Below are 52112 nucleotides of genomic sequence, written 5' to 3'. Positions count from 1 at the left end.
GTTGGCGCCGTCGGGATGCACGGCGAGGAAGACCAGGGCTTGGCGGGCGGCGGTGCGCCGGATTGTCACCGGCCGGCCGTGGCACTGCAGCATCGTGTCGCCGAGGATTTGCAGGTGCAGGCGCTGACCAGTGGTGCGGCGGGGCGTGGGTGGCGCATCGCCTCGAGCGGTCTGTCGCGGGACGCGCGCCTGGGTCGGCGGTCGGTCGGCTGCCGGAGGCAGTGGCTCGTGGTGTCCTGGCTGAGGCCGGGCCTGGCTGATCACTGCGAGCAAGTCGGCGGCAGCCGCCGCGTTGAGGACGATGCCGGAAGCAGCGTCGGTCAATGTGTGGGCGGCGCGACGGTAGTCGCGGAGGATCTTGAAGCACTTCATCCTGGCCAGGGCGTGTTCCACCTGTGCTCGGACGGTGCGGTGCTGTCTGCTCAGGTCGTCCTTCCACTCGGGTAGCTCGCTGCCGTCGGCTGGCTTGCGGTACGGGATGATCACCTCTGGGTTGCCGCGGTAGGCGCCGTCGGCCATCACCGGCCGTCCGGCCAGCTTCTGGTCGATGCCGCTGGTGCGGTAGACGATGGTGTCGTTGCGGTTGCCGGGTTGTGGGTCGCCGAGGGCCACCACGAGGCGGGTGTGGGCGTCGATGGCGACCTGCAGGTTCGTTGAGTAGCGGTAGTTCTTGCTCGGGGCGGCCAGGCGGTGGTCCCGGGTCGGGATGAGGGTGCCGTCGACGATCGCGATCTGGTCGACCCGGCGCCGACGAACCGGGGCCAGTGCGAGGAGCGGGCCGAGGGTGTCGATGACCCGGTGAGCGGCGGAGTGCGACACCCCGAACAACGGGCCGATCTGGTGCATCGTCAGGTTCGTCCGCCAGTACGCGGCGACCAGCAGCACCCGGTCAGAGAGGTCGAGAGACCACTGCCGGCCCGGCCGGCCGTCAGCGATCGCGTCACCGCCACGCTCGGCGACCAGGCGGACCAGCCGGCGGAACTGGGCGGCTACCGCCAAGCCGAGACCGACGTCACCGGCACCGACGACACCGGCACTGTCGTGGCCGGCGGCACGCGACGCGCGGCCGTAGGCTGATTGTCGTGCCGACTGTCAGCGGGGGTGCGCCGGCCCATCGACCGGCCCGCACCACGGCGCCGCCCACCTGGCGGCGATGAGCGGGCCTGCCCGGGGCACCCGGGCCACCCACCAGGAGCTGCCGCCAGCGCTGCGCGACGCGGTGGACGATTTCGCCGACTACCTGTCCCGGGTCCGCAACCGGTCGACGCACACCGTCCGCGCGTACGTCACCGACCTGGTCTCGCTGCTCGACCACGCCGTTCGGATGGGCTGTGTCGAGCTGGCCGAGCTGGACCTGTCGGTGCTGCGCAGCTGGCTGGCCCGGCAACGGACGACCGGTGCCGCCCGCACGTCCCTGGCCCGGCGGGCCGCGTCGGCGCGGGCGTTCAGCGCCTGGGCACACCGTGCCGGGTTGCTCCCCGCCGACGTGGGCGCCGCGCTCGCCAGCCCTCGCGCGCACCGGGAACTTCCCACCGTCCTGCGCGCCGACCAGGCCGCCGCCCTGGTCGAGGCACCAACCCGGCTGACCCCCGCCTCCACACCGACCGGGCCGACAACGGCTGAGCCGCCGGACGAGGCGAAGCCCGGCCCGGCGGAAGGGACGGCGGTCGAGGCGGTACGGCTTCGCGACCGGGTGCTGCTGGAACTGCTCTACGCCACCGGCGTGCGGATCAGCGAGGCCTGCGGGTTGGACGTCGGGGACGTCGACCACGGCCGCCGGGTGATCCGGGTGTTCGGCAAGGGCGGTCGGGAGCGCTCGGTGCCGTACGGGGTGCCCGCGCAGCGAGCACTCGACGACTGGCTGCGGCGGGGCCGCCCGGCGCTGGTTGGCGCCCGCTCGGGCGACGCGCTGCTGCTCGGTGCCCGGGGCGGCCGACTCAACCCGACCACCGCACGCCAGATCGTCGGCGGGTACGCCGAGGCCACCGGCCTCCCCCGGACCAGCCCGCACGGGCTGCGCCACTCCGCCGCCACCCACCTCCTCGAGGGCGGCGCCGACCTGCGCGCGGTGCAGGAACTGCTGGGCCACTCGTCGCTGGCCAGCACACAGATCTACACGCACGTCTCGGTGGATCGGCTGCGCGCCGCCTACCGCCAGGCCCACCCGCGCGCCTGACCCCGACGAGCGAACCGCTCGGCGGTGATCGACCGGCGGTTACGATCATCAGGTGAGCGTCCCGCAGCCCCCCGAGCCGATCCCGGGCGCCCGCCTGCTCTTCTCCCTCGACCCGGCGGTCAGCCACCTCAACCACGGTTCGTTCGGCGCGGTGCCGATCGGCGTGCAGCGAGCCCAACAGCGGCTGCGCGACGAGATGGAGGCCAACCCGCTGCGCTTCTTCACCCAGGGGCTCGTCGACCGGATCGGGCACACCCGCCGGCACCTCGCCAGTTTCCTGGGCGCCGACCCGGAGGGCAGCGCCCTGGTCGGCAACACCACCACCGGCGTCGCCGTGGTGCTCCAGTCGCTGGGGCTGCAGCCCGGTGACGAGGTGCTCAGCACCGACCACGGGTACGGGGCGGTGAGCCTGGCCATCCAGCGGGAGTGCCGCCGGACCGGAGCGGTTGGCCGGGTGCTGCCGATCCCGCTGGCGGCCACCGACGAGCAGATCGTGCAGACCGTCCGCGCCGGCCTACGCCCGGGGCGGACCCGGCTCCTCGTCGTCGATCAGCTCACCTCGGCCACCGCCCGGCTCTTCCCGACCGCCGCCATCGTCGGGGTGGCCCGCGAACACGGCGTTCCGGTCCTGGTGGACGCCGCGCACGCGCCGGGCATGCTGCCGACCCCGGTCACCAGCATCGGCGCCGACTTCTGGGTGGGCAACCTGCACAAGTGGGGGTACGCCCCACGCGGCACCGCCCTGCTCGCGGTGAGCGCGCCGTGGCGGGACCGGATCGAGCCGCTGGTGGTCTCGTGGGAGCAGGACACCGGTTTCCCGGCCCGGATCGAATGGCAGGCCACCCTGGACTACACCTCGTGGCTGGCCGCCCCGGCGGGCCTCTTCACGCTGCGCAGCCTGGGCGTCGACCGGGTCCGGGAGCACAACGCCGCGCTCGCCGCGTACGGCCAGCGGGTGGTGGGGGACGCGCTGGGGGTGCCTCCCGCCCACCTGCCCGACCCCGGCGGGCCCGCGGTGGCTCTGCGGATCATCCCGCTGCCGGCCGGCACGGCCACCACCATCGACGCGGCGCGGGCCCTGCAGACGCGCATCGGCGAGCGGCTCGCCGCCGAGGTGGCGGTGATGAGCTGGAACGGCCGGGGGTGGCTGCGGCTCACCGGTCAGGTCTACAACGCCGCCGGCGAGTACGAACGGCTGGCCGTGCGGCTGCCGGCGCTGCTCGCCCAGCGCTGACCCCGCCGACCGGGAGCAGGCGTACCGGGCCGAGGCCGAGCAGGGCCAGCGGGTCGAGGTATTCCGCGCCCCGGCGCAGGCCCCAGTGCAGGCAGGCGACGGCGGGGCAGCCCGGATGCCCGGGCAGCAGTTCACCCAGCGGCGCACCGGCGGCGAGCGGCTGGCCGGGGCGTACCGACGGTCGCACCGGCTCGTGGGTGGTGCGCGGCCCGCCGGCGTGCCCCACGGTGACCACCGGTCGACCGGCCACCAGGCCCGCGAAGAGCACCGTGCCCCGCCCGGCGCTGCGGATCACCGCGCCGGCCGGGGCGGCCAGGTCCACTCCCCGGTGCCCGGCCAGCCACGGCTGGGGCGGCGGGTCGAATCGGCGCACCGGGCGGGGCTGCCCGTCGACCGGCCAGCGGAACCGCCCCGGGCCGGTGTCCGTCGGGTCGGGCGCCACGACCGCGACCGGCACGACCAGCGTCGGCGGGCGGCCGGGCAGTGCCGCGACCAGCAGCGCCAGGCAGCTGAGCTGGGCGGTCAGCGCGAGCGGGAACGCGGCGCAGAGCAGCACGGTGCGGCGGATCGGGACGGTGCGCGGGGCGGGTGGCGGTCGCATGACGGCAGCCTGCGACCGGGCGGGGCCGCCTGCCACCCCCGAGCAGCCGGGCTGTGGACAAATAGGGCTGCTGTGGACGACCACTCAAGGCCCTCGATGATCTGCTATGTCGCGGGCCGGCGGACGCTGCCTATGCTGGGCCGATGGCTCGGGACTGGCTTGCCTGGCATGACGACTACGACCAGCCGGGTTCGGCGCTGGCCGCCCGGCTGGTTGAGGTGCGGGAGCAGGTTCGGGCGGCACTGGACGGGGCGCCGGCTGGGCCGCTCCGGGTGATCAGCGCGTGCGCCGGTCAGGGCCGGGACCTGATCCCGGTGCTCGCCACCCACCCGCGCCGCCACGACGTGACCGCCCGCCTGGTCGAGCTGGACCCGCGCAACGCCGCCGTGGCCGAGGACGCCGCCCGGACGGCTGGTCTCAGCGGCGTACAGGTGGTGGTCGGCGACGCGGCGGTGACCGACGCGTACGCCGATCTGGTCCCGGCCGACCTCGTGCTGCTTTGCGGGGTGTTCGGCAACGTGTCGGACGCCGACGTTCGGGCCACCGTGGGGCACTCTGCCGCGCTCTGCGCGAGGGGCGGCACGGTGATCTGGACCCGGCATCGGCGCGAGCCGGATCTGGTGCCCGCCGTCTGTGACTGGTTCGCGCAGGAGGGATTCGCACCGGTCGCGGTAGGTCGCCCGGCGGACCGGGTCGGCGTCGGCGTGCACCGCCACCTCAACCGTCCCCGGCCTCTGCCGCCCGGGTTGACGATGTTCCGCTTCCTCCCCCGATGACCCTGCCACCCCGCACCGGAGGCGTCGCGCGCACCGGGCCGCGCTCGGGCCGTCGCAGAGGGCCTAGGCTGGTCCGAGTGCGAGCGCAGTGCCGCCGTCCGAGCCGGGGAGGCCCCTATGACCACTGTCGATGACCGGACGTCGGGGTCTCAGCAGGACGTCCCGACTCCGCACCTCGGGGCGGCCGACGCGCCGACGGTCGCCGAGGTGAGCGGCCCGTCCCGGCTCGCTGAGCCGGGCGAGGCGATCAGCGCCGAGGAGTTGCAGCTCGCCGCCCGCAACCACGGCATCCCGCTGGAGGCGCTGCGCTACGACGTCACCCCGGCGGGGTTGCACTACCTGCTCATCCACTACGACATCCCGGAGCTGGACCCGGCCACGCACGCGCTGACCGTCGGCGGTGCGGTGGACCGGCCGCTGACCGTCAGCCTGGCGGAGCTTCGTGAACGGCCCCGGGTCACCCACCGGGTCACCCTGGAGTGCGCCGGCAACGGCCGGGTCCTGCTGGACCCCCGGCCGGTCAGCCAGCCCTGGCTGGTCGAGGCGGTCGGCAACGCCGAATGGACCGGCACCCCGCTGGCGCCGCTGCTGCGCGAGGCGGGTCTCGACCCGGCCGCGGTCGACGTGGTCTTCACCGGCGCCGATCACGGCGTCGAGCGCGGGGTCGAGCAGGACTACCAGCGCGGGCTGCCCGTCGCCGACGCGCTGCGCGAGGAGGTGCTGCTGGCGTACGAGATGAACGGTGCTCCCCTGCTGCCGCAGCACGGTGCGCCGCTGCGGCTGATCGTGCCGGGCTGGTACGGCATGGCGCACGTGAAGTGGCTCCACTCGATCGACGTCCGGACGGAACCGTTCGAGGGCTACCAGAACGCGGTCGCCTACCGGCTGCGCCGCGACGCCGACGACCCGGGCGTTCCGGTCACCCGGATCGAGCCACGCGCGCTGGTCCGCCCGCCCGGCTTCCCCGACTTCATGTCCCGCCGCCGCGTGCTCCGGCCGGGGCCGTGCACTCTGGACGGTCGGGCCTGGTCGGGGCACGCGCCGGTGGTCTCCGTGGAGGTGACCACTGACGGCGGGACGACCTGGGTGCCGGCGGAGCTGGACGCCGCGGAGGGCGGCGACTTCGCCTGGCGACGGTGGCGGCACGAGTGGACGGCGACGCCGGGCCGGTACGTGCTCGGCGCGCGGGCGACGGACGCCTCCGGGCGGACCCAGCCGGTTGAGCAGCCGTGGAACCGGGGCGGCTTCGCCAACAACCTGGTGCAGCGGGTTGAGGTCGTGGTGCCGGCCGAATGACCGGCGGCGTGGGCTACGCCACGGGTGGGGGGCCCGTGGTGGCGCCGGACGGTACGGGAGCGGTCAGCCGCCGAAGCCGGAGTCGGCGGGGAGCGAGATGTCCGGCTTCTCCAGCTCCTCGACGTTGACGTCCTTGAAAGTCATCACTCGGACGTTCTTCACGAAGCGGGCAGGACGGTACATGTCCCACACCCAGGCGTCGTGCATCTCAACCTCGAAGTAGACCTCGCCGTCGGAGTTGCGCACGTGCAGGTCGACCTGGTTGGCCAGGTAGAACCGGCGTTCCGTCTCCACCACGTAGGAGAACTGGCGGACAATGTCGCGGTACTCCCGGTAGAGCTGCAGCTCCATCTCGGTCTCGTACTTCTCGAGATCTTCCGCGCTCATCGCACTCCGCCTTCCATGACCACATCTTCCCCCACCGGCGCCGGAGGCCGAAGCTGCTCGCCCAACGCCACGCCGACGGTACTCCCTGACGCCCAGGAGCGCTCCATCGGCTCATCCGGGCCCGGTTGGACGGGCCGACGGGCGCGCGGCGGCCGGCCGTCGCGACCGGAGACCGCGGCGACGTTGACGTACGAGAACCGGTGCTCCCGGCACGGCCCGTGCTCCCGCAGCGCCGCGGAGTGCTCCGGGGTGATGTAGCCCTTGTGCTCGGCGAAGCCGTACGCCGGGAACACCCCGTCCAACTCCACCATGATCCGATCCCGGGTGACCTTGGCGAGCACGCTGGCCGCCGCCACGCAGGCCGCCACGCGGTCGCCCTTCCACACCGCCAGCCCCGGCACCCCCAGGCCGTCCACGCCGAAGCCGTCGGTCAGCACGTACTCCGGCCGGGTGGTGAGCGAGGCGAGCGCCCGGCGCATCGCGGACAGGTTGCACACGTGCAGCCCCCTGGCGTCGACCTCCTCGGCCGGGATGACCACCACGGCGTACGCCAGCGCGCGGTCCACGACCTCCGCGTACACCCGCTCCCGGCTCGCCGGGGTGAGCAGCTTGGAGTCGGCCAGCCCGTCGATCTCGCCCCGTCGCCCCTCGGGCAGCACCGCCGCGGCGGCGACCAGCGGACCGGCGCACGCGCCCCGACCGGCCTCGTCGGCACCAGCGACCTGCCGGAAGCCGCGCCGCTGCAACGCCCGCTCCAGCGCGTACAGCCCGGCCTCCCGGCGCACGACGGTGCGCGGCGGGGTCAGCACGAGCCCTCGTCCCGGCCGACGCCGACCGTCGGTCGCAGGAGCGTGGTCAGCAGGGCGGGCAGCTCGACCGGGTAGTACCGCTCATCGCTGGCCGCCAGCTCGTCCGGCGACCACCAGCGGTGACCGGCGATGCTGCGCTGCTCGACGTCGTCGAAGCCCGCGGTGTCCACCTGCCACGACGACACCTGGACCAGGAAGAACACCTGCTGCTGGCGATACCACACACCGTCGAACGGGAACTCGGTCATCTCGGACCAGACCGGCTCGCCCAGCTCGGCGGGGTCGAGTCGCAACCCGGTCTCCTCGGCCAACTCCCGGGCCGCGCCCGCCGCCGGTGACTCCGTCGGATCCAGCCCACCGCCCGGGGTGAACCAGTAGCGGTGCCCGGGGCGGGCCGGGTCGAAGCCGTCGAAGAGCAGAACCCGGCCGGCCGCGTCGACGAGCAGCACGCGGGCGGCGCGTCGAGGGGTGTAGACGGTCACGCCCCCAGCCTGCCAGACCGGCGGCGGATCGCCCACGCCCCCGTCGGGCCTACGGCTTCGGAATGCCGTCGTACTGATCCGGCACGGTCAGCCAGGTGGCCCGGTTGACCGGCCAGAACACGGTGAACGCCCGCCCGACCACCTCGCCCTCCGGGATCGTGGCCTCGGTGATGTTCTGCCCGGACTGCTGCCAGTGCTCCAGCGAGTCGCCCGAGGCCGACCGGTGGTCGCCCATCACCCACAGCCGCCCCTTCGGCACGGTGATGTCGAATTCCTGGTCCGCCGGCTTGTCGCGGACCCCGTCCATCGAGAAGATGTACGGCTCGTCGAGCGACTTGCCGTTGATCACCAGCCGCTCCTGCGGGTCGCAGCAGACCACGTGGTCACCACCGACGCCGATCACCCGCTTGATGAAGTCCTCACCGTCGGGGTTGCCGCTCCACTCGATCGGCGCCTTGAACACGATCACCTCGCCGCGGTGCGGTGACCGGAAGTCGTAGACCAGCTTGTTGACCAGCACCCGGTCATCGATCTTGAGGGTGTTTTCCATGGACGGGGAGGGGATGAAGAAGGTCTGCAGCACGAAGGCGCGGACCAGCACCGCTACCAGGATCGCCACACCCAGCAGGATCGGCAGCTCCTTCCAGAAGGAACTACGGGGCTTGTCGGTCTGCTCGTCAATCACGCCAAGGAGCCTACGTTGCCGGGCCAGACGTCACCGTCCGGAACGCGCGGGAACCCCGCAGCGCGGCTACCAGGGGAAGAAGCAGCAGCACACCGCCCTGCGGGGTCGGACGGACCGGGGGCGCGCCCGAGGACGCCGCAGCCGGCCCGGACACGTCGTCGAACGTCGACGGCACCGACAGCGGATTCCACCGGGAGGACGGCCAGACCACCATGAAGGCACGGCCGACCACGTTGTCGATCGGCACCGGGCCCTGGCAGCGCGCGTCCTGGGACACCAGCCGGTGGTCGCCCATCACGAAGATCTGGCCGGGCGGCACGACGACCTCGTCGAAACGCCGGGAGCGGCACTCCCCCGGGTTGGGTGGCAGGTCCAGCGGGGAGTCGCGCACCACGTACGGCTCGTCGAGTGGAGTGCCGTTGACGGTGACCCGGCCCTGGCTGTCGCAGCACTTGACCCGGTCGCCGGGGAGACCGATCACCCGCTTGATGAAGTCCTTCTCGCCGGGGCGGCTCACCCCCACCAGGTCACCGACGGTCCGGGTGAGCTTGCCGGCGAAGCCCGGCGCCGGCTGCTCGTCGACCTGCGGTGCCCAGCGGTCGGTGCCCCGGAAGACCACCACCTCGCCGCGTACCGGGTCGCGGACGTCGTAGACGACCTTGTTGACCAGCACGCGGTCGCCGATCAGGAGCGTGTCCTCCATCGAACCGGACGGGATGAAGAACGCCTGGAGCAGGAAGGTGCGGATCAGCACCGCGAGGCAGAACGCGACGACCAGCAGCAGCGGGAGCTCCTGCCAGAGCGGCATCTGCCGGCGGGTGCGGCGGGCCCGCCGGCGCCACGGATCGACGGTGCCGTCCTCGTCAAGCGTCTGCACCACGCCACTCCCCGGTCCGCAGAAACACCACCGCCCGGGAGCCTCGTCGAGGCCCCACGGGCGGTTGTGGACGGCTGCCCGCCACATGGGCGGGGCCGCCGCCTCGCTGCGCCCGTACGACCAGGGTAGTGCGGTCCGGTCGGTACGGCATACGCGCAGCTCAGGCGGCGTGGCGAGCGGGAAGTCAGCTGGGCTGCTTCTCCCGCTTCTCCTTGATCTTGGCCTTCTTGCCGCGCAGCTCGCGCAGGTAGTACAGCTTGGCGCGGCGCACGGCACCGCGGGTCACGATCTCGATCCGGTCGATGCCCGGGCCGTTGATCGGATAGGTCCGCTCGACGCCGACACCGAAGCTGACCTTGCGGACCGAGAAGGTCTCGCGCAGACCGTCACCCTGGCGGCGGATCACGACGCCCTGGAAGATCTGGACACGGGACCGGGCGCCCTCAACGACGCGGGCGTGCACCTTGACGGTGTCACCGGCACGGAAGTCGGGAAGATCGGTCCGCTTCGACTGGGCGTCAAGGGCGTCCAGGATGTTCATCGCTGCGTCCTCGTGAGGCTCACGGCGCACCGTCACTCGGTGCGCGGGTGGGTGGTTCTGATCCCCGGGTGGTGGTCGGCGTGCCGACCCCGGTCGAGGATCCTCGCAGCCGCCCGCGGGCGCGGACGGATGCGGCAACCCCTCTACTTTGCCACATCCCCCGGCGGCGGCTGAAATCCGGCCCGGTCCAGCGCCGCGATGTCCCGTTTGTCGAGCTGATCGGCGGGCAGCGCGGCGAGCAGGTCCGGGCGCCGGGCGGCGGTGCGCAGCAGACCCTCCTCGCGCCGCCAGCGGGCGATCTTGCCGTGATCGCCGGAGCGGAGCACCTCCGGCACGTCGTGCCCGCGCCAGCTCGGCGGCTTGGTGTAGATCGGCGCTTCGAGCAGCCCGTGCGCGTGCGACTCCTCGTCCAGCGAGCCGGCGTTGCCCAGCACACCGGGCAGCAGCCGGGTGACCGCCTCCAGGACGACCAGCACCGCCACCTCGCCGCCGAAGAGCACGTAGTCGCCGAGCGACACCTCGGTGACCGGCATCCGGGTCGCGGCGTGCGCCAGTACCCGCTGGTCGATCCCCTCGTACCGACCGCAGGCGAAGAGCAGGTGCGGCTCGGCGGCCAGCTCGTGCGCCATGGCCTGGGTGAACGGGACACCGGCCGGCGAGGGCACCAGCAGCCGGGGCGGCGGGGCTTCGGCCGGCGCGAGCGCGTCCAGCGCGCCGCCCCACGGCTCCGGGCGCATCACCATGCCCGGACCGCCGCCGTAGGGGGTGTCGTCGACCGTGCGGTGCACGTCGTGGGTCCAGGTCCGCAGGTCGTGCACGGCCAACTGGAGTACGCCATTGGCCCGGGCCCGGCCGATCAGCGACAGGTCGAGAGGGGCGAAGTACTCCGGGAAGATCGACACGATGTCGACGCGCATGCGGGTGGTCCTAAAGGTCGAGCAGTCCGGCGGGTGGGTCGACGATCACGCGTCCACCGGCCAGGTCGACCTCCGGAACGATCGCCCGGACGAACGGGATCAACGCGACACGCCCCTCGGGGCGTCGCAGCACCAGCAGGTCGGAGGAGGGGGCGTGGTCGATCCGGGCCACCTCGCCCAGCCGCTCGCCGCCCGGCGTGACCACGGCCAGCCCGACGAGCTGGTGGTCGTGGAACTCCTCCGGGTCCTCCGGGGGCTCCACGTCGGCGCTGTCCACCACGAGCAGGGTCCCGCGCAGCGCCTCGGCGCCGTCGCGATCCAGTATCCCGGCGAACGCGACCAGCATCCGGCCCTGATGGAAGCGGGATTCCTCGATGGTCAGCTCGGCCGGGACCCGGAACAGCACCCCGGGCCCGTCCGTGGCCGGGGGCGGCGGAACCGCCCCAGGCTCGGTGCGCAGCACGCCGCTGCTGCGCGGGGACACAGTCTGGGGCGTCGCCCCAGGCTCGGTGCGCAGCACCGTGCCTGGGGCGAACCGTGCTTCGGGCTCGTCGGTCCGCACCTCCACGGTGACCTCACCGCGGACACCGTGCGGCTTGCCGATCCTGCCGACGACGAGCTGCATCAGTACGAGTCGACGATGTCGACGCGTACCCCGCGCCCGCCGATGGAGCCGATCACCTGGCGCAGCGCCTTGGCGGTCCGGCCGGACCGCCCGATCACAGTGCCGAGGTCCTCGGGGTGCACGCGGACTTCCAGCCGCTTGCCCCGACGGGAATCGACCATCCGCACCCGGACATCGTCCGGGTGGTCGACGATGCCCTTGACCAGGTGCTCCAACGCCGGACGCAGAGGCATATCAGGCCTGCTCACCGGCGTCGGCAGCGGCAGCCGGGGCCTCGGCCGGAGCCTCGGTCTTCGGCGCCTCAGCCGGAGCCTCGGCCTTCGGAGCCTCAGCCGGAGCCTCGGCCTTCGGAGCCTCAGCGGCCTTGGCGGCCTTCTTGGCCGGCTTGGCCGGGGTCTCCGGGGCGAGCCCGGCGGCGGCCTTCGCCTCAGCCTCGTACGCCGCCTTGCGGTCGGCCCGCTCGGGGGCGACCTTCAGCGGCGGCGGGGCCGGCAGGCCCTTGTACTTCTGCCAGTCACCGGTCAGCTCCAGCAGCCGCTGCACCGCCTCGCTCGGCTGAGCGCCGACGGACAGCCAGTACTGGACCCGCTCCGACTTGACCTCGATGATCGAAGGGTCTTCCTTCGGCTGGTACACCCCGACGAACTCGATCGCCCGGCCGTCACGCTTGGTGCGCGAGTCGGCGATGACAATGCGGTACTGCGGGTTGCGGATCTTACCCATCCGCAGGAGCCGGATCTTTACGGCCACAGTTGTTTCGCTCCTGTTGCGATCTCACCAGCCCGGTACGGGCGGTGTGTATGGGTGAGCGCCGACGGCACAGTGGGGTTGGGCCGGAGACTACTCGGTGGACTGGCGACGCGCCTGGGTTAGAGGGCGCCGGACGCGCGCCGGATACCAGCGACCCATTCTGCCAGATCCGCCGCCGATCTCTCGCACCGGACCCGGACACCGCGCCCGGCTCGCCCGGACCGGTGACCCGGAACACCCCTCAGCGCACCGGCGGACGGTCCCAGCCCGGCGGAAGTTCGTCCGGTACGTCCCAGTCGGCGGGAGGCGCGAAGTCGCACCAGGTGCCGTCGAACGGGAACTCTCCGGCCTCGGCGAGCGCGATCACCCGCTCCCCCTCGGCCCGAACCGCCTTCTCGTCGGCCACCCAGTAGTCGTCCGGGAAGGCGAGGCGCTCGACGAACTCCTCCTCGTCCTTCCACTGCCAGCTGCGGTCCGGGTGCACCACCACGTCGAGGTCCTGGTCCACCACGTCGACGCCGGCCACCGGGCCGTCGTCCCAGCGCACGCCGGGCTCCTCCAGGTTGACGTACCAGTGGGCGAACCGGCCCTGCGCGTCCCGGAACCACCAGACGGAGTGCGCCGCACCGGTGGGCAGGAACTTCAGCAGCGGCGGCCCGTTCCAGCGCCCGTGCTCCAGCCGGTACGCCGACGAGATCCACTGGGCGAACGGCATCGCCCGCATCCCCAGCCCCGCCTCGCTCACCTCGTGGGCGACCGGCGAGTCCCGGGCGATCCAGACCAGCAGGCCCCGCTCGTCGTCGCTGACCACCCGGCCCGGCCGGACCCATCCGATCCGGCCGCGTCGCACGCTGCGGTGCATGATCAGCCGACCCGACTCGAAGCGCACCGCACCACCTCCGGGGCTGTTAACAGGGGGCCCTTCCTCTACCGCAGGCGTTAAGAAGGTGCCCTTCCTTCCGCCTCAGTAGGCGCGGGCGAGGATGGCGATCAGGTCGGGTTCGTCCTCGGAGTCCGGCACCGAGCCGTCGGCGCGAAGCAGGCAGCGCACCGTGACGCCCTGGCCGTTCGCCTCGGCCTCGCCGGCCACGCCGACCGCCGACCACGGCACCCGGGCCCAGCCGTTCGCGGCGGCCTCGATCGCCTCGGCGAGGGTGGCCACCTCCACCGTGAGCGACTCGCGGTTGGCCAGCGCCTGGTCGTGCAGCACCTGCTGGTCGGTCTCCAGCGCGGCCAGCACCACGCCGACCACGTCGGCCACCGGCGTCGGGGACTTCGACCCGTCGGTACGGCGCACCACCACGGCGTTGCCGGCGGCCAGGTCGCGGGGGCCGACCTCGACGCGTACCGGATAGCCGCGCAGCTCGGCGTCGACGGCCCGGCGGCCGAACGCGGTGTCCGTGCGGTCGTCGAGCGCGACCCGGACACCGGCGTCACGCAGGCCGTCGCGCAGCTTGGCCGCCGCCTCGGCGACGCCCTCGCCGTCCTTGACGATCATGACGTACGCCTGGATCGGGGCCAGCCTCGGCGGCACCCGCAGGCCGTTGTCGTCGCCGTGCGCCATGATCAGCCCGCCGAGCATCCGGGTCGAGGTGCCCCAGGAGGTCGTCCAGGCGTGCTCCCGGCCACCCTCGGCCGACGAGTAGCTGATGTCGAACGCCTTGGCGAAGTTCTGGCCCAGCTCGTGGCTGGTGCCCAGCTGAAGCGCCTTGCCGTCGCCCATCATGCCTTCACAGGTGTACGTGGCGGTCGCACCGGCGAACCGCTCGCGGGCCGTCTTCAGACCCACCACCACGGGGATGCCGATCACGTTGACCATCAGGTCCTCGTACGCCTCGTGCAGGATCCGCCGGGCGTAGGCCCGGGCGTCCTCGCGGGTGGCGTGCGCGGTGTGCCCCTCCTGCCAGAGGAACTCGCTGGTACGCAGGAAGATCCGCGGGCGCAGCTCCCACCGGACCACGTTGGCCCACTGGTTGAGCAGCAGCGGCAGGTCCCGGTACGAGTCGATCCACTTGGCCATGAACTCGCCGATGACCGTCTCGCTGGTGGGGCGCACCACCACCGGTTCGGCGAGCTGCTTGCCGCCACCGTGAGTGACCACCGCCAGCTCCGGCGAGAAGCCCTCGACGTGCTGGGCCTCGCGCTTGAGGTAGCTCTCCGGAATGAACAGCGGGAAGTACGCGTTCTCCGCGCCCGCCGCCTTGATCCGGGCGTCCATCTCGGCCTGCATCCGTTCCCAGATGGCATAGCCGGCCGGGCGGATGACCATGGTGCCGCGGACCGGGCCGTTGTCGGCCAGCTTCGCCTTGGCGATCAGGTCCTGGTACCAGCGGGGGAAGTCCTCCGCACGGGGAGTGAGCACGCGTGCCATGACCGCACATCCTATGCGCCACACGGGGGGACACCGCGTCCGGGAGTGGCCGTGCCGTGTCGCGCCCGCCCGTCGTGCGGTGTCACGCCCGGCTTGTCGTCGTCGTGGCAGCTCTGGGCGTGGCGACGGTGCCCCCGTAGAATTCGACCACCATGACTGCATCGACCGGCTCGCCGCGCCAGCAACTGCGGGACACGATCGTGGACGCCGCCCGTACGCGGACCATCGCCGGCGGCTGGGACGCGGTCCGGATGGGTGGGGTGGCCACCACGGCCGGGGTGAGCCGGCAGACCGTCTACAACGAGTTCGGCAGCAAGGCGGGGCTGGCCGAGGCGCTGGCCCGGCGCGAGGTGGACCGGTTCGTCGGCGACGTCCGTGCCGCACTTGTCGCGAACGGCGACGACGTGCGGGCCGGGGCATACGCGGCCATCGCGCGCACCCTCGCCACGGCAGCGGACAACCCGCTGGTCAAGGCCATCCTGACCAGTGCCCGGGGTGGCTCGGACGAGCTGCTGCCATATCTGACCACCCGGGCCGAGGTGGTGCTCACCGAGGCTTCCGGCGCGCTGATCGAGTGGGCCGGAGACCACCTGCCGGGAGCCGACCCGGCCGCGCTGGCCTTCGCCGCCGACAGCATCGTCCGCCTGGTGGTGAGCCACATCGTGCTTCCCCGCTCCCCGATCGACCAGACCGCCTCAGCCCTGACCGACCTGGCGATACGCCTCTTCGCGGCGACGGCCCGCCCAACCCACTAACCCCACGGGCCGCGCGCGGGGCGTCAGCGGATGACGCGGCCCCGGAGGATGGTGCGGGACGGGGCACGGACGACGCGCAGGTCGTGGCGTGGGTCCTCGGGGTAGACCGTCAGGTCGGCGAGGCCGCCCTCGACCAGGCCGGGAAAACCGAGCCACTCCCGGGCGCCCCAGGAGGCTGCGGCCAGCACGTCGATCGGCGCCATCCCGGCCCGCTCGTGCAGCAGCAGCATCTCCTCGGCGGCCAGCCCGTGGTCGATGCCGCCGCCCGCGTCGGTGCCCACGTAGATCGGCACGCCCGCCTCGTGTGCGGCCCGCACCACCTCCGGGAATCCGTCCCGCAGTGCCAGCATGTGCTCGGCATACCCGGGGAACTTGGCCCGCGCCTGCTCTGCGATGCCGTCGAAGGTGGCAATGTTGATCATCGTGGGGACCAGCGCGGTGCCCTGGCGGGCCATCTCGTCGATCAGGTCGAGGCTCAGCCCGGTGCCGTGCTCGACCGAGTCCACCCCGGCCCGCACCATGATCTCCACCGCCGACTCGGAGAAGGTGTGCACCGCTGCGCGTACCCCGGCGTCGTGCGCGGCCCGCACGGCGGCGGTGAGGGTGTCCGCGTCCCAGGCCGGCGCCAGGTCACCCACGCCGCGGTCGATCCAGTCGCCGACCAGCTTGACCCAGCCGTTGCCGGCCCGCGCCTGAGCCGCCACCGTGGCGGCCACCTCGGCCGCGCCGACCTCCACGCCGATGTCGCGCAGGTAGCGCTTCGGCGGCGCGACATGCCGGCCCGCCCGGGCCAGTCGCGGCAGGTCCGGTTCGTCGTCGAGTTCGGGGTACGGGTACGGCGAGCCGGCGTCGCGGATCGCCAGCACGCCAGCGTCCCGGTCGACGTGGGCCAGCTCGCGGGCCTGATCGAGGGAGGTGATCGGGGCACCGCCACGGGCGATGCCGATGTGGCAGTGCGCGTCGACCAGCCCAGGCAGGACGAAACCGCCGTCGACCACCGTCTCCACGTCGGGCACCGGGGTGAAGGTCACCCGGTCGCCGACCAGCCAGAGATCCCGGACCTCGTCGTCGGGGAGCAGCACACCGCGCACATGAAGAGCCATGCGCACAGTCCTACCCGATCAGCCCGGCGTCTGCGGAATCAGCGGGGGCCCTTGTCGCCACCCTTGCCGAGCTTGTTGAAGTCGATCTTCGGGAGCTTGAAGCCGGGCGGCAGCCCCTGGCCCCCGGCGAGGTCGTTCGGGTCCATCCCCGGCGGGAGCTGCGGCATACCGCCCGGGAAGCCGCCCGGCATCCCGGCACCGGCGCCGGTACGCGGCCGACCGCCACCCTTGGTGCCCTTCCGCTTGTTCTTCGGCGACTTGGTCGCCTTGCGCCGGCCACCGCCGGGCAGGCCCATCATGCCGCCCATCTGCTTCATCATCTTCTGCGCGTCGGCGAAGCGGTTGAGCAGCTGGTTGACGTCCATCACGGTGACTCCGGAGCCGTTGGCGATGCGCGCCCGGCGGGAGCCGTTGATGATCTTCGGGTTGGTCCGCTCGCCCGGGGTCATCGACCGGATGATCGCGGTGACCCGGTCGAAGTGGGTGTCGTCCAGATCGGCCAGCTGGTCCTTCATCTGCCCCATGCCGGGCATCATGGCCAGCACGTTGGCGATCGGACCCATCCGCCGCACGGCGATGAGCTGGTCGAGGAAGTCCTCCAGGGTGAACTGCTCGCCGCCCATCAGCTTGGCGGTCATCTTCTCCTTCTGATCGGAGTCGAAGGCCTGCTCGGCCTGCTCGATCAGAGTGAGGACGTCGCCCATGCCGAGGATCCGGCTGGCCATCCGGTCGGGGTGGAAGACGTCGAAGTCCTCCAGCTTCTCGCCGGTGGAGGCGAACAGGATCGGCTGCCCGGTCACCTCGCGCACCGACAGCGCGGCGCCACCACGGGCGTCGCCGTCGAGCTTGGAGAGCACCACACCGGTGATGCCGACACCGTCGCGGAACGCCTCGGCAGTGCGGACGGCGTCCTGACCGACCATCGCGTCGATGACGAAGATGACCTCGTCCGGCTGGACCGCGTCGCGGATGTCGGCGGCCTGCTGCATCATCTCGGCGTCGATGCCGAGCCGGCCGGCGGTGTCGACGATGACGATGTCCCGGGCCGCCCGCTTCGCGTGCTCGATCGACGCGCGGGCCACCTGGACCGGGTCGCCGACGCCGTTGCCGGGCTCCGGGGCGTACACCTCGACGCCGGCCCGGCCACCGAGCACCTGGAGCTGCCCGACGGCGTTGGGACGCTGGAGGTCCGCGGCGACCAGCAGCGGCTGGTGCCCCTGGCCCTTGAGCCAGCGGGCCAGCTTGCCGGCGAGGGTGGTCTTACCGGAGCCCTGGAGGCCGGCCAGCATGATCACGGTCGGGGACTGCTTGGCGAACTGGAGCCGCCGGCCCTCGCCGCCGAGCACGTTGATCAGCTCATCGTTGACGATCTTGATGATCTGCTGGGCCGGGTTCAGCGCCTGGGAGACCTCGGAGCTGCGGGCCCGCTCCTTGACGGCCGCGATGAAGCCCTTGACGACCGGCAGCGCGACGTCCGCCTCCAGCAGCGCGAGGCGGATCTCGCGCGCGGTGGCGTCGATGTCGGCGTCGGTGAGCCGCCCCTTGCCGCGGAGCTTGGTGAAGATCCCGGACAGGCGGTCACTCAAGGTGTCAAACACGCGAACATCCCGTTTGTCAGTGTTCCGGCGGGCACAACGTGGCCGGCAGTGCGGAGTCCGACCACCGCAAGGGTAGCGGGCCGGCTGCACGGCCGCTGTCGCCCGGCCCGGGCCGCGTCCCGGCCGCCCCGCCGCGCCCGGCCGCCGCCGTTTATCCGGACACCAACCCCGACTGGTACGCGAAGACGACGAGCTGCGCCCGGTCCCGAGCGCCCAGCTTGCCCATCGCCCTGCTGACGTGGGTACGCGCGGTCGCCGGGCTGACCACCAGCCGGGCGGCGATCTCCTCGTTGTTCAGCCCCTCACCGACCAGGCCGACCACCTGGCGCTCCCGGTCGGTGAGCGCGTCGAGCCGCGGGTGCGGGCGGGGCGCCCGGGACGGGCGGGTGGCGAACTCCCGCACCACCCGCCGGGTCACCGACGGCGACAGCAGCGCCTCCCCCTCGGCGACCAGCCGGACAGCCCGCAGCAGCTCGGCCGGCCGGGTGTCCTTGGTGAGGAACCCGCTCGCCCCGTACCGCAGCGCGTCGAAGACGTACTCGTCCAGCTCGAAGGTGGTGAGCACCACGACCCGTGTGCCGACCAGGTCGGGGTCGGCGACGATCCGACGGGTGGCCTCGATCCCGTCGATGCCCGGCATCCGGATGTCCATCAGCACCACGTCCGGCCGTTCCCGGCGGGCCAGCTCCACCGCCCGCAGTCCGTCGGCCGCCTCACCGGCGAGCGCCAGGTCGTCCTCGCTCTCCACCAGCGCGCGCAGCCCGAGCCGGACCAGGTCCTGGTCGTCGGCGATCAGCACCCGGATCACGCGGACGGCTCCACCGGCAGCCGGGCGTACACCCGGAAACCGCCGTCGGGGCGCGGCCCGACGAGCAGCCGCCCACCGAGCGCGTCGACCCGCTCCCGCATCCCGGCCAGACCGTGCCCGCCGTCGCCGGCGGGATCCAACACGTCGCCGGCCGCGCCCGCGCCCCGGTCGGTGACCTCGACGGTCAACTCGTCGACGCGGTAGCCGACCGTCACGTCCGCGTTGGCCACCCCGGCGTGGCGCAGGACGTTGGTCAACGCCTCCTGCACCACCCGGTACGCGGCCAGGTCCACCGGGTTCGGCAGCTCCCGGGGATCACCGACCACCCGCAGCTCGACGGCGAGACCAGCCCCGGCGAGCCGGTCGCGCAGCGCCGGGAGTCGGGCCAGGCCGGGCACCGGCCCACGCTCCGCGCCCCGCCGCACGGCCCCCAGAGTGACCCGCAGCTCGTCGAGTGCCTCCCGGCTGGTCCGGCTGATCGCGGTCAGCGCGGTCTCCGCCTGCTCCGGCCGTTTCGGCAGCAGGTGCAGGGCGATCTCCGCCTGCATGCTGATCGCGGCCAGCCCGTGCCCCACCACGTCATGCACCTCCTGAGCGATGCGCAGCCGCTCCTCGTCGGCCTGTCGCCGGGCCTGCTCGGCGCGGCTGCGAGCCTGCTCGGCACGACTGCGGGCCGTCGCCTCGCGGTTGACCCGCACCACCGTCCCCGCCGCGAACGGTACGACCGCCCACGCCGACGCGGGCAGCACCGCGGCCCAGCCCGGAGCCGGACCCCGGGACCAGAAGACGTGTGTCAGCAGCAGCACGAACGCGCCGCCGGTGGCAAGCGCCGCAAGCCGCACCGGCAGTCGCGCCGCCACGGTGTACACCGCGATCAGGAAAGTGAGCAGAATCGGACCGTACGGGTAGCCGAGCACGAGGTACGCCGTGGTTGCCACGGTGACCACGGCCAGGGTGGCGACCGGGGCGCGGCGTCGGGCCAGCAGGGCCAGCGCGGCGACCGCGATCAGCACCCGGCAGGCGGCGTCCACCGGCCTCGACCCCGGCTGGTTGTTCCCGGCCAGGCCGGTCGCGAGCAGCGCGAATCCGAGCAGCACCAGGGCGAGCGCCGCGTCAACGGCCGTCTCCTGCCACCCTCGCTGCCCGCTCCCTCGCATGGCCGTCATTCTGCCCGCGCCGAAGCCGCCCGGCGTGCGTCCACGAGCGGCACCGCAGCTACGCCCCCGGACGTACCCGCCGCCCCAGGGCCCCCGCCCCTGTCCGCCTCGCCGCACGCCGCCCTGCCACACGCCGCCCTGCCCCAAAAGCCCTGCCACACGCCGCTCTGCCGCACGCCGCTCTGCCGCTCCCGCCCGCTGCCGGTGGCCGCGCCACCCGCCGGCCCGCGCCTCTCACCGGCCGCCGTTCCCCGGCACACCCCCAGAAGGCACACCCCCGGACGGCGCCCTTCCGGACAGGGCCCTTCCGGACAAGGCCCCCTCCGGACGGCGCCACAGCGCTCCCGCTGGGCGGTGAGACCCGCCGGACGGCTCGAGCGCGCCCGGGCCGGCGGCGGACACCTCCGCGAGCGTTATACCTCTGAGGCATAAATATGACTCTGAGGTATAACGCTTGTGAGCGAGATGGGCTGGCACGAGGGTTGGGCCGCCGAAGACGCAGGCGCGCGTGGCAGCCGGACAGCGGCGGCGGCCGCGGTACCGACAGCAGGGACCACGTCCGGTGGGCGGCGTCCCCCCGCCCGGGGGTGTGCTGGGCCTAGCAGAGCAATGAGGTGCCGCGTCGGCTAGGCGGACGCCGCAGCGCCGGGCGTCGGACGGCGCAGCGCCGCGCGTCGGACAGCGCAGCGCGGGCACCGGCCGGGGCTTCGGGGCGGATCCGATCGCGGGTCAGACGGCGGCAAGGACTGCGGTCTCCAGGCGGGCTCGGGTGGCGTCGTCCGGCCAGCCGCCGACCAGGTAGAAGGCGTCGACCACGTCGGCGCCGAGGGTGGAGATGCGGGCCGCGCGGACCAGGGCACCCGCCTCGTCGAGCGCACAGGTGACGCGGTAGAGCAGCCCGGCGGCGTCGGCGGCGCGCAGTTCCAGCAGCACCGCGTCGGTGGCCGCCTCGCGGTGCCAAACCACCCGGGGGGCCGCGCCGCCGCCCCGGGCGGCGAGCGCACGGCCGCGCAGCCGCTGGGTGACCGACACGTCGCCGGATACCGCTCGCCGCAGGTCGGCGCGGAGCGGGACCGGGTCCGGCGGCAGGCCGTAGCGCGGCTGCACCCGGCACTCGACCAGGGCCCGGCCGTCGACCACGGAGGCGTCCGCGGAGATCACTTCCAACCGGTGCAGCGCCAGGCAGCCGGCCACCGTGGCGAGCAGGCCGCGCCGGTCCGCCGCCGCCACCGCTACTCGGTCCCCGGTCAGGTGGACGACCGGCAGAGGCCCGGCCAGCAGCGCCGGGTCGGGGGTCGGCGGCTCGGGCAGCACGCCGGTGTCCAGCGCGGTGCGGACCCGGGCGACCAGTTCGGCGACCAGCCGGCCCTTCCAGTCCGACCAGGCCGCCGGTCCGGTGGCCGCCGCGTCCGCCCGGACCAGCGCGTGCAGCAGGTCGAGTGTGCCGGTGTCGCCGACCGCCTCGGCCACCGATGCGATGGTCACCGGGTCGGCCAGGTCCCGGCGGGTGGCCACGTCGGGCAGCAGCAGGTGCAGCCGGACCAGCGTGCCGATCAGCTCGACCTCGCCGGTGGGCAGGCCGATCCGGGTCGCCACCGCCTCGGCCAGCGGCACACCGACCGTGCTGTGATCTCCGGGCAACCCCTTGCCGATGTCGTGCAGCAGGGCGCCGAGGAGCAGCAGGTCCGGACGGTCCACCTCGCGGGAGTGTCGGCTGGCCTCGTGCGCGGTCTGCACCAGGTGCCGGTCGAGGGTGTACCGGTGCACGGGGTTGTGCTGGGGCAGGCTGCGCAGCCGGGCCCACTCGGGAAGCCAGCCGTCGACCAGCCCGTACCGGTCACAGGTCTCCCAGGCCGGCACCAGGCCGGGACCGGCGCCGAGCAGGGTGGTCAGCGCGGCCCGGGCCCCGGCCGGCCAGGGCGCGGGCAGCGGCGGACAGTACGCCGCCAGCCACTCGCAGGTGGCGCGGGCTATCGGCAGCCGAGTGGCGGCCGCGGCGGCGGCCACCCGCAGTGACAGGCTCGGGTCGGGGCGTGCTCCGATCGCCGTGCGGGCGAGCACCAGTTCGCCGTCGTGCTCCACCACGTCCCGGGCCACCGGTCGGCGCACCGGGCGTCCGTTCCCGCCCCGGGAGCGGCCGGAGCGCAGCCGGTCGGCGGCGCGGAAGGCGTCGTCCAGGGCGTGGCTGACCGTGCGCGCGTCCCCGGCGACCCGGCGCAGGAGGGCATCGCCGTCCTCTACGACGGCTCCAGGGCGCCGCGCGGCGTCAGACGCGCCGAGCTGGAGTTGTCGGAGGCCGAGGAGCGTGGCCACCCCGTCACGCTCCTGGGCGACCAGCCGGTCGACCCGGCGGCCGACCTGCTGGTGCAGGGCGTCCCGGGTGTCCAGCAGGCGCAGGTGTGCGGCGCGCACGGCGGGACGTAGTGCGTCGGTGATCCCCGCGGCGGAGATCGCCCGCAGCAGCCCCACGTCGCGCAGCCCGCCGGCGGCCTCCTTGAGGTCGCCCTCCAACAGGAAGGCCAGCTCGCCGTGGGCCTGCCAGCGGGCGGCGGTGACCTCCCGCAGGCCGGGCAGCTGGCGGACGGCGGTCCGCCGCCAGTGGTCGGCGGCGGCACGGACCAGCGCGTCGGCCAGGGCGCGGTCGCCGGCCACCAGCCGGGCATCGAGCAACCCGAGGGCGACCTTGACGTCGTCCCGGGCCACCGAGAGCGCCTCGGCGACGGTCCGCACCGAGTGGTCCAGCCGCAGGCCGGCGTCCCAGATCGGGTACCAGACCGCGGCGGCCAGCTCGTCCGTGCCGGGTACACCGGCGTGCAGCAGCACCAGGTCGAGGTCACCGTACGGGGCGCACTGCCGCCGGCCCAGCCCACCGACAGCGAGCAGCGCCACGCCCGCACGCGCGGGCAGCAAACCCCGCAGGAAGTCGTCGTACGCTGCCGCCCGGGCCAGCCGGGCCGGCTCGCCGATCCCCCCGGGTAGGCCGACGACCTCGTTGATCAAGCGGCCCGCGTCGCCGTCGCCGGCGTGCCCTGACGCGTTCCCCTTGATCAACGAGGTCATGTCGGTCGTGGCCCGGTCAGAGCGCGTCGAGGCCGCGTTCGCCGGTACGAACCCGGACGACCTCCTCGACACCGGTGACCCAGACCTTGCCGTCGCCGATCTTGCCCGTGCGGGCTGCACCGACGATGGCGTCCACGATCTTTTCCACGTCGATCTCGTCGGTGAGCACCTCGACCCGGATCTTGGGCAGGAACTCGACCGTGTACTCGGCACCCCGGTAGACCTCGGTGTGCCCCTTCTGCCGCCCGTACCCCTGAACCTCGCTGACGGTCAGCCCGGCCACCCCGAGGGCGTGCAGAGCCTCCTTCACCGCGTCCAGCTGGTACGGCTTGATGACCGCGGTCACCAGCTTCATGTCCAACCCCTCCATCCCAGGAACGTTAACCGGCGACCTTCTCGCTGACCGGCTCGGCGGGATCCGCCTCCGGCTTGGCACCGCTCGTCACGCCGCCACCGGGGGTGCCGATGCCGGCCATCGCGAACGCGCTGCCCGTGCCGCCGCCCGCCGGGGACAGGTCGTAGCTGCTCTCGGCGTGCTCGGCGATGTCGATCCCCTCGACCTCAGCCTCGGCCCGCACCCGGAAGCCGATCGTCTTCTCGATGACGAAGGCGAGCACCCAGGCGATGCCGAACGACCAGACCGAGACGATCAGGCCGGCGAGCGCCTGCCGTCCGAGCTGGGTGACGCCGCCGCCGTAGAAAAGGCCGTCGGAGGCGCCCACCACGTCACTGATCGCGGCGTTGACCGAGTTGGTGGCGAAGAGGCCGAGCCAGAGCGAGCCGATCCAGCCGCCGACGAAGTGCACGCCGACCACGTCGAGGGAGTCGTCGTAGCCGAACCGGTACTTGAGACTGACGGCGAGCGCGCACACCACCCCGGCGACGATGCCGAGCAGAACGGCCGCCCAGGGGGCGATGAACCCGCAGGCCGGGGTGATGGCGACCAGGCCGGCGACGGCGCCGGACGAGGCGCCGACCATGGTCGGCTTCCGGTCCTTGATCCATTCGACCGCGATCCAACCGAGCACGGCGGCCGCCGTGGCGAGCTGGGTGTTGATGAAGGCGAGGCCGGCGACCGAGTCGACGGTCAGCTCCGAGCCGGCGTTGAACCCGAACCACCCGAACCACAGCAGGCCGGCACCGAGCGCGACCAGGGGAATGTTGTGCGGCTTCATGCCCTCGCGCGGCCAGCCGAGCCGCTTGCCGAGCACCAGAGCCACGGCCAGGGCCGCCGCGCCGGCGTTGATGTGCACCGCGGTGCCACCGGCGAAGTCCAGCGCGTGGATGTCGCCGCCGATGATCCCGCCGCCCCAGACCCAGTGGGCGACCGGGAAGTAGACCAGGGTGGCCCAGCCGAAGGCGAACAGCAGCCAGCCGGCGAACTTGGCCCGGTCGGCGATGGCACCGCTGATCAGCGCGACGGTGATCACCGCGAAGACCATCTGGAAGGCCATGAACACGTAGAGCGGAACCCCGATGCCGCTCGGGTTCTCCGCCGTGGCGCCCCACAGGTCGGTCTCGGCGAGGAAGGTCTTGGTGCCGAGGTACGCGCCCGGGTCGCCCCAGAAACCGTTCACGTCGGTCCCGAAGGCGACGCTGAAGCCGTAGAACCACCACAGAACAGAGATGAGCCCGATGGCGGAGAAGCTCATCATCATCATGTTGAGCACGCCCTTGGCCCGGTTGAGCCCGCCGTAGAACAGCGCCAGTCCCGGGGTCATGAGCAGCACGAGCGCGGTCGAAACCAGCAGCCAAACGGTATTGCCGCCGTCGATCGTGGGTGCTTCAGGCACGCTGGCCTCCTAAAGGTGAAGTTCCCTCCTTCGCGGCTTTCCGGGGCAGCGTCGCCCGTCGGCCGGTTGGGCGGAAGCTTCGCGGCCGGCTGTTTCACCCATGGTCCCGTGCCGGTTTCCGTTTCGTGACGGGTTGTTTCGTACGTGTCACGAACTTCGCACGGTCAGCGGAATGCGCTCAACGGAGGGCGTTCTCCAGGGCGTGCCGCTCGTAGTCGAGCAGCCGCAGATCGCGCATCGGCCGGCGCAGGTGCCCCTTGTGCACGATCCGGACGAACGCCGGCTCCCCGGCGGCGGCCATCCGACGGATTCCCTCGACGTGATCCACGATCCGCTTGCGGATGGTCCGGATCAGCCGGTGCCGGTCCCGGGGGATCAGCCCGTACGCGTCGGCGAAGAGCCGCAGCCGGCGCGGCCGGTCCGGGCGCTTCCAGCCGAGGGTGATCGAATCCCGGTCCGCGAAGATCGGCACCCAGGTCCAGGCCGCGTACGCCACGTCGTAGATCCGGGAGCCTGGCGACGCCAGATCGAAGTCGATCAGCCCGAGCGTGCCGTCCGGCCGCCAGATCACGTTGTGCGGCGCCGCGTCGTGGTGGCAGATCACCTCCGTGTCCGGTGGCGGCGGCCCGAACGAGCGCCAGACCGCCCCGGGCGGCGGGGTGAAGCCGTACTGCGCGTCGTGGAACATCCGCAGCATGGTGGCCACGGTGACCAGCGCCTCGTCGGTCACCCAGTGCGGGGCGAGCGGGTACTCCCCGCACTCCCCCTCCAGGTACGACAGCACCTCGCGGTTGCGCTCGTCCATGCCCAGGGCCCGGGGTGCGCCGGTGAACCCGACGTACTCCAGGTGCCTCAGCAGGGCGTGCACGGACGGGGTCCAGGGCCCGGCGTTGCGGCGGACCGTGTCACCGACCCGGACCACGGTGCTCACGTTGCCGCCGTGCAGCGGGATCTCCTGCGAAGTCACGTACGGTCTCCCGAGGCGCTGCGAGGGGTGGCCGGGGTCGCGCCAGCCCGCGTACGCGCGATCGTCAGTGGTCACCCGAGACTACGCGTCCCGTCCGGCGGCCTCGGTGCCCAACAGCGCGTCGACGAACTGCGCCGGGTCGAACGGGGCCAGATCGTCCTTGCCCTCACCGAGGCCGACGAGCTTCACCGGGATGCCCAGCTTGCGCTGCACGGCGATCACGATGCCGCCCTTCGCGGTGCCGTCGAGCTTGGTCAGGACCACGCCCGTCACGTTGACCACCTCGGTGAAGACCCGGGCCTGCTCCAGACCGTTCTGCCCTGTTGTGGCGTCCAGGATGAGCAGTGTCTCATCGATCGGGCCCTGTTTCTCCACCACCCGCTTGACCTTGCCCAGCTCGTCCATCAGGCCGACCTTGTTCTGCAGCCGGCCGGCGGTGTCGATGAGCACGGTGTCCACGCCGGTGTCGATGCCGCGCTTGACCGCGTCGAAGGCGACGCTGGCCGGGTCCGCGGCCTCCGGGCCGCGGACGGTCTCCGCCCCGACCCGTGACCCCCAGGTCTCCAGCTGGTCGGCGGCGGCGGCCCGGAAGGTGTCCGCCGCGCCGAGCAGGACGCTGCGGCCGTCGGCCACCAGCACCCGGGCGATCTTGCCGCAGGTGGTGGTCTTGCCGGCGCCGTTGACGCCGACGACCAGCAGCACCGCCGGGACGCCGTCCTTCGGGGCGGTGCGCAGCGACCGGTCCAGGCTCGGGTCGAGGGCGTTGACCAACTCGGCGGCGAGCAGTGCGCGCAGCTCGGAGGCCGAGCGGGTGCCCAGCACCCGGGTGCGCTCGCGCAGCCGGTCGACGATGTCGCGGGTGGCGTCGACGCCGACGTCGGCGGTGATCAGGCTGTCCTCGATCTCCTCCCAGACGTCCTCGTCGAGGTGGTCGCGGGCGAGCAGGCCGAGCAGCCCCTTGCCGAAGACGTTCTGCGAGCGGGACAGCCGCGAGCGGAGCCGGACCAGCCGCCCGGCGGTCGGCTCGGGCACCTCGACGGTCGGCGCGGGCACCTCGACGGTCGGCGCGGGCACCTCGAGCACCGGTGGCGGCTCGACCAGGACACCGGTGGACAGATCGGACTCCGGCGCCTCGACCGGCGGGCCGGCGAGATCCTCCTCGGCCCGGGTGTCGACCTCGGTGCGCGGCAGTGGGGGCTCGGGCCGCCGCCGCAATCGCGGCACGACCAGCCCGACTGTGCCGGCGATCAGCACACCGAGCAGGACCAGAGCGAGGACGAGATATTCGGCCATGCCGGAATCCTGTCAGATGCCGGGCGCGGCGTCCCAGCCACCGCACCCCGGCCGGTGCGGGAACCGGCGGTAGGCTCGCCGCATGCCCGCCGCCCACCTCCTCATCGGCCCCCTTCTGCGGCGAGTGGTGGACACCCGGGCGACCATCTGGGTGGAGACGGCGGCGCCCGCCGTGGTCACCGTCCGCACCGCGGACGGCGCCACCGGCACCGAAGCCACCTTCTCGGCGTACGACCATCACTACGCGCTCGTGGTGGTGCAGGGGCTCACCCCGGACAGCGCGACCACGTACGAGGTGCTGGTCGACGACGAGGTGGTCTGGCCGGTGCCGAGCAGCGGCTTCCCGCCGAGTGTGATCCGCACCCGGGCGGCCGACGACCGGGACCAGCCGGTGAGCCTGCTCTTCGGCTCATGCCGGGAAACCACCCAGCACGCCACCACGCGCAAGCTCCCGCCGGACGCGCTGGACGCGTACGCCCGGCGGTTGATGGCCGACCCCGAGGCGAACGCGCTGCCGGACCTGCTGGTGCTGCTCGGCGACCAGGTCTACGCCGACGTCACGTCGCCGACGGTGCGCCGGTTGCTGCGTCGGCGCCGGCGGCGACCGAAGGGCGCCCCGGCCGACCAGGTGGTGAGCTTCGACGAGTACACCAAGCTCTACCTGGAGTCCTGGCGGGATCCGGAGATCCGCTGGCTGCTCTCCACCGTGCCGAGCGTGATGATCTTCGACGACCACGAGATCATCGACGACTGGAACACCTCGGCGTCCTGGCGGGCCGAGGTCCGCGAGCAGCCGTGGTGGTCCGAGCGGATCGGCAGCGGTCTCGCCTCCTACTGGGTCTACCAGCACCTGGGCAACCTCTCCCCGGACGACATCGCCGCCGACCCGGTGTTCGCGAAGGTCACCGCCGCGGAGGACGCCACCGGCGTGCTGCGCGAGTTCGGCCACCGGGTCGACCAGGAGTCCGACCTGGCGCACGACACCGAGCGTTGGCGTGCGGTGCAGTACCAGTGGAGTTACGCGCTGGACCTGGGCCGGACCCGGCTGGTGATGCTGGACAACCGGTGCAGTCGGGTGCTCGAGCGGGGCAACCGGGCGATGCTGCCGCCGGGTGAGTGGGCCTGGTTCCTCGACCAGGCGCACGGGGTTTACGACCACCTGGTGGTCGGCGCCTCGCTGCCCTGGCTGCTGCCGCAGGGCATCCACCATGTCGAGGCGTGGAACGAGAAGCTCGCCGACTCACGCCGGCCCTGGGTGGCGCGCGGGGCGGAGAAGCTGCGCCGGGCACTGGACCTGGAGCACTGGGCTGCCTTCCGCCGCTCCTTCGAGGCGCTCGCGGAAACCTTCGCCCGGATCGGCACCGGCACCCCGAGCCGGTCCGGCGCGCGGGTCGGCGCAGGCCCGGCGTACGCCCCGCCGGCGTCGATCAGCGTGCTGTCCGGGGACGTGCACCACTCGTACGTGGCCCAGGCCCGGTTCGCCGACCCGGCGGTGGTGACCCCGGTGCACCAGCTCACCTGTTCGCCGATCCACAACCAGGTGCCGGCCGGTATCCGTCCGCTGATGCGGCTCGCCTGGTCGGCCGGCCCGGCGGGGGCGACCCGGGCGTTGGCCCGCTCGGCGGGTGTCCGCCGCCCGGGGGTGCGCTGGCGCAAGCTGGCCGGCCCCTACTTCGGCAACGCGGTGTCCACCCTGACCCACCGGGGGCGCGCGGCTGAGGTGACCGTCGAGGGCACCACGAAGGATGGGCGGCTACGCCCGGTGATGCGCCACCGGCTCTCCGGCAACGGCTGAGCTGACCCCGCCGTAGTCTCTACGCCGTGGACGACGAGCACCTGCCGAAGCCGATCCGGGCGGTCGAGCACGAACTGACGGCCCTGCTGCGTCGTGGCCGGGCGGTCTCCTGGGAGATCGCCCGGGAGGTGCACCCGAACCTCGAACCGAACACCTACGGCCTGCTGCTCTGGCTGCGCCGCAGTGGCTCGATCCGGTTGACCGAGCTGGCGGGGCGGCTGGGGGTGGGCAAGGGGACGTTGAGCCGGCAGATCAACGGGCTGGAAGCGCTCGGCCTGGTCAACCGCGACCCCGATCCCAGCGATCGGCGGGCCGCGCAGATCAGCCTCACCGAGGAGGGTCAGCGGCGGTTCGACGTCGCCCGGTCCGCCCGGCTGGGCGAATTCCTGCGCGCCCTGGACGGCTGGCCGGCCCGGGACGTCGAGGAGTTCGCCCGGCTGCTCGGCCGGTTCAACGACTCCTGGGTCTGACCGGCGGCGGCGGGGAATGCCGGCGCGGTCCGACGAGTTGTTGCTTGAGGCAACCAACCCCTACGGTTGCTTCAAGCAACTTCTGAGCGGCAGCGGCCTCACCGGCCCCGCCGCTCCACCTCGACTCCACGCGGAGGCAGCAACGATGAGCCAGGCGACAGCGCCCACCCGGGCGACCGGCGTCGACATGACCCACCGACAGATCCTGGAGGCCCTCTCCGGTCTGCTGCTGGGCATGTTCGTCGCGATCCTCTCCTCCACGGTCGTCTCGAACGCGCTGCCGCGGATCATCACCGAGCTGCACGGCGGCCAGTCCGCGTACACCTGGGTGGTCACCTCGGCCCTGCTCGCGACCACCGCGACCACCCCCATCTGGGGCAAGCTCGCCGACCTGACCAGCAAGAAGCTCCTGGTCCAGCTCTCCCTGGGGATCTACGTGCTGGGCTCGGTGCTGGCCGGCGCCGCGCAGGGCACCAGTGAGCTGATCGCCTGCCGGGTGCTCCAGGGCATCGGCGCCGGCGGCCTCACCGCGCTGGCCCAGGTGATCATGGCGACCATGATCGCGCCGCGCGAGCGGGGACGCTACAGCGGCTACCTCGGCGCCGTGTTGGCCGTCGGCACCATCGGCGGCCCGCTGATCGGCGGCGTGATCGTCGACACCTCGTGGCTGGGCTGGCGCTGGTGCTTCTACGTTGGGGTGCCCTTCGCCATCGCCGCGCTGGTCGTGCTCCAGAAGACCCTGCACCTGCCGGTGGTGAAGCGGAAGGCGCAGATCGACTGGTGGGGCGCCACGCTGATCACCGCGGCCGTCTCGTTGCTGCTGATCTGGGTCTCGCTCGCCGGTAACCAGTTCGACTGGACCTCCTGGCAGTCCGCCGCCATGGTGATCGGCGCGCTGGTGCTCGGCGCGTTGGCGATCCGGGTGGAGACCCGGGCCGCCGAGCCGATGATCCCGCCGCGCCTGTTCCGCAACCGCACCATCACCCTGGCCGTCGTCGCGAGCATCGCGGTCGGCGTGGGCATGTTCGGCGCCTCGGTCTTCCTCGGCCAGTACTTCCAGATCAGCCGCGGCCAGAGCCCGACGATGTCCGGCCTCATGACCCTGCCGATGATCCTCGGCCTACTGGTCGCGTCGACGCTGAGCGGTCGGATCATCACCAAGACCGGCCGCTGGAAGCGGTTCCTGGTGATCGGTACGGCGCTGCTCACAGTCGGCTTCGCGCTGATGGGCACGCTCCGGGCCGACACGAGCTTCACCCTGCTCAGCATCTACATGGCGCTGGTCGGCATCGGCCTCGGCATGACCATGCAGAACCTGGTCCTCGCCGTGCAGAACACCGTCGGCACGCACGAGCTCGGCGCGGCCAGCTCGATGGTGGCGTTCTTCCGCAGCCTGGGCGGCGCGATCGGCGTCTCCGCGCTCGGCGCGGTGCTCGGCCACAAGGTCACCGGCTACACGTCCGAGGGCCTGGCCCGGCTCGGCATCTCCGCGTCCAGCTCGGGCGGCGGTGGCGTCCTTCCCGACGTGCACACCCTGCCCGGCCCGATCCGGGCGGTGGTGGAGAGCGCGTACGGCCACGGCGCTGGCGACATCTTCGTGGCCGCTGCCCCCTTCGCGCTGATCGCGCTGATCGCTGTGAGCTTCATCAAGGAGGTGCCGCTGCGGCAGCACACCGGCTCTCCGGTCGGCGCCGAAGTCGAGCAAGAATCAACCATCGGGGCCGGCGCTGATGCCGCCGTCGTCCGTACCGGCGAGCAGAGGTGAGGTAGACAGCCATGAGCGTGGGAGCGCCTGACCGCGAGGACTACGGGCCCCGGACCCGCCCGTTGCCCTTCGAGCGAGGCACGGACGGACCCCGGGTGATCATGGTGGGTGTGGACGGCACCCGCACCTCCGAGCGGGCCGGCTCCTACGCCGCCGGCCTGGCCCGCCGGCAGGGCGCCGCGCTGGTGGTGCTCTTCGTCAGCTCGGCGAGCGGACTGACCGCCCTGGTGCCGGGGATGGACGCGGGCGCGGTGCAGCGCACCCACGACGAGTTGGCCGACGAACTGCGCCGGGAGTGCCGGCGCGGCGCCGAGGAGCTCGGCCTGCCGGTGACCTTCCTGTGCCGGCGGGGCGACGCGTACGGCGAACTGTGCGCGGCGGCCGACGAGTTCCAGGCCGACATGGTGGTGGTCGGCGCTTCCGAGCAGGCGGGTCACCGGCTGGTCGGCTCGGTCGCCACCCGCCTGGTTCGCACCGGCCGCTGGCCCGTCGTCGTGGTGCCCTGATAACCCGTCGCGTTGTGTCAGGTCCGCCGGGCAGGATGCGCGGCATGACGTGGATCGCACCGGAGATCACCCGGACACCTGAACCGTACGTCGGCGACGAGCGCACCATGCTCGACGGCTGGCTCGACTACCACCGACAGACGCTGCTGCTCAAATGCGCCGGGCTGACCGAGGCCCAGCTGCGCACGCCGAGCGTGGAGCCGTCCGGGCTGACCCTGCTCGGCCTGGTCCGGCACCTGGCCGAGGTGGAGGCCTGGTGGTTCCGGGAGAACTTCGCCGGCGAGCCGGTCGACTACCCGTACTTCACCCCGGAGACGCCGGACGCCGACCACGACGTCAGCGCCGCCGACGCCGAGGCCGACTTCGCCACCTTCCATCGGGAGGTGGCGCTGGCCCGGGAGGCTGCCTTCGGCCACTCGCTCGACGAGACCTTCACGGAGGTCGGCGCGAAGAAGCGCACCTTCAACCTGCGCTGGGTCTATGTGCACATGATCGAGGAGTACGCCCGGCACAACGGTCACGCCGACCTGATTCGCGAGCGTATCGACGGCGTCACCGGCGAGTGAGGGCCGCTCAGTAGTTCAGCGCCGCCCGCAGGTAGCGCAGGTCGGCGTGGCCGCCCCAGCGGTGTGCCGACAGGCCGGCGGCCCTGGCGCCCCGGATTGCCCAGTCCTCGTCGTCGACGAAGAGCACCCGGGCCGGCGGGGTGGCCAGTGCCACGCAGGCGGCCTGGAAGTACTCCGGGGCCGGCTTGTGCACCCCGAGCGTCGAGGAGTTCACCACCACGTCCAGCTCGCCGGTCAGGCCGAGCGTGGCCAGGTCGGCGTCGAGCAGGTCGGTGGCGTTGGTGGCCAGGCCGACCTTGATCCCTGCTGCGCGCACCTCCCGGACGAAGTCGAGCACCTCGGTGTCCACCTCGCCCCGGTAGCGCTGCCACTGCTCCACCGCCGCCCGGGCCCGGTCCGGGTCGCCGGCCGGCTCGGCCAGCGCGTCCGCCACGCTTCCCACCCAGTCGGCGTGGCTGACCTGGCCGGTGAGCACAGGCTGGAGCCGGCCCCACCGCATGGCGATCTCGGTGAGCACCCCGTCGGCGAGGCCGTACTCCCGCTCCACCCCGGCGGCCACCGCCGGGTCGAACCGGCGCAGTACGCCGTCCAGATCCAGCAGGAGCGCCGTCGCGCGTTCCCGAGCCACTACCCGTTCTCCTCGCCGCGGCTGTGCCGCTGGTCGTCCTCGTCGGCCCGGTTGAGCCGTTGGCTGATCACCTGGGTGACACCGCTGCGCATGGTCACTCCGTAGAGCGCGTCGGCGATCTCCATCGTCCGCTTCTGGTGCGTGATGACGATCAGCTGACTCTTCTCCCGCAACTGTGCCAGCAGCGTGATCAGCCGGCCCAGGTTCACGTCGTCCAGGGCGGCTTCCACCTCGTCCATGATGTAGAACGGGCTGGGCCGGGCGCGGAAGATCGCCACCAGCATGGCCACCGCGGTCAGCGACCGCTCGCCACCGGAGAGCAGCGACAGCCGCTTGATCTTCTTGCCCGGCGGGCGGGCCTCCACCTCGACGCCGGTGGTGAGCAGGTCCTCGGGGTCGGTGAGAATCAGCCGACCCTCACCGCCGGGGAAGAGCACGGTGAACACCTGCTCGAACTCCCGCGCGGTGTCCTCGAACGCGCTGGCGAAGACCTCCAGGATCCGCTCGTCCACGTCCTTGACCACGGTGAGCAGGTCCCGCCGGGTGGCCTTGAGGTCCTCCAGCTGCTCGGAGAGGAACTTGAAACGCTCCTCCAGCGCGGCGAACTCCTCCAGCGCGAGCGGGTTGACCTTGCCGAGCAGGGCCAGTTCGCGTTCGGCCTTGGCGGCCCGCTTCTCCTGCACCGGCCGCTCGTAGCGGACCGGCTCGGGCACCGGGAGCCCGTCGCGTTCGGCCGCCGCGACGTCGACCTGGGTGGGCGGTACGGGTTGGGTGGGCCCGTACTCGGCGACCAGGGTCTCCACGTCCAACCCGAAGTCCTCGGCCGCCTTCGCCTCCAACTGCTCGATGCGCAGCCGCTGCTCGGCGCGGGCCACCTCGTCCCGGTGCACCTGGCTGGTCAGCCGCTCCAGTTCCGCGCCGAACCGCTTGGCGGCTCCGCGTACCTCCTGGAGCTCCGCCTCGCGGGCGGCGCGTTCCCGGGCCACCGCGTCGCGGTGCTCCTCCGCGGCCGCGATCGAGGTGGTGAGCCGGGTGAGCGCCTCCCGGGCGCCGGCGGCGACGGCCCGGGCGATGCCCGCGCCCCGGGTGCGGACGGCCCGCCGGGCCGCGGCGCGTTCCCGGGCGGCCCGCTCCGCGGTGGCCTGCCGGGCCAGCGAGTCGGCCCGGCCGGCGATCGAGGAGACCCGCTCCTCGGCGGTACGCACCGCGAGCCGGACCTCCATCTCGTTCTGCCGGGCCTGCGGCACCATCGCGGCGAGCTGGTCCCGCTCCTCGGCGGAGGGCTCGGCGTCGACCGGGGTCTCCTCGGCCAGCCGAAGCCGCTCCTCCAGCTCGGCGAGCGCGGCGAGGTCCCGCTGCCGGGCGGCCTCGGCACGGGCCCGGGACTCGCCGAGGCGGTCGGTCTCCGCCTTCGCCGAGCGGGCCGCCGCACCCAGCTCGGCCAGTCTGCGGGCGGCGGCGTTCCGGTGGCTCTCCGCTTCGCGCTTCTCGGCGGCGGCGTGCTGCACGGCCTCCTTGGCGACGGCCACCTCGGCACGTGCCTCGCCAAGCTGGTCGCGCAGCTCCGCGCCGGTCTGCTCGGCGGCGAGCCGGTTGCTGCGAGCCTCCTCGACGGCCGCCTGCACCTCGATGTAGCTGGGCGCCTTGGCCGACCCGCCGGCCGCCGCGTACGCCCCGACGACGTCCCCGTCCGGGGTGACCGCGCGCAGCTCGGGATTGCCGGCGACCAGGTCGGCCGCGGCGGCCAGATCATCGACGAGCACCACGTCGCGCAGTGCCCGGTGCACCGCGGGGCGCAGCTCGGCGGCGCATTCCACCAGGTCGGGAGCCCATCGAGCGCCGTCGGGCACCTTTGGACGCAGCGCGTCGGCGGAACCGGTCATGCCCGGCCCCGCCGGGCTGCCCACCAGCAGGCCGGCCCGGCCGGCGTCGGAGATCTTGAGCAGCCGCATCGCCTCGACGGCCTCGTCCACCCCGCTGACCGCGACCGCGTCGGCGAGGCCGCCGAGCGCGGCGGCCAACGCGGCCTCGTGTCCCGGGGCGACGGTGAGCAGCCCGGCGAGGCTGCCGAGCAGGCCGGGGACGTCGCCGGCCCGGGCGAGCAGCGCGCCCGCCCCGTCCTTGCGTCGCAGGCCAAGGGAGAGCGCCTCCTCCCGGGCCTTCCAGGTGGCCGCGTCCTTCTCCGCCGCCCGCTCGGCGTCGGCCAGCGACCGGACGGTGGCCTGCGCCCGCTCCTGCCCGGCGACCGCCTCGGCGTGCCGGGCGTCCAGGTCGGCGTTGTCCCGGTCCGCCTCGGTGGACTGCGCGGAGACCGCGTCCAGGTCGGCCTGCGCCGCCTCGGCACGGCTCATCGCGTCGGCGTGCGCGACGGCGAGCCGTTCGATCTCCTCGCCGGCGCTGGTGGTCCGGGCCTGGGCCGAGTTGACCTGGCCGGTGAGCCGGGCCATCCCTTCGCGCCGGTCGGCGATGGCCTTGGCGGCGACGACCAGCTCCCGTTCGGCGGCGGCGAGCTGACGCTCCAGCTCCTGGCGGTGCTCCACGGCCTCGGCCAGCCGGATCTGGTCGTCGGTGAGCGCCGCGCGCAGCTCCTCCTCCTGCTCGCGGACCCGCTCGGCCTCGGCCTCCAGCTGGTCCGGGTCGCGGCCGGGCCGCTCGTCGTCGCCGGTGGCGCTCAGGTGCCGCAGCCGTTCGCGGGCGAGCTGTTCGATCGACCGGAAGCGTTCTTGGAGGGCGGACAGCTTGTACCAGGTGTCCTGGGCGGCGGCGAGCAGCGGCGCGTCCTCGGCCAGCGCGGCCTCCAGCTCACCGAGCCGGCCCTGCACCTCGGCGTGCTCGGCCTCGACCTGCTCGCGCCGCTCCCGCAGCGCGGTCTCGTCGGCGATCTCCCGGTCGAGGGTGGTCCGCAGGGTGGCCAGGTCGTCGGCGAGCAGCCGCAGCCGGGCGTCGCGCAGGTTCGCCTGGATGGCGGCGGCCCGCCGGGCCACCTCCGCCTGCCGGCCCAGCGGCTTGAGCTGGCGGCGCAGCTCGGCCGTGAGGTCGGTGAGCCGGTTGAGATTCACCTGCATCGCGTCGAGCTTGCGCAGCGCCTTTTCCTTGCGCTTGCGGTGCTTGAGGACGCCGGCCGCCTCCTCGATGAACGCCCGGCGGTCCTCCGGCTTGGCGTGCAGCATGCCGTCGAGCCGGCCCTGGCCGACGATGATGTGCATCTCCCGGCCGATGCCGGAGTCGGAGAGCAGCTCCTGGATGTCCAGCAACCGGCACGAGTTGCCGTTGATCTCGTACTCGCTCTCGCCGGAGCGGAACATCCGGCGGGTGATGGAGACCTCGGTGTACTCGATCGGCAGCGCGCCGTCGGTGTTGTCGATGGTGAGGGTGACCTCGGCGCGACCCAGCGGCGCCCGGCCGGCGGTGCCGGCGAAGATGACGTCCTCCATCTTGCCGCCGCGTAGCGCCTTGGCGCCCTGCTCGCCGAGCACCCAGGCGATGGCGTCGACGACGTTGGACTTGCCGGAGCCGTTCGGGCCCACCACGCAGGTGATCCCGGGCTCCAGCTTCAACGTCGTGGCGGAGGCGAAGGACTTGAAGCCCTTCACCGTCAGGCTCTTGAGATACACCTTCTCGATCCTTGTCCGGTGGCCGCCGTACCGTCGCCGGCTGCGCGGACCTGGTGAACCCGCAGACTAACCCGGTGGCGGGAGCGGTCGGGCACGCGACCCGCCCCGAAGCGCGCCGGTCGGAAGCGCGGGACGCGAGTGCGAGCCGCCGGCGCTGTTGTTCGAGAGGCGGCGAGAAAGACAAACACCGTTCATGATCGGTACGCCGTCCGACGCGTTTCCGGAAACAACTGGCGCGGTTCCAGCGCCGCCCGAGACAAGATCATAAATAGCCGACCGGGAAAGGGGCCGGACAGCGTTGCGCGCCGGCACAGAGGTGTCGGCGCGCATTTTTGCGATGGTGCGATTCAGTTTTCCGACCCCGGAGATCAGGTCAGCGCCGGCTCGGCCAGACGAAGCAGGTCGTCCGCCTCCGCCGCAGCCGCCGCGAGCCGATCGTTGTCGGCGCGCAGACGCGTGATCTCGAACTCCAGTGCCTGAACCCTGGCACGCAGTCGGGTGACCTCGTCGAGCAGACGCCGGTCGGGCGCTGCACCTACGTGGCCGTAGAGGGCCTTCGCCATGCTGACTCCTTGATATGCGCTGCCGGAAAGGCCGGCCAACGCGCGCCCATTCATACGCGACTGTCATTCCAGCTGTATCTGGGCATGACCGGGCGCGACTGGCGACACCTATATATTGAGCCGCAAACCCCCCTTCGTCAAGTTCTCGCAGGCCGTAGATCATCTCTACGTCGACCTGTCCACTTGTCGGGGGGGCTGCCTCAAGGCACGGACACTCTCTGTCCGGACACCTTTACTGTACGCCCGAATTCCGGGAAGTCCGCACCTTGGCGTCCGACTTCCCCTTAACTCTTCCTTAGCCACGTTGCCGCAGGTAGTGGGCGGGTCGTAGCGTCACTCCGGCCCGCAACCGACCCCGTGGAGGCAGTGCGTGTACGGCTGGACCGACCCGATGGACCCGAACGGCGCCCCCCGGCGCGCCGAGCGGCCGACCGACGAGCCGGACTGGCTGAGGGACCGCCCGGAACCCCGCTCGGCCTACCTGTTCGGTGACGACGACCCTGACCAGCCCGGCGACGAGTGGCACCGCCCGCAGCCCACCGCCCGTTGGCAGCAGGAACCGGCGGCCCCCGCCGAGCCCGCCGACGGCCCGACCGCCGCCTGGCCCGCGTACGAGCCCGCCTACCGGCAGGACGACGAGGCGACCGGCGACTGGCGCGGCAACACCCCCGCCGAGGAGACCACCGGCGGCTGGCCGACCGACACGACCGGTGCGGGCCGTTCCAGCGAGGGCCGGCACCGCTCCCAGCGGCGCTGGCGCCGCCCCCTGGTGATCGGCGGCGCCGCCGCGGCGGCCACCCTCGTGGTGAGCCTCGGCGTCGGCGCGCTCGCCCTGCCCGGCGGAGGCGGCACGGCCAGCGAGCCGACCGCCGTCGACGACACCCTCGCCGCCGCCCCGGCGGTGCCGACCGAGGAGCCGGTGGGCGACAACCTGGTCGCGCCCTCCCCGACCACCGCGCCCAGTTCCGCCCGGCCGAGCCCGACACCTAGCAAGGTCGTCAAGCCCAGCCCGGCGTCGTCGCGCGCCACCGCCGCCTCGCGGCGCAGCACCCCGCGCACCAGCGCGCCGAGCAGCACCACCGGCACGGGCTCCGGCGGCAGCGGCACCGTCAGCGCCCAGGCCCGCGAGGTGGTCGACCTGGTCAACGCCGAACGGGCCAAGGCCGGCTGCAAGGCGCTGAGCATCGACGACAAGCTGATGACCGCCGCCCAGCGGCACAGCCAGGACCAGGCCGATCACAAGAACATGTCGCACACCGGCAGCGACGGCAGCAACGCCGGAGTCCGGCTCGACCGGGTGGGCTACGCCTGGCGCACCTACGGCGAGAACGTGGCGTGGAACCAGAAGACCCCGGCCGCCGTGATGGACGCCTGGATGAACAGCTCCGGCCACCGGGCGAACATCCTGAACTGCGCGTTCACCGAAATCGGCGTCGGCATCGCCAACAGCAACGGACCGTACTGGACGCAGGTCTTCGCGGCGCCGCGCTGACCGCGCGTCGTCCCCGCCCCCGCGCTCGTTTGACCCGGTGAGGTACGCCGGGCCGGAGCGTGGGGGCGGCGTACCGGTGAGGGCGGCGACGGGCCGCCCGGGACCCGGGAGCTGCCGATGCGGATCCGGCCGCGGCGACGCGCCGTCTTATGCCCGCTGCGCCGAATCGCGGCGGCCTGCGTCGCCCTCGTCCTGCTGGTCCCGGCGTACGGCTGCCGGGCCGAGTTCACCCCGCCCGGGGCGCCCACCCCCTGGCCGACCGACCAGGCCCGGCACTGGCAGTGGCAGTGGCAGCTCCACGGCCCGCTCGACCCGGCGGTGGACGCCGACGTCTTCCTGCTCGACCCGGTGGCCACCACCGCCGCCCAGACCGCCGAGCTGCGCTCCCGGAACCGCCGGCTGATCTGCCAGGTGCACATCGGCTCGGTCCGCTCGGACGACCCGGACGCCAGCCGGCTCCCGGCCGCCGTACAGGGCTCCACCGGCCGCCAACCCGGCAGCCGGTGGCTGGACGTCCGGCGGTGGGACGCGCTTGAGCCGGTGCTGGCCGACCGGTTCCGGCTCTGCCGGGGCAAGGGCTTCGGCGCGGTGGCGCTGGCCGACGCCGACGGGTACGCCCAGCGCAGCGGCTTCCCGCTCGACTTCGACGACCAACTGCTGTTCAACCGCCGGCTGGCCCGGCTGGCCCGGTCGCTGGACCTCTCCCCCGGGCTGGTCAACGACGTGCCACAGCTCGCCGCGCTGGCCCCGGACTTCGACTTCGCGGTCAACGAGGAATGCGTCCGGCTCGACCAGTGCGCCAAGCTGCTGCCCTTCGCCGACGCCGACAAACCGGTCTTCCATGTCGAGTACACCGGCTCGACCGACGACTTCTGCGTCACCACCGTCGGCTACGGCTTCGCGTCCATCCGCAAGGACCGGACCCTGAACGCCTGGCGAGAAGCCTGCCCCCTGCCCTGACGCAGCCCCGTCCGCGTCGATCCAGGGAGAATCGTCTGGATCGACGCGGACGGGGTGGGGTGCGGCAGGAGTCAGGACACCGGCACCAGCTCCGGGGCGGGGGCCGGTGGTTCGGTGGGGGTGGGCGCCGAGCGCGGGCGCAGGAAGCGTGGGGCCCACCAGTTGGCGTCGCCGAGCATGGTCATCAGCGCCGGCAGCACCACGCCCCGGATGATCGTGGCGTCCAGCAGGATCGCCGCCGCCAGGCCGATGCCGAGCTGCTTCATGTCGATCGTGCTCAGCGTGGCGAAGATGGAGAACACCCCGACCATCACGATCGCCGCACTGGTCACCACGCCGGCCGAGGACGTGATCCCGTACGCCACCGCGTCCCGGTTGGACATGCCCGCCCGAATGCCCTCGCGGATCCGGCTGACCACGAAGACGTGGTAGTCCATGGAGAGGCCGAAGAGCACCACGAAGAGGAACAGCGGCAGCCAGGACACGATCGCGCCCATCGAGGTGAAGCCGAGCGGCCCCGCCGCCCAGTCGCCCTGGAAGACCAGCACCAGCAGCCCGTACGCGGCGCCGGCGGAGAGCAGGTTCAACGCGATCGCGCTGGCCGCCACCACCACCGACCGGAAGGTGAGCACCATGACCAGGAAGGTGAGCACCAGGACGAAGCCCATCACCAGCGGCAGCTTGTCCCGGACGTGCTGCGCGTAGTCCTCGCTGTCGGCCACGCTGCCGCCGACCGCGTACTCGATGCCGGGGATGCCCCGCAGCTCGGCCGGGACCAGGTCCTCGCGCAGCTTCTCCAGCGACCGCACCGACCGGTCGTCACGGCTGGCATACGGGGTGGCCACGTCGAGCACCGAGACCCGCCGGTCGGCCGACACCTCGATCTTCGGGCCGTCGGCCTCGGTGGGGGCGAACAGCGGATCGCTGGCAGCCCGGGTGGCCAGGTCGGTGAGCGCCGCGCGGACCCGGTCGGCCTGCTCGGCCGGCGCCCGGACGGCCACAACGTGGTTGGTGCCGGTGCTCGGGAAGGCGGCGGTGAGGCGGTCGTACGCCTGCATTGCCGGGGTGGTGCGCGGCAGGTCCTCCATGCCGGGGAACTTCAGCTTCATGCCGAGTGCCGGCGCGGCGAGCGCGAGCAGCAACCCGACCGAGATGACCAGGGTCGGCACCGGGGCACGCAGCGCGGGCCGGAGCACCGCCGGCCAGAGCCGGGGCGAGCGGGGCTGGCCGTGCCGGCCGGCGCGTGGGGCGGTCAGTCGCCAGAGCAGCGGCACCCGGGGGCGGTCGACCCAACGACCGAGCTTGGCGAGCAGTGCGGGCAGCACGGTCAGCGAGCCGACCACCGCGACCGCGACGACCAGGATCGAGCCGACGGCCAGCGACGAGAAGACCACGTCGCCAGCGAGCAGCAGGCCGGCCATCGAGATGATCACTGCGAAGCCGGAGACCACCACGGCGTGCCCGGAGGTCTCCGCAGCGATCTCCACCGCGTCCAGCCCGGAGCGGCCCTTGGCGCGTTCCTCCCGCTCCCGCCGGACGTAGAACAGCGAGTAGTCGACCCCGACCGCCATGCCGATCAGCAGGATCACCGGGGCCGTGGTGTCGGTGGCCGGCACGAGGTGCGAGGCGAGAGTGGACAGACCCATCGCGGCGGCGACCGAGGAGAGCGCCAGCAGCACCGGCACGCTGGCCGCGATCAGTGCGCCGAACGCGACGATCAGGATCGCCAGCGTGACCGGCAGACTGAGCAGCTCGGCGCGCTTGAAGTCCTTGCCCAGGGTGTCGTCGAGGGCCTGCCCGATGGACGGGCCGCCGACCTGCTCGACGCGCAGCTGCGGGTGCGCCTCCTGGACGGTGGCGGTGGCGTCACGGAGCGGCTGCACCCGGTCGGACGCGGTACCCGGGTCGCCGGACATGGTGATCGGCAGCAGCAGCGCCGAGCCGTCCCGGGCGGTCACCGGCGGGCCGATCTCGGCGACGCCGGTGACCGTGCGCAGCCGGGCCGCCGCGTCGTCCGCCGCCACCTTCGCCGCCGCCGGGTCCAGCGCGCCGGCCCGCGACGTGATCAGGACGTTCTCCACGGCCGCGTCGTCGAAGGCGCCGGCATCCACGATCAGGCCGGCGCGCCCCGCCTCGCCGATCGCCTGGTCGCCGCTGGTGGCCTCGTTGAGGCCGGCGGCGTTGCCACCGAGGAAGCACACCGCCACGAAAACGGCCCACAGCGCTATCGCCCGCCACGGGTGCTCGGCGCTCCACCGCGCCATCCGCACCGTCACCGGTCTTGTCCCCATCTCGGGTCCCCCTGTCACGTCAACCCCCTGTCAACGGTGCTGACGTTAGGAGCGTGACGAGGCGGTCACATCGGGGATCGTCCCCCGCCGTCCCCGGAGCCGGTCCACACGGGTCGGCGGGACCGTTCGGGCGGTACGGCGGGCATCAACCCGCGATTCGGACCGCCGCCCGGGTCCAGCCCGGAAAGGTCGGCCGCGACCCGCCGGACCCGACCCCGAGCGACCTCCGGGTCATCCCCGAAGGGAACCCCGGGGCCGGGGCTGGCAGTGTGGGCAGCTGTACGAGGAGCGGTTCATGAACGCCTCCCGGCGGACCGGGGCGCCGCACCGCCGGCACGGCTCACCCTCGCGGCCGTAGACGTTCAACGCCCGGTCGAAGTAGCCGCTCTCACCGTTGACGTTGACGTAGAGGGCGTCGAAGCTGGTGCCACCCTCCTTGATCGCCTCAGCGAGCACGTCGCGGACGTGGCCGAGCAGGCGCTGCGCGGCCGGACCGGTCAGCGCGTCGGTGGGCCGGGTGCCGTGCAGCCCGGCGCGCCAGAGCGCCTCGTCGGCGTAGATGTTGCCCACCCCCGAGATCAGGGTCTGATCGAGCAGAGCCCGTTTCACCTCGGTCCGTCGGCGGCGCAGCGCGGCGACGAACGCCGCGTCGGCGAACTCCGGGTCCATCGGGTCGCGGGCGATGTGCGCGATCTCCGCGGGCAGGTCCGCGCCGCCCTCGCTGACCGAGAGCCCACCGAACGTGCGCTGGTCGACGAAGCGCAGCTCCGGCCCGCCGTCGGCGAACCGGAACCGCACCCGCAGGTGGGTCTCGTCGGGCGTGCCGGGCGGCTGGAACAGCAGCTGACCGGACATGCCGAGGTGCCCGATCACGGCGTCGCCGCTGTCCAGCGGCAACCACAGGTACTTGCCGCGGCGGCGGACGTCCAGCACGGTCCGGTCGGCGAGCACGTCGGCGAAGTGCGCTCCGCCGGGGACGTGCCGGCGGACCGCACGGGGGTGGCGGACCTCCACCGAGGCGATCCGGCGGCCGATGACCCACTGGGCCAGCCCCTGCCGGACGGTCTCCACCTCGGGCAACTCAGGCACGTCGTAGCCCCGTCCCGCGGTCCGCGACGTCGGCCGGCATGGCCTGCGCGAGGTGGTCAGCCTGCTCGGTCTGGGCCGCCCGCTCGGCGCGTTCCATCGGCCCGGCCGGCTCATCGCGGTCGGCCGATCCGTCCCGGCCGGTGCGCCCGTTCGCTCCAGCCTGGCCGTCCCGACCAGACTGGCCGACCTGATCGTCCTGGTCGTCCTCGTCGGCGAGCGTGCGCCAGGCCGCCTCGGCGGCGCGCTGCTCGGCCTCCTTCTTGCTGCGCCCCTCGGCGCCGCCGTACCGGTTGCCGGCCACCACCACCCAGGCGGTGAACGTCTTGAGGTGGTCCGGGCCGGTGCCCTCGATCCGGTATTCCGGCACGCCGAGCCCGAGCGCCGCGGTCAGCTCCTGGAGGCTGGTCTTCCAGTCCAGGGCCGCGCCCCGGCCTGCCGACTCCGCCATCAGCGGGTCGAAGAGCCGGTGGATGACGATCCCGGCGGTGTCCAGCCCGTACTGGAGGTAGATCGCGCCGAGCAGCGCCTCCAGGGTGTCGGCCAGGATGCTCGCCTTGTCCCGACCTCCGGTGGTCTCCTCGCCCTTGCCGAGCAGCAGGTACGCGCCGAGGCCGTCCGGTCCCAGGCCACGGGCCACGTCGGCGAGCGCGCGCATGTTGACCACGCTGGCCCGCAGCTTGGCCAGCTGCCCCTCGGGCAGGTCCGGGTGGTTGTGGAAGAGCGCCGTGGTGATCACCACGCCGAGCACCGAGTCGCCGAGGAACTCCAGCCGCTCGTTGGTGGGCAGGCCGCCGTTCTCGTACGCGTACGAGCGGTGGGTCAGCGCGCGTTGCAGCAGGTCAGGGTCCAGGCTCACGCCGAACGCGGCTTCCAGGTGACCGACGGACGCCCGCCGCCGCTTGTCGTTGCTCATGATGTGCGTACCTCGGTGTCGGTGGAGCGGTCGGTGCGGTGCGTCGCGGCGTCGCCGTCGAGCAACGCGGAGACCAGGGCGGTGGCGTGCCGCCGCCACAGGTGGGCGGCGAGGGCGATGCCGGAGGCGACGTCGGCGGCGCGAGCGGAGCCGTGGCAGACGACCACCGTCCCGGCTACGCCGAGCAGGGCGGCGGCGCGGGGAGCGCCACCAACGACGGGCGGGCCGCCGGCCATGGCGTACGCGCCCTCGATCGCCTTGAGCAGCACGTTACCGGTGAAGCCGTCAGTGACCACCACATCGGCGCGCGCGCCGAGGGCGACGTCGTACCCCTCGACCAGCCCGACGTAGCGCGCCGCTGCGGGCAGCGGCTCGACGGCGAGCAGCGGATCGGTGGCCCGACGGACCCGGTCGCCCTTGCCGGCCTCGGTGCCGACCGAGAGCAGGCCGACACGGGGCTCGGCGATCGAATGCGCCACCGTCGCGTACGCGGCGCCGAGCACGGCGTGCCGGGCGAGGGTGGCCGGGCGGGGCTCCAGCGAGCCGCCGACGTCGAGCAGCACGACCGGCCCGGCGACCCCGGGCAGGGTGGCGACGAGGGCGGGTTGACGGATCTCGGGCCAGCGACCGAGGCCGAGCACGGCAGCGGTGACGGTGGCACCGGTGGCGCCTGCGGAGACCAGGGCGTCGGCGGTGCCGTCGCGGACGGCGGTGACGGCGGCCCGGACGGTGCTCTCCGCGCGGGCGGCGCTGGGATGGTCGGCCATGCCGACGGCGTCGCGGACCGGCCGCACCGTGATCCGGGCACGTTGGGCCGGATCGAGGGCAGCGATCAGCTCGTCGGCGACCTCAGCCGGGCCGACGAGAAGGAGATGCAGGTCAGGGTCGGTGCGCACGGCTCGCAGAGCGCCGTCAACCACGACGGCGGGAGAGTCGTCCCCGCCGAGGAGGTCAACGGCGATCCGCGCGGTGCCCGGCTCCACTGGAACGCCGACCGGAGTGGGCCGGCCGGCGTCGGAGGGAGCCGGGGCACCGGGCGAATGCCAGGGTGCGCGCGCCGCCCGACCTGGGATCGGGGGCGTCACTCGGCGTCCAGGTCAGACCTCGATGACCTGGCGGCCGTTGTAGGTGCCGCAGACGGAGCAGGCGGCGTGCGGCAGCTTCGGGGACTTGCACTGCGGGCACGCGACGGTCGCGACCACGGTCGCCTTCCAGTTCGCCCGGCGGGACCGGGTGTTGCTGCGCGACATCTTGCGCTTCGGGACGGCCACGGTTCTTACTCCTCTGTACGGGTCAGTTGCGACAGGCCCACCCAACGCGGGTCGATCTGCTGGTGACTGTGGTCGGCCGGCAGATCGTCCCAGTGCGTCCCGCATTCGGGGCACAGTCCTGGGCAGTCCTCCCGGCAGAGCGGGTTGGTCGGCAGCGTGAGCACCAACGCGTCCCGCAGCGCCGGCTCCAGGTCGATCAGATCGCCCTGCATCCGGCCCACCTCGTCCTCTTCGGTCGTGGCGTCCGTGGTGCTGTTCTCGTACGCGTACAGCTCCTGGATCGTCACGGCCATCGAGTCGTTGATCTCGCGCAGGCAGCGCCCGCACTCGCCCCGGACGGGACCGGTGATGGTCCCGGAGACGAGCACGCCCTCGGACACCGACTGCAACCTCAGGTCGAGGTCGAGGTCCGCGCCCTCCGGAACGCCGATCAACTCCACACCGAGGTCCGCCGGTGCCGGCACGACCCGCTGGACCGTACGCAACGCGCCAGGCCGGCGCGGCAGGTCCCTCGTGTCGAGGACCAGCGGCGACCTGGGGTCGAGTGTCGATGGCGAGTGTTTGGGCATAGTCAGACTCCGGCCGGTGTGAGGCCGACAAAAAAGGTTACCTGGACGACCGCCGGACCGTCGAACCGGGGGCGACGCCCGCCCAAGAATGTCGGCTGGTGAGGTGCCGCTCAGAAGGGTAGCGGGCGTTCCGCCTCATCCCCACCGAAGGTGCCGATCTCCCGCAGCGCGTGCATCTTGTCGCGGCCACGCTCTATCGAGGCGAGCGCCCTGGTAAGGAACTGCTCGAAGTTGGCCAGCGCGGTGTCGACGTAGTCGTCGACCTCCTCACGCAGGCGCTGCGCCTCGGCCCGGGCCTCGGCGACGATCCGGGCCCCCTCGTGCTCGGCGGAGACGGTGATCTCGTTCACCGAGACGAGGCGGGCGTGTTCCGCCTCACCCTCGCTGATGATCCGGTCCGCCTCGCGCTTGCCGGCTTCCATGATCTTGTCGCGCTCGTCGAGCAGCGCGCCCGCGCGACGCAGGTCGGCGGGGAGGTCGGCGCGCATCTCGTCGAGGGCCGCGATCATCTCGCCCCGGTCGACCATGCAGTTGTTGCGCGACATCGGGACGGAGCGGGCCTGCTCCACCATGGCGATCAGTTCGTCGATGCGATCGAGCGGGTCCACCGGTACCTCACTCCTGTCGTTCGTCGGCCGACCTCCATGATGCGGGCTACGGCCGGTTCCCCGCTCTACCAATCATGTCGTGCCCGCCCCACACCTGCCCGATCCACCCCGACCCGGCGCGTCGCGGCATCGTCACACGACGCGACCGCGCGGGAAAGGGCCCCGGCGATCCTGCACGCACCGGCCGACAACTGTCACAAAGGCCACGATTCAGGATCGCAACCGCGCCGAATGGTCAGGAGCGGGGGCCGAGGCGGGACTGAAGGGCTTCGCGGACCAGGTCGGGGACGTGGGCGGAGATGTCGCCGCCCCACTTGGCCACGTCCTTGACCAGACTGGAGGAGAGGAAGGAGTAGAGCGGGTTGGTCGGCATGAACAGCGTCTCGACGCCGGCCAGCCCGATGTTCATCTGGGCCATCTGCAGCTCGTAGTCGAAGTCGCTGACCGCCCGCAGGCCCTTGATCAGCACGCTCGCCTGCTGGGCCCGGCAGAAGTCGACCAGCAGCCCACGGAAAGACTCGACCCGCACGTTTCCGTACGAGGCGGTCACCTCGCGGAGCATGTCGATCCGCTCATCGACGGTGAAGAGGCCACTCTTCGACTGGTTTATCAGCACGCCGACGATCACCTCGTCGAAGAGCCGGCTGGCCCGTCCGATGATGTCGAGGTGTCCGTTGGTGACCGGGTCGAACGAGCCGGGGCAAACCGCGCGTCTCATGATCGGCGACCGTACCAAAGGGTGGTCTCGCCGTAACGGCGACTGCGCTCGGCCGTGATCCCGTCCACCCACTCGACCGGCCCGGTGCGGCCGGACCGCTCCACCACCACCAGCGCGTCGCTCGCCAGCCAGCCACCGTCGACCAGGGTGGTCAGCAGCGCGGTGATCTCGGCGTCCGGCACCGCGTACGGCGGGTCGGCGAAGACCACGTCGTACGGCCCGCCGTCCGGGCCGGCGGCCAGCACGGTCGCCACCCTGCCGGTCACCAGGCGGACGGCGGGGCCGGCCCGCAGGGCCGCCACGTTCTCGCGGATCACCCGGGCCGCCCGAGGGTCGGACTCGACCAGCAGCACGTGCCGGGCGCCACGGGAGAGCGCCTCCAGCCCGACCGCGCCGGAGCCGGCGTACAGGTCGGCGAAGCGGGCGCCGTCGAGATCGGCCTCGGCCTGGACGGCGCTGAACAGCGCCTCCCGGACCCGGTCGGAGGTGGGTCGGGTGCCGGCGCCGGGGGGCGCGGCGATCCGCCGGCCGCCGAGCGTCCCGGCCACGATCCGGGTCACCGTCTCCTCCTGCTCATGACCCCGACGCTACGCGAGCCGACGGAGACCGCGATCGACACCGCCCGTATCGCCCCAGCAACCACATGATCACGGTTCGTGTATCGATGATCTCATATTCATAACATCAGTCTTAGCTAATCCTGAGCGCTGTATCACGCACGGCGATCTCGCTAGGGTCTGCCGGGTGCCGGCGGGAATCCACCGGCCCACGGCTCGGGAACGCATCCCTCGATCCGGACGTGCAGTGACCGTCCACTGTCGTTCCCGTGCCACGCCCCTAACGCTTCAGCACTCCGGGAGTACCAGTGATCCGTCCGAAGTCTCCGTTCCGGCGTACCGCGGCCGTCGCCGCCGGCGCGCTGATCGGCATCGGCGCCATGACGACGTTCGCCGCGCCGGCCAGCGCCCACCACCCCGAGCCGTCCGGCACCTACTGCCTGGCCGCCGACGGCAAGGCCACGGTCACGTGGAAGGTCGGCAACAGCGAGAACATCGATGCCGAGATCACCTCGGTCAAGTCGACCATCGGCGACGAGTTCACTGATGGCGACCTGAAGGTCGGCGCCACCCTCCCGGCGAAGGGTGGGGACCTCCTCACCGGAACCCAGACCCACACCTTCACCGAGAAGAACCCGAAGATCGAGCTGACCGTCGAGGCGCGCTGGGAGCGTCCGGACCGGATCGTGACCGAGCACCGGACGGTGGCAGCCACCGAGGCCGGTACCTGCGCCGCGGAGCCCACCCCGACGCCGACCGCCACCCCGACGGAGTCCCCCAGCCCGACCCCGTCCCCCACCACCGCGTCTCCGTCGCCGAGCCAGCCGCCGGCCGAGAGCCCGAGCCCGACGCCGACCGTCACGCCGGCGCCGGCCGAGCCGGTGGGCACCGTCGAGTCGACCTGCGACAGCCTCACCTTCACGATCGAGAACCCGGCCGACGGTGAGACCGTCGTCCTGACGCTGACCCCGAACAAGGGCGATGCCAAGACGCTGACCGTCGAGCCCGGCAAGACCGGCTCCGTCTCCTTCGACGCGACCGAGGGCCTCACCGTCACGCCGGCCGCCGACGGCCTTGACGACACCGAGCCGATCGCGTGGGAGCAGCCGGCCGAGTGCGACGAGGGTGAGGGTGGCGGCCTGCCGCTCACCGGCACGAACACCACCCTGATCGCGGGCGGCGCCGTCGTCCTGCTGGCTGCCGGTGCGGGCCTGTTCCTGGTTGCTCGCCGTCGCCGGCTCCGGTTCACCGTCTGAACCGAACCGCGCTGAACCCCGAGGGCGCGTCGACCACCCGGTCGGCGCGCCCTCGGGCGTTTCATCCGCGTGCCAAGCGCCTCGTGGCGGGTCGAGACGTCAGCCCTTCTCCAGGTACTCCGCGCGGTCCTCGTCGACCAGGGCGGTGACCGACGCGGCCAGCGCCGGATGCCGGGTCAGGTCCGGGTCGTCCTCGACCAGGGCGATCGCCTCGGCGCGGGCGTCGCGGATCAGGTCGGCGTCGCGCAGCAGGGACAGCAGCCGCAGGTGTGAGCGGCGCCCGGACTGGGTGGCGCCCAGCACGTCGCCCTCACGACGCTGCTCCAGATCCAGCTCGGCGAGCTTGAAACCGTCGCTGGTGGAGGCGACGGCGTCCAGCCGTTCCCGGGCCGGCGACCCCTCAGCCGCCTCGCTGACCAGCAGGCAGAGCCCCGCCGCGGCGCCCCGGCCGACCCGACCGCGCAGCTGGTGCAGTTGGGAGACACCGAAGCGGTCGGCGTCCAGCACGATCATCACGGTCGCGTTGGGTACGTCCACACCCACCTCGACCACGGTGGTGGCCACCAGCACGTCCAGGTCGCCGGCGGCGAAGGAGCGCATCACCGCGTCCTTCTCGTCGGCCGGCAGCCGGCCGTGCAGCACCCCGATCCGCAGCCCGTGCAGCGGCCCCTCAGCCAGCAGCGGGGCCACCTCGGTCACCGCCAGCGGTGGCCGGCGGCCGTTGTCGTCCACCGGCGGCGGCTCCTCGTCGCTGACCGGCCCCTCTCCGATTCGCGGGCAGACCACGTACGCCTGATGGCTGGCGGCCACCTCCTCGCGCAGCCGGCGCCAGGCCCGGTCCAAAAAGGCCGGTTTCTCGGCGGCCGGCACCACGTGCGAGGCGATCGGCGAGCGCCCCCGGGGCAGCTGGGAGAGGGTGGAGACCTCCAGGTCGCCGTAGACCGTCATCGCCACCGTGCGCGGGATCGGGGTGGCCGTCATCACCAGCACGTGCGGCGGCTGCTCGGCCTTGGCCCGCAGCGCGTCGCGCTGCTCCACCCCGAAGCGGTGCTGCTCGTCGACCACCACCAGGCCGAGGTCGGCGAAGTCCACACCCTCGTAGAGCAGCGCGTGGGTGCCGAGCACGATGCCGGCGGCGCCGGTGGCCACCTCGCCGAGCGCCCGGCGGCGAGCGGCCGCGCCCAGCGAACCGGTGACCAGCTCCACCCGGGTGGCGTGCTCGGCGGAATCCAGTTCGCCGGCCCGCCCGAGCGGCCCGAGGAGGTCGAGCATGCCGCGGTGGTGCTGTGCGGCCAGCACCTCGGTGGGCGCCAGCAGCGCCGCCTGGCCGCCCGCGTCCACCACCTGGAGCATCGCCCGCAACGCCACCACCGTCTTGCCCGAGCCCACCTCGCCCTGCAACAACCGGTGCATCGGGTGCGGGGCGGCCAGGTCGGCGGCGATCTCCACGCCGACGTCGCGCTGGCCGGCGGTCAGCTCGTACGGCAGCCGGGCGTCGAAGGCGTCCAGCAGCCCACCCGGGTGCGCCGGGCGGGGTCGGGCCGGCCAGTCGGCGGCCCGGTGCTTGCGCTGCACCAGCGTCAGCTGGACGGCGAACGCCTCGTCCCACTTGAGCCGGTGCCGCGCCCGGTAGAGATCCTCCTTGCTGCTCGGCCGGTGGATCTCCCGCAGCGCGCTGCCCAACCCGACCAGGTTGCGGCTGGCCCGCACCGTGGCCGGCACCGGATCCTCCGGCGGGGTGAAGGTGTCCAGCACGACCCGCACACAGCGGGCGATCACCCAGGTCGGCACCGCCGCCGCGGCCGGGTAGACGGGGATCAGCGCGCCGGCGAACTCCTCGATCTCGTCGCTGACCGCCGCCTCGCCGTCGCCGCCCTCGCCGAGCAGGACGTACTCCGGGCCGTTGAGCTGGCGCTTGCCCCGGAATTCGGTGACCTTGCCGGCGAACAACCCCCACCGGCCCGGACGCAGCTCCCGCTCGCGCCACGCCTGGTTGCCGAAGAAGGTCAGCGTCAGCAACCCGCCGGAGCCGTCGCCGACGGTCACCTCCAGCAGGTTGCCCCGGCGTTGGCGCATCGGGCGCACCGCGGTGCGCTGCACCTGGGCCAGCACGGTGACCTGCTCGCCGACGTCCAGCGAACGGATGTCGGTGTGCTCGCCACGCTCGTCGTAGCGGCGCGGGAAGTGGTAGACGAGGTCACCCGCGGTGTGCAGGTCGAGGTGAGCGGCCAGCGCCTTGGCCGTCTTGTCCCCGACCAGCTTCTTCAGCGGGGTGTCCACCGTGGCCGGTTCGCTCATTCGACCCCCACCAGGAGCGGATAGTGCGGTTGCCCGCCCGGGAACGCCTGCACCTCGACGAACGGCCAGCGCCGCGCGACGTGCGCGCGGACGGCATCGGTGAGCCCGGCCGGCGCGTCCACCCCGGCCAGCAGGGTGACCAGCTCCCCGCCGCCGCCGAGCATCCGGTCGACCACCGCCGCGCAGATGTCGGTCAGGTCGGCGCCGATGAGGTGCACCTCCCCCTCCACCAGCGCCAGCACGTCCCCCGGGCGGCACGGGCCGGCGACGGTCAGCGCCTCCCGGCTGGCGTGGCAGACCTCGGCGTAGCGGCAGGCGCCCGCCGCCTCGGCCATCGCGATCACGTCGTCCTCGAAGCGGCGGGCGCCGTCACGGACCGCGAGGGCGGCCAGCGCCTGCACCGGCGAGCGCGTCGGCACCACGCTCACCTTGATGCCGTAGCGGTGTGCCTCGCGGGCCGCCGCGCTCGCCACCGCCTCGGTGTTCGGGTCGTTGGGCAGCACCACGACCCGCGCCGCGCCGGTGCTGCGCACCGCGTCCAGCAGTTCCCCCGTGGACGGGTTGCCCGGCACCACGGTGGCTCCCTCCGCGGCGAACAGCCCGGCGATCCCGACGCCGGTGGCCACCACCACGGCGGCCCGACCGTCCGTGGCCGGGCCGGGCGACGGCTTGGGCTGGTCGGCGAAACGGGTCACCGAGATCCGGTACGGGCGGCCGGCGGCGACCCCCGCCTCGACCGCCGCGCCCACGTCGTTGACGTGGACGTGGACGTTCCAGGTGCCCTCCGGCTCGCGCCCGTCGCCGACGACGACAAGCGAATCCCCCAGCGCCGCCAGCGCCCGGCGCATCCCGGCGACCGCCTCGGCCGGGGCGTCGAGCAGGAACTGCACCTCGTAGGCGTACTCCTCGGAGCCGGTCTCCCGGGCGACCGTGGCGGCGGGCCGGGCGGCGCGCGGCGCCGGCGCGGCGCGCACGGCGATCTCCCCGGTGAGCACCTCGACCAGGGTGTCGAGCAGCACGCAGAGGCCCCGGCCGCCCGCGTCGACCACACCGGCGCGGGCCAGCGCCGGCAGTTGCTCCGGCGTGCGGGCCAGCGCCTCGGCCGCCGCCCGCGCGGCGGCC

General features: G+C 73.0%; 49 protein-coding genes and 1 pseudogene. 13 read left to right on the top strand and 37 right to left on the bottom strand.

Translation table 11 applies throughout. The features are described from left to right. Positions 1-300: 300 nt before the first annotated feature. Positions 301-999, bottom strand: a pseudogene (locus ACWD6N_RS26965) (transposase family protein); the annotation flags it as partial. 154 nt (positions 1000-1153) lie between these two features. Here ACWD6N_RS26965 and ACWD6N_RS26960 point away from each other — a divergent pair. Beyond that, a complete protein-coding gene (locus ACWD6N_RS26960; RefSeq protein WP_354966911.1) occupies positions 1154-2176 on the top strand; it encodes a tyrosine recombinase XerC in 1023 nt (340 codons plus the stop codon). 52 nt (positions 2177-2228) lie between these two features. Continuing rightward, positions 2229-3410, top strand: a complete 1182-nt coding sequence (locus ACWD6N_RS26955; protein WP_354966912.1) for an aminotransferase class V-fold PLP-dependent enzyme — start codon at positions 2229-2231, stop codon at positions 3408-3410. On the opposite strand, the gene ACWD6N_RS26950 is transcribed toward ACWD6N_RS26955, so the two are convergent. After that, entirely contained in the window at positions 3331-4011 is a 681-nt protein-coding gene (locus ACWD6N_RS26950) for a murein hydrolase activator EnvC family protein (RefSeq protein WP_354966913.1), read from the bottom strand. The two genes, ACWD6N_RS26955 and ACWD6N_RS26950, sit on opposite strands and share 80 nt — an antisense overlap. A gap of 143 nt (positions 4012-4154) precedes the next feature. On the opposite strand from ACWD6N_RS26950, the gene ACWD6N_RS26945 reads away from it, so the two are divergent. Beyond that, positions 4155-4787: a class I SAM-dependent methyltransferase gene (locus ACWD6N_RS26945; protein ID WP_354966914.1), complete on the top strand. Its 633-nt coding sequence runs from the start codon at positions 4155-4157 to the stop codon at positions 4785-4787. A gap of 117 nt (positions 4788-4904) precedes the next feature. Next, entirely contained in the window at positions 4905-6083 is a 1179-nt protein-coding gene (locus tag ACWD6N_RS26940) for a sulfite oxidase (RefSeq protein ID WP_354966915.1), read from the top strand. A 63-nt stretch (positions 6084-6146) separates the two neighbouring features. Here ACWD6N_RS26940 and ACWD6N_RS26935 read toward each other — a convergent pair whose 3' ends face one another. The 12 genes from ACWD6N_RS26935 to proS form a co-directional block, all read right to left on the bottom strand. Beyond that, a complete protein-coding gene (locus ACWD6N_RS26935; protein ID WP_007075222.1) occupies positions 6147-6470 on the bottom strand; it encodes a DUF2469 domain-containing protein in 324 nt (107 codons plus the stop codon). Further along, positions 6467-7279 carry a ribonuclease HII gene (locus tag ACWD6N_RS26930; protein WP_354966916.1) on the bottom strand — a complete coding sequence of 271 codons (813 nt, stop codon included), beginning with the start codon at positions 7277-7279 and terminating at the stop codon, positions 6467-6469. Before ACWD6N_RS26930 ends, ACWD6N_RS26935 begins: the two co-directional genes overlap by 4 nt. Next, positions 7273-7761 carry an NUDIX hydrolase gene (locus tag ACWD6N_RS26925; RefSeq protein WP_354966917.1) on the bottom strand — a complete coding sequence of 163 codons (489 nt, stop codon included), beginning with the start codon at positions 7759-7761 and terminating at the stop codon, positions 7273-7275. The genes ACWD6N_RS26930 and ACWD6N_RS26925 overlap by 7 nt, the downstream gene beginning before the upstream one ends. Before the next feature lie 49 nt (positions 7762-7810). Then, entirely contained in the window at positions 7811-8446 is a 636-nt protein-coding gene (gene lepB, locus ACWD6N_RS26920; protein WP_354966918.1) for a signal peptidase I, read from the bottom strand. 10 nt (positions 8447-8456) lie between these two features. Then, entirely contained in the window at positions 8457-9326 is an 870-nt protein-coding gene (gene lepB, locus ACWD6N_RS26915) for a signal peptidase I (RefSeq protein WP_387327026.1), read from the bottom strand. Positions 9327-9507: 181 nt separating this feature from the next. Next, positions 9508-9864, bottom strand: coding sequence for a 50S ribosomal protein L19 (gene rplS, locus ACWD6N_RS26910; protein ID WP_354966920.1), 357 nt, complete (start codon positions 9862-9864; stop codon positions 9508-9510). A 143-nt stretch (positions 9865-10007) separates the two neighbouring features. Continuing rightward, positions 10008-10781, bottom strand: a complete 774-nt coding sequence (gene trmD, locus ACWD6N_RS26905; RefSeq protein ID WP_074319223.1) for a tRNA (guanosine(37)-N1)-methyltransferase TrmD — start codon at positions 10779-10781, stop codon at positions 10008-10010. A 10-nt stretch (positions 10782-10791) separates the two neighbouring features. Further along, the gene (gene rimM / locus ACWD6N_RS26900; RefSeq protein ID WP_354966921.1) at positions 10792-11406 is read right to left on the bottom strand and encodes a ribosome maturation factor RimM; all 615 of its coding nucleotides are present in this window, start codon (positions 11404-11406) and stop codon (positions 10792-10794) included. Continuing rightward, entirely contained in the window at positions 11406-11666 is a 261-nt protein-coding gene (locus ACWD6N_RS26895; RefSeq protein WP_172862164.1) for an RNA-binding protein, read from the bottom strand. Before ACWD6N_RS26895 ends, rimM begins: the two co-directional genes overlap by 1 nt. After that, entirely contained in the window at positions 11641-12156 is a 516-nt protein-coding gene (gene rpsP, locus ACWD6N_RS26890; protein ID WP_354966922.1) for a 30S ribosomal protein S16, read from the bottom strand. The genes ACWD6N_RS26895 and rpsP overlap by 26 nt, the downstream gene beginning before the upstream one ends. 241 nt (positions 12157-12397) lie before the next feature. Beyond that, positions 12398-13045 (bottom strand): DUF402 domain-containing protein, encoded by a 648-nt coding sequence (locus ACWD6N_RS26885; protein ID WP_387327023.1) that lies wholly within the window; start codon positions 13043-13045, stop codon positions 12398-12400. 75 nt (positions 13046-13120) lie between these two features. Further along, a complete protein-coding gene (gene proS, locus ACWD6N_RS26880) occupies positions 13121-14527 on the bottom strand; it encodes a proline--tRNA ligase (RefSeq protein WP_354966924.1) in 1407 nt (468 codons plus the stop codon). Between the two features lie 152 nt (positions 14528-14679). Here proS and ACWD6N_RS26875 point away from each other — a divergent pair, with 152 nt between their 5' ends. Beyond that, positions 14680-15282, top strand: a complete 603-nt coding sequence (locus ACWD6N_RS26875; RefSeq protein WP_354966925.1) for a TetR/AcrR family transcriptional regulator — start codon at positions 14680-14682, stop codon at positions 15280-15282. A gap of 23 nt (positions 15283-15305) precedes the next feature. Here the strand turns inward: ACWD6N_RS26875 and ACWD6N_RS26870 are convergent, their stop codons facing one another. The 9 genes from ACWD6N_RS26870 to ftsY form a co-directional block, all read right to left on the bottom strand. Beyond that, the gene (locus tag ACWD6N_RS26870) at positions 15306-16385 is read right to left on the bottom strand and encodes an amidohydrolase family protein (protein ID WP_387327020.1); all 1080 of its coding nucleotides are present in this window, start codon (positions 16383-16385) and stop codon (positions 15306-15308) included. 38 nt (positions 16386-16423) lie between these two features. After that, a complete protein-coding gene (gene ffh / locus ACWD6N_RS26865) occupies positions 16424-17983 on the bottom strand; it encodes a signal recognition particle protein (protein WP_354966927.1) in 1560 nt (519 codons plus the stop codon). A gap of 151 nt (positions 17984-18134) precedes the next feature. Then, the gene (locus tag ACWD6N_RS26860) at positions 18135-18791 is read right to left on the bottom strand and encodes a response regulator transcription factor (RefSeq protein WP_354966928.1); all 657 of its coding nucleotides are present in this window, start codon (positions 18789-18791) and stop codon (positions 18135-18137) included. Next, positions 18788-19948 (bottom strand): sensor histidine kinase, encoded by a 1161-nt coding sequence (locus ACWD6N_RS26855; RefSeq protein ID WP_354966929.1) that lies wholly within the window; start codon positions 19946-19948, stop codon positions 18788-18790. The genes ACWD6N_RS26860 and ACWD6N_RS26855 overlap by 4 nt, the downstream gene beginning before the upstream one ends. 729 nt (positions 19949-20677) lie before the next feature. Next, a complete protein-coding gene (locus ACWD6N_RS26850) occupies positions 20678-23008 on the bottom strand; it encodes a [protein-PII] uridylyltransferase (protein ID WP_387327017.1) in 2331 nt (776 codons plus the stop codon). Between the two features lie 16 nt (positions 23009-23024). After that, positions 23025-23363 carry a P-II family nitrogen regulator gene (locus ACWD6N_RS26845; protein ID WP_007456507.1) on the bottom strand — a complete coding sequence of 113 codons (339 nt, stop codon included), beginning with the start codon at positions 23361-23363 and terminating at the stop codon, positions 23025-23027. Positions 23364-23388: 25 nt separating this feature from the next. Next, complete coding sequence (locus ACWD6N_RS26840; protein ID WP_354966931.1) at positions 23389-24801, bottom strand: ammonium transporter; 1413 nt, start codon at positions 24799-24801, stop codon at positions 23389-23391. Positions 24802-24979: 178 nt separating this feature from the next. Continuing rightward, positions 24980-25843 carry an aminoglycoside phosphotransferase family protein gene (locus tag ACWD6N_RS26835; protein WP_172898993.1) on the bottom strand — a complete coding sequence of 288 codons (864 nt, stop codon included), beginning with the start codon at positions 25841-25843 and terminating at the stop codon, positions 24980-24982. Between the two features lie 6 nt (positions 25844-25849). Next, positions 25850-27061, bottom strand: coding sequence for a signal recognition particle-docking protein FtsY (gene ftsY / locus ACWD6N_RS26830; RefSeq protein ID WP_354966932.1), 1212 nt, complete (start codon positions 27059-27061; stop codon positions 25850-25852). 82 nt (positions 27062-27143) lie between these two features. Here ftsY and ACWD6N_RS26825 point away from each other — a divergent pair, with 82 nt between their 5' ends. The 5 genes from ACWD6N_RS26825 to ACWD6N_RS26805 all read left to right on the top strand — a co-directional run bounded on the left by ACWD6N_RS26825 (position 27144) and on the right by ACWD6N_RS26805 (position 32163). Next, positions 27144-28856 (top strand): alkaline phosphatase D family protein, encoded by a 1713-nt coding sequence (locus ACWD6N_RS26825; protein ID WP_387327012.1) that lies wholly within the window; start codon positions 27144-27146, stop codon positions 28854-28856. Positions 28857-28882: 26 nt separating this feature from the next. Beyond that, positions 28883-29326, top strand: coding sequence for a MarR family winged helix-turn-helix transcriptional regulator (locus ACWD6N_RS26820; RefSeq protein ID WP_354966934.1), 444 nt, complete (start codon positions 28883-28885; stop codon positions 29324-29326). A 145-nt stretch (positions 29327-29471) separates the two neighbouring features. Further along, entirely contained in the window at positions 29472-31091 is a 1620-nt protein-coding gene (locus tag ACWD6N_RS26815) for an MDR family MFS transporter (RefSeq protein WP_387327010.1), read from the top strand. An 11-nt stretch (positions 31092-31102) separates the two neighbouring features. Beyond that, complete coding sequence (locus ACWD6N_RS26810) at positions 31103-31597, top strand: universal stress protein (protein ID WP_354966936.1); 495 nt, start codon at positions 31103-31105, stop codon at positions 31595-31597. Positions 31598-31641: 44 nt separating this feature from the next. Then, complete coding sequence (locus tag ACWD6N_RS26805; RefSeq protein ID WP_354966937.1) at positions 31642-32163, top strand: DinB family protein; 522 nt, start codon at positions 31642-31644, stop codon at positions 32161-32163. Between the two features lie 7 nt (positions 32164-32170). Here ACWD6N_RS26805 and ACWD6N_RS26800 read toward each other — a convergent pair whose 3' ends face one another. From ACWD6N_RS26800 to ACWD6N_RS26790, 3 genes are all read right to left on the bottom strand, one after another. Then, entirely contained in the window at positions 32171-32791 is a 621-nt protein-coding gene (locus ACWD6N_RS26800; protein WP_354966938.1) for an HAD family hydrolase, read from the bottom strand. Then, positions 32791-36405: a chromosome segregation protein SMC gene (smc, locus tag ACWD6N_RS26795; RefSeq protein WP_450005242.1), complete on the bottom strand. Its 3615-nt coding sequence runs from the start codon at positions 36403-36405 to the stop codon at positions 32791-32793. The genes ACWD6N_RS26800 and smc overlap by 1 nt, the downstream gene beginning before the upstream one ends. Positions 36406-36773: 368 nt before the next feature. Beyond that, complete coding sequence (locus ACWD6N_RS26790; RefSeq protein WP_007456482.1) at positions 36774-36968, bottom strand: hypothetical protein; 195 nt, start codon at positions 36966-36968, stop codon at positions 36774-36776. A 391-nt stretch (positions 36969-37359) separates the two neighbouring features. Between ACWD6N_RS26790 and ACWD6N_RS26785 the strand changes: the two genes are divergently transcribed. After that, a complete protein-coding gene (locus ACWD6N_RS26785; protein WP_354967062.1) occupies positions 37360-38460 on the top strand; it encodes a CAP domain-containing protein in 1101 nt (366 codons plus the stop codon). A 117-nt stretch (positions 38461-38577) separates the two neighbouring features. Then, positions 38578-39420 carry an endo alpha-1,4 polygalactosaminidase gene (locus tag ACWD6N_RS26780; RefSeq protein WP_354966940.1) on the top strand — a complete coding sequence of 281 codons (843 nt, stop codon included), beginning with the start codon at positions 38578-38580 and terminating at the stop codon, positions 39418-39420. Between the two features lie 71 nt (positions 39421-39491). Here the strand turns inward: ACWD6N_RS26780 and ACWD6N_RS26775 are convergent, their stop codons facing one another. From ACWD6N_RS26775 to rsmD, 9 genes are all read right to left on the bottom strand, one after another. After that, a complete protein-coding gene (locus ACWD6N_RS26775) occupies positions 39492-41711 on the bottom strand; it encodes an MMPL family transporter (protein WP_354966941.1) in 2220 nt (739 codons plus the stop codon). A 231-nt stretch (positions 41712-41942) separates the two neighbouring features. Further along, positions 41943-42800, bottom strand: coding sequence for a bifunctional DNA-formamidopyrimidine glycosylase/DNA-(apurinic or apyrimidinic site) lyase (gene mutM, locus ACWD6N_RS26770; protein ID WP_354966942.1), 858 nt, complete (start codon positions 42798-42800; stop codon positions 41943-41945). Further along, a complete protein-coding gene (rnc, locus tag ACWD6N_RS26765) occupies positions 42793-43713 on the bottom strand; it encodes a ribonuclease III (RefSeq protein WP_354966943.1) in 921 nt (306 codons plus the stop codon). Before rnc ends, mutM begins: the two co-directional genes overlap by 8 nt. Further along, on the bottom strand, positions 43710-44696 hold the full coding sequence (locus ACWD6N_RS26760; protein WP_354966944.1) for a phosphate acyltransferase PlsX: 987 nt from the start codon (positions 44694-44696) through the stop codon (positions 43710-43712). The genes rnc and ACWD6N_RS26760 overlap by 4 nt, the downstream gene beginning before the upstream one ends. Before the next feature lie 114 nt (positions 44697-44810). Beyond that, positions 44811-44984 carry a 50S ribosomal protein L32 gene (rpmF, locus tag ACWD6N_RS26755; RefSeq protein ID WP_074317731.1) on the bottom strand — a complete coding sequence of 58 codons (174 nt, stop codon included), beginning with the start codon at positions 44982-44984 and terminating at the stop codon, positions 44811-44813. Between the two features lie 5 nt (positions 44985-44989). Further along, positions 44990-45553 (bottom strand): YceD family protein, encoded by a 564-nt coding sequence (locus ACWD6N_RS26750; protein WP_354966945.1) that lies wholly within the window; start codon positions 45551-45553, stop codon positions 44990-44992. A 110-nt stretch (positions 45554-45663) separates the two neighbouring features. Then, complete coding sequence (locus ACWD6N_RS26745; protein ID WP_354966946.1) at positions 45664-46161, bottom strand: SPFH domain-containing protein; 498 nt, start codon at positions 46159-46161, stop codon at positions 45664-45666. Between the two features lie 235 nt (positions 46162-46396). Then, positions 46397-46879, bottom strand: a complete 483-nt coding sequence (gene coaD, locus ACWD6N_RS26740; RefSeq protein WP_354966947.1) for a pantetheine-phosphate adenylyltransferase — start codon at positions 46877-46879, stop codon at positions 46397-46399. Continuing rightward, complete coding sequence (rsmD, locus tag ACWD6N_RS26735) at positions 46876-47439, bottom strand: 16S rRNA (guanine(966)-N(2))-methyltransferase RsmD (RefSeq protein WP_354966948.1); 564 nt, start codon at positions 47437-47439, stop codon at positions 46876-46878. Before rsmD ends, coaD begins: the two co-directional genes overlap by 4 nt. Before the next feature lie 305 nt (positions 47440-47744). Here rsmD and ACWD6N_RS26730 point away from each other — a divergent pair, with 305 nt between their 5' ends. Beyond that, positions 47745-48692, top strand: a complete 948-nt coding sequence (locus ACWD6N_RS26730) for an LPXTG cell wall anchor domain-containing protein (protein ID WP_354966949.1) — start codon at positions 47745-47747, stop codon at positions 48690-48692. Positions 48693-48791: 99 nt separating this feature from the next. Here the strand turns inward: ACWD6N_RS26730 and recG are convergent, their stop codons facing one another. Both recG and ACWD6N_RS26720 read right to left on the bottom strand, forming a co-directional pair. Further along, positions 48792-50990 carry an ATP-dependent DNA helicase RecG gene (recG, locus tag ACWD6N_RS26725; protein ID WP_354966950.1) on the bottom strand — a complete coding sequence of 733 codons (2199 nt, stop codon included), beginning with the start codon at positions 50988-50990 and terminating at the stop codon, positions 48792-48794. Next, on the bottom strand, positions 50987-52112 hold a 1126-nt coding region (locus tag ACWD6N_RS26720), incomplete at its 5' end, for a DAK2 domain-containing protein (RefSeq protein WP_450005241.1). The genes recG and ACWD6N_RS26720, both read right to left, overlap by 4 nt.

It is taken from the genome of Micromonospora sp. NPDC005163, from assembly GCF_053599835.1.
The sequence above is the reverse complement of the archived record's forward strand: the minus strand, read 5'-3'. Positions and strand labels throughout refer to the sequence as shown.

Bases quoted from the DNA above. Each gene is read 5' to 3' on its own strand.
- ACWD6N_RS26960 (WP_354966911.1), top strand. From the start codon at position 1,154: ATGAGCGGGCCTGCCCGGGGCACCCGGGCCACCCACCAGGAGCTGCCG.
- ACWD6N_RS26950 (WP_354966913.1), bottom strand. From the start codon at position 4,011: ATGCGACCGCCACCCGCCCCGCGCACCGTCCCGATCCGCCGCACCGTG.
- ACWD6N_RS26945 (WP_354966914.1), top strand. From the start codon at position 4,155: ATGGCTCGGGACTGGCTTGCCTGGCATGACGACTACGACCAGCCGGGT.
- ACWD6N_RS26940 (WP_354966915.1), top strand. From the start codon at position 4,905: ATGACCACTGTCGATGACCGGACGTCGGGGTCTCAGCAGGACGTCCCG.
- ACWD6N_RS26935 (WP_007075222.1), bottom strand. From the start codon at position 6,470: ATGAGCGCGGAAGATCTCGAGAAGTACGAGACCGAGATGGAGCTGCAG.
- rplS (WP_354966920.1), bottom strand. From the start codon at position 9,864: ATGAACATCCTGGACGCCCTTGACGCCCAGTCGAAGCGGACCGATCTT.
- trmD (WP_074319223.1), bottom strand. From the start codon at position 10,781: ATGCGCGTCGACATCGTGTCGATCTTCCCGGAGTACTTCGCCCCTCTC.
- rimM (WP_354966921.1), bottom strand. From the start codon at position 11,406: ATGCAGCTCGTCGTCGGCAGGATCGGCAAGCCGCACGGTGTCCGCGGT.
- proS (WP_354966924.1), bottom strand. From the start codon at position 14,527: ATGGCACGCGTGCTCACTCCCCGTGCGGAGGACTTCCCCCGCTGGTAC.
- ACWD6N_RS26875 (WP_354966925.1), top strand. From the start codon at position 14,680: ATGACTGCATCGACCGGCTCGCCGCGCCAGCAACTGCGGGACACGATC.
- ACWD6N_RS26870 (WP_387327020.1), bottom strand. From the start codon at position 16,385: ATGGCTCTTCATGTGCGCGGTGTGCTGCTCCCCGACGACGAGGTCCGG.
- ACWD6N_RS26855 (WP_354966929.1), bottom strand. From the start codon at position 19,948: ATGCGAGGGAGCGGGCAGCGAGGGTGGCAGGAGACGGCCGTTGACGCG.
- ACWD6N_RS26850 (WP_387327017.1), bottom strand. From the start codon at position 23,008: ATGACCTCGTTGATCAAGGGGAACGCGTCAGGGCACGCCGGCGACGGC.
- ACWD6N_RS26845 (WP_007456507.1), bottom strand. From the start codon at position 23,363: ATGAAGCTGGTGACCGCGGTCATCAAGCCGTACCAGCTGGACGCGGTG.
- ftsY (WP_354966932.1), bottom strand. From the start codon at position 27,061: ATGGCCGAATATCTCGTCCTCGCTCTGGTCCTGCTCGGTGTGCTGATC.
- ACWD6N_RS26825 (WP_387327012.1), top strand. From the start codon at position 27,144: ATGCCCGCCGCCCACCTCCTCATCGGCCCCCTTCTGCGGCGAGTGGTG.
- ACWD6N_RS26815 (WP_387327010.1), top strand. From the start codon at position 29,472: ATGAGCCAGGCGACAGCGCCCACCCGGGCGACCGGCGTCGACATGACC.
- ACWD6N_RS26810 (WP_354966936.1), top strand. From the start codon at position 31,103: ATGAGCGTGGGAGCGCCTGACCGCGAGGACTACGGGCCCCGGACCCGC.
- ACWD6N_RS26805 (WP_354966937.1), top strand. From the start codon at position 31,642: ATGACGTGGATCGCACCGGAGATCACCCGGACACCTGAACCGTACGTC.
- ACWD6N_RS26790 (WP_007456482.1), bottom strand. From the start codon at position 36,968: ATGGCGAAGGCCCTCTACGGCCACGTAGGTGCAGCGCCCGACCGGCGT.
- ACWD6N_RS26785 (WP_354967062.1), top strand. From the start codon at position 37,360: ATGGACCCGAACGGCGCCCCCCGGCGCGCCGAGCGGCCGACCGACGAG.
- ACWD6N_RS26780 (WP_354966940.1), top strand. From the start codon at position 38,578: ATGCGGATCCGGCCGCGGCGACGCGCCGTCTTATGCCCGCTGCGCCGA.
- ACWD6N_RS26775 (WP_354966941.1), bottom strand. From the start codon at position 41,711: ATGGGGACAAGACCGGTGACGGTGCGGATGGCGCGGTGGAGCGCCGAG.
- rnc (WP_354966943.1), bottom strand. From the start codon at position 43,713: ATGAGCAACGACAAGCGGCGGCGGGCGTCCGTCGGTCACCTGGAAGCC.
- ACWD6N_RS26750 (WP_354966945.1), bottom strand. From the start codon at position 45,553: ATGCCCAAACACTCGCCATCGACACTCGACCCCAGGTCGCCGCTGGTC.
- coaD (WP_354966947.1), bottom strand. From the start codon at position 46,879: ATGAGACGCGCGGTTTGCCCCGGCTCGTTCGACCCGGTCACCAACGGA.
- recG (WP_354966950.1), bottom strand. From the start codon at position 50,990: ATGAGCGAACCGGCCACGGTGGACACCCCGCTGAAGAAGCTGGTCGGG.